Source organism: Pusillimonas sp., from assembly GCF_044464525.1.
Lineage (GTDB): Bacteria > Pseudomonadota > Gammaproteobacteria > Burkholderiales > Burkholderiaceae_B > Pusillimonas.
Window position 1 is genome coordinate 1 of the sequence record NZ_JBIQLE010000007.1, and the last position, 54,186, is coordinate 54,186.

The following is a 54,186-nucleotide window of genomic DNA, read 5'->3' on the forward strand; positions in this document are numbered from 1 at the left end:
TCTGGAATCCATGGCGAACCAGAATTTCGGCATGGTCATAGGAAAGGGCGGGGCCGACACCATTATTCGCGCCATGACGGGGTTGTTGCGGGCCAAGGGCGGCGAAATTATTACCGACGCGCCGGTGCGCAGCATTACGATGCGCGACGGCGCGGCCACGGGGGTGGTCTTGGCCGACGAGCGCGAGTTTTCCGCTACGCGAGCCGTGATTGCAAACCTGAACCCCAAGCTGGTTTTTGGCGGCCTGTTGCCGGCAGGAACCGCTCCCGCTTCGTTCGAGTCTAAGGTCAAGGCGTTTCGGCCAGGCCCTGGGGCCATGATGATTCATTTGGCCACCGACGGCCTGCCCGATTGGAAGGCCGGCTCTCATTTGCAAGACTATGCCTATGTGCACGTGGCGCCCGACATGGCGATGATGTCGCGCGTATACGCTGAAGCCGCCGCCGGCCTGCTTCCGGCAGAGCCTGTGCTGGTCGTGGGCCAGCCTACGGCGCTGGACTCGTCCCGGGCGCCAGAGGGCAAACATGTGCTGTGGATACAAGTGCGGGTGCTGCCGGCGCAGATTCAGGGTGATGCGCTGGGGCAGATCAGCGCAACCGATTGGGAAAGCTGCGGCGAGGCCTATGCTGAGCGCGTCCTTGATCTGCTTGAAAACTACGCACCGGGTTTACGCGGGAAGATACTGGCACGCCGCGTGATGACACCGGCAGATCTGGAACGTGAAAACGCCTGCCTGATCGGCGGAGACAGCCTAAGCGGCAGCCATCACCTGGACCAGAACTTCGTGTTTCGGCCAGTGGCTGGGTACTCTCGCTACCGAACGCCGGTCAAGTCGCTGTACTTGTGCGGCGCCTCTACCTGGCCCGGGGCAGGTACTGGGGCCGGGTCGGGCTTCATGCTGGCCACTATGCTGGCAAAATAATATGTCGTTGCACGCCGGTGGGCATGTTCGGTGCAATGAAGCGGCGGCAACCCTGACGCAAATTCAGTAGTTCTATGTGCCGGCTGCAACACCGATGCGAGTTCAATGCCTTGATGAACCGGCCGACACACCGATGCAAGTTCAACACCTCGATAAGGCGGCCAGGCCTTGATGCGGTTCAAACCTTTAACGGCCGAAGGCCTTATGACATGGATTACGAAAAACGCCTTATCGACATCGAGTTAAAGCTTATTGCGCAAGAAGACCTTACGCAACAGCTTAATGATCAGGTGTACCAGCAGCAGAAGCAATTACAAGAGCTGCAAGCTTTGTACAAGGCCTTGGTGCGCCGAGTAAATCAGGGCGAGGACGCTGCACCCGACCCTTACGCGCAAGAGCGCCCGCCGCATTATTGACGCCTGCGGCGCCGCTTCCAGATCGTCAGATACACAGCGCTGTTTCCAATGACCAGCACTAAGGCCAAACCCACCTGCATCGCTCGAGTCAGCCCGGGCGGGTAGATGAGCGGCCACAAGTACTGCTGGATGAACCCGCCGTCGTAAGGTGTTTGGCCGGCAAGGGCGCGCAGCTCATTCTCAAGTGGCGTCAAAGGGCAGATCCATCCCATCGAGATTACCGTGGCTCCCCATGCCAGGGCCGGCAGGTGTAGACAGGCAAGGCGGGGCCGCCACAACACCAGCAGGCCGCCAAAGATCACGAAGGCGACAAACAGGCCGTGGACGACAAGCACGATATCGGCGGCGAGGGCATACATAGGTATCGGTGTGGTCGGATCTAACGAAAGTTGGCGGAGTGGCAACCATGCAGTTCAAGCGCGGTAAAATCAGTGAATGATGCGCGATGACACCGACGATTACACAGCTATTTTTCTGCGCGGGCTACCTTTGATGGACGTGCGCGCGCCCGTGGAGTTCCTCAAGGGCGCGTTTCCCCTGGCTGTGAACGCGCCGCTGATCAATGATGAAGAGCGCCACGAGGTGGGCGTTTGCTACAAGCGCCACGGCCCGGATGCCGCCGTTGCATTGGGGCATCGTCTGGTCAGCGGCCAATTACGGGCAGAGCGCATCGCTGCATGGGTGTCTTTTGCACAAGCTCACCCCAACGGGTACTTGTACTGCTTTCGCGGCGGGAACCGCTCGCGCATCGCGCAGCAATGGCTGGAGGCGGAGTCTGGCGTACGCTATCCGCGCATAGTGGGCGGCTACAAGGCCATGCGAAGTTTCCTTGTGGACACTATAGAGCTAGCCGTAGCCGAGTGCCGCTTCACTGTGTTGGGCGGCATGACCGGCACGGGCAAGACGGAAGTCTTGCATCGTCTTGACAACGCCTTAGACTTCGAAGCGCATGCCCATCATCGGGGCTCCAGTTTTGGCAGGCACGCGTCAGAGCAACCCACCCAGATCGATTTTGAAAACAGCCTGGCGATCGACATCTTGAAAAAGCGCGATGCGGGCCATACGGCCTTCGTCGTCGAGGACGAAAGCCGCTCAATCGGCAGCCGCAACCTGCCGCTACAGCTGTACCAAGACATGCAGAAACGCCCGATGGTATGGCTTGAGGATACATTCCAAAGTCGTGTGGGGCGTATCCTTAAGGACTATGTGGTTGATTTGCGTGCCGAGTTTATCGCTTTATATGGCGCGGACGAGGGCGTGGTTTTGTACGCACGACAGTTGCGTCAAAGCCTGGATAATATCGTGCGCCGGCTGGGCGGCGAGCGCCATCGACGTTTGGCGAACATGATGGATGCGGCCCTGGCCGAGCAGATGCGCTGCGGAAGCATCGACCTGCATCGCGACTGGATAGCAGGCTTACTGGCAGATTATTACGACCCCATGTACGTCTATCAACGTGACCGTAAGGCGTCGCGCGTAGAGTTCTCCGGCGACCAGGATGCTGTGGTCGAGTACCTGCGCAAGCAAAGCGAACATCGTAATTTAATGCAGCGCAGGGAAGTGGCCTGATGGCTTCACAGCTTAGTGATCAAGCCGGCATATCAGGCCTGGTGTTTGGCGCTGTAGGTTTGCAGCACGGCGTCGGCGATGGCCAGCGTTGGGCACGACACGCCTGCCGCTTCGCCGCGGCGAAGCATGTCGCCCACCAGATGATCGCCTTCGATGGGCAACCCGGCCAGCATATCGCGGTACATTGAAGAATTGAAGCTGGAGTTCGGGTTGGTGAGCGCCCGCTGGAAACCCGCTATTGCCTGCGGGTGCATGGGGTGGCCCGCGGCCTGCGCGGTGTCGGTGCATTCTTGCAAAAGTTGCAAGGCAACCTGGCCGCCGGCCTGGCTACGCATGTATTCGCCGACCGTGCCTTGCAGCAGGCAGTTGGCGGCGCCCAAAGAGGCCATGCGGCAGAATTTATCCCACATGTCATCCATGATGCTGTCGCTTAGCTCGGCGTCTATGCCTGCCTGTGCCATCAGCTTCCAGGAGGCTTCCGCCATGGCCTGCTGCCGGGTCGTGCGGGCGCCAATTGTCAGGCTGCTGTATGCGTTGCTGACCCGGATATGGGTGGGCGAGGCCTGGGTGGCGATGGTTTTTGCAATGCCCCCAAGCACACGTGCTTGCCCAAACGCCTGGTCGAGGCGGTCGAGATGGCGCAGGCCGTTCAGCAACGGAAGTACATATGTGGTTTCCGCCATCGCCGGGCTGATGTCGGCAATGACGCTTTCAAGCGCGGGGGCCTTGTTGGACAGCACGATGAGGTCGAATGGGGCAGTGAGCTGATGGGCGCCAAGCGTGCGCGGCTGGAAGTGCACGGTCTCGGACGGAAGCTCTAGCGTCAGCCCTTGGGCGTCGACCTGGGCCTTGCGTGCGGGGCGCAACAAAAACTGCACATCGGCTCCATGCCGATGCAGGTATGCGCCGAAGAGACCGCCGACGGCGCCGGCGCCAACAAATAATATTTTCATGTGCATGGCAAGTTCAAGTGCCCGATTCCGGCTCGGGCGTTGCCTGGTTTGAGCCGTGAACCATATGCAGGTATTGGCGATGGCGTTCGTACTGGTCGAGGATATCGCCGATGACCTCGTCGTGGCTCCAGCCCATGATATCGTAATCTTGGCCGCCTTCCCGCAAGAAGACTTCGGCCCGGTAGAACCGGCGTTTTTCCTGTCCGCTGTCTTCGTCCATGGCCAGGCTGGGTTGCATTTGTTCCAGCGGCCGCACGGCATAGCTGAAGTCCAGGTATTCACCGTGATGCCGCACTTGCAGTTCGATTTCGCCGCCGTCGGATTCGACAGCCACTTCGTAGTCCTGGCGACGCAGTTCACTGGCCACGGCCTCCATGGCCGGCACCACGACATCGTCCATGAATCGCAATACATGGTTACGTGTAGGCATCATTACAATGTTGCGCAGGCGTCGCTGCCAATTTTGCCCGCCCGCCAGCGGCTGCGAACGGGTAATGGTTTGGTAGCGGATGCGGCGCTTGGTGGCATCCAGGTGAAGCGCCTTGAACAACCCCCATATCGCCACCAGCAAAATGATGGAAAACGGCAAGGCGCTGGCGATGGTGGCCGTTTGCAGGGCGGTAAGGCCGTCCGCCAGAAGCAGGGCGATGGCGACCACGCCCATCAGCACCGACCAGAAGATGCGTTGCCATACGGGCGAGTGCTTGTTTTCGTCGGAGGCGAGCAAATCGACCACCAGCGCCCCGGAGTCTGCCGAAGTGACGAAAAATACGATGACCATGACAATGGCGATGGCCGAAGTGATGCTGCTTAAGGGCAGTGCTTCAAGAAAGGCGAACAGGGCCAGCGAGCTGTCTGCCTGCACAATGTCGGCCAGGTTCTGCATACCATCGACCATAATGAAATAAATGGCGCTGTCGCCAAATACTGTCATCCAGAACAGGGTAAAGCCGGCCGGCACCAGCAGCACGCCGCGCACGAATTCGCGTATGGTTCGTCCGCGCGAAATGCGGGCGATGAACAAGCCCACGAAGGGCGACCACGCCACCCACCAGCCCCAGTAAAAAAGGGTCCAGCCGCCGATCCAGTCGTTGGGCTCGTAGGCGAACAGGTTGAAGGTCTTGTGGACTATGTCGGACAGGTAGCTGCCCGTATTCTGAACAAAGGTTTGCAGCAGGAAGACGGTGGGGCCGAACACCAGCACGAACAGCAGCAGCAATACCGCCAGAAGCAGATTGAATTCGGACAGCATGCGTATGCCGCGATCAAGCCCGCTGGCCACAGATATGGTCGCCAGCCCGCAAGCGATGATGATGAGGCCGATTTGTATTGGAATGGTGACAGGCAGGTCGAACAGGTGGTTCAACCCGCTGTTGATCTGCGATACGCCCACCCCCAGCGAGGTGGCAACGCCGAAAACCGTGCCGATAATGGCGAAGACATCGACGGCATGGCCTATGGGCCCATGGATGCGGTTTCCGATCAGTGGATATAGCGCCGAGCGGAACCGCAGCGGCAGGCCATGGCGATAGCTGAAGAAGGCCAGTATCAGCCCGACAATGGCGTAGATCGCCCAGGCGTGCAGGCCCCAGTGGAAGAAGGTGATGCTCATGGCTTCGCGAGCGTCGAACACGGTCGATCCGGCCCCTGTGGGTGGATCGATGAAGTGCATGACCGGCTCTGCCACGCCAAAGAACATCAGGCCGATGCCCATGCCGGTGGAAAACAGCATGGCGAACCAGGTTATGTCGCGATAGTCGGGCCGACTGTGGTCGGGCCCGAGCTTGATGTCGCCATAGCGGCTCATCGCAAGGAATATGACCGAAAGCAAGATGATGGCTACGGTCAGCACATAGAACCAGCTGACGTTGGTGAGGATCCAGTCTTGCACCACGCTGAAGAGGCGTTGCGCGGAGTGGGGCAGGACAATGGCGAACAGGACGAGCGCCAATATAAAGAAAGCGGAGGCTGCAAAGACGGGGCGGTTGATCGTGGTGCGTGGCTTGAACGGCATGGCGGCTCCGGTTTTCAACAAGGGCCTATTATTACCACGAAACCAGTTTTCGTCGATGACGGAATGTGCCCATTGCCGAGCCGGATTTCGTCATTGACCTATTGCGTCCATAGCCGAACCGGGTTTCATCGATAGCGGATAGCGCCTGTTGTCCAGTACGGTGCGTACCCGTTGGCCGGTAAAAAAAACGTTCCGCCTTCGGTTTGAAGGCGGAACGAACTGACGGCTCCATTCTTTTTATCAACAAGCTGGAGCTGAACGCCTATTCCACCAGGGTGATTTCTTTGTTTTCGATCTTCACGAGATAAGTATTGGGAATGCTTTGGCCGCTCTCACGTCCTTCAGGGCCCGACTTATTGAACTTGATCTTGCCGTTCAAGCCGGTAAGTTCGACATCCCACAGGGCTTCCCGAATCTTCTCGGAGTCGGCCTCGCCGGCTTTTTCGATGGCTGCGGCAACCGTGCGCACGGCGTCGAACCCACGGAAGCTTTCCGTCAGGCCGGCCTTGTCGAGCTTGCGTTTGTTCCACTCGTCGACAAAGAACTTGGCGGTCTCGGGGTCGGACGAGGCTTCCAGAACCCATGGCGCAAACATGACGTTGTGCATGGTTCCTTCGGCGGCCGAGCCGGCATGTGCAATAAGCTGGTCGGGGCTTTGCGAACCGCCCAAGGTGATGATTCTATGCTTGACGGCCAGCGATTCGGCTTGCTTCAGCACCAGGGTCAGTTGCTCGACTGCGGTAACGATATACAAGGTATCCGCATCGGACGCGCGTATTTCGGATAGTTGCGAGGTCATGTCCTGGGCGTTGTGATCCATGGTCAGGACCTTGCCGATTTCCAGGCCTTTTTCCTTCATGATGCGTTGAAGCGACGCGGAAGAGCCCAGGCCCCAGTCGTTGTTCACGACCAGAATGTCGGCTTTTTTGATGCCCAGCGGCTCGATGTGCCGCGAGAAGCTGGTGGCTTCCATGTCGTTGGTGGGGCAGATGCGAAATACGTAAGGGTTGCCCGAAGTGGTGATCTTGTCGGCGCCGGCTGTCTCCACCACCATCGGAACCTTGTATTCCATTAGCTTGGGCAGGGTGGCAAGGGTGAAGGTTGAGCCCCATGAGCCAATCAATACCGGAACCTTGTCGCGAACGATGAGCTTCTCGGCGGCGTTTGAAGATTCAGTGGGGTTGCTTTTGTTGTCCTCGACCACCAGCTCGAGCTTCTTGCCGCCGAGCACGCCGCCGTTGGCGTTGATGTGGTCGACCGCGATCCGGGCGCCGTTCAAGACGAAGTTTCCGGAGGCGGCGACCGAGCCGCTAAGGGGTTGGATAATGCCGATTTTTATTGTCTCTTGTGCCTGCGCGGCGCTACCCAAACCCAGTAGACAGCCAGCCAGGAAAATATTTTTGAGAAACTTCTTGTGCATGTTAAAGCTCCTTTTAGCAGGCCCGGCTCGGAAGCCGGCCCCGCATGCTCTATTTAGTTATGCTGCGGATTTCATGCCTTTACTACCTTGATGCAAGCCTTGTAGACACCAACTGGGGCTTTATTGTTGAAAATGAATCTGTTCCGGGCTGCCTCGGGCTTTCGGCGGCGCTATTGATGCCGCCATTGTCTGCATGCGCCTCCGGCCGCGTGCTTTGCTATTGCGAAGCCGCTTGGCAGCCAAACCTTACAGCGGGTAAATAATTGAATTGGGAACCAGGTCGCCGTCGAAGACGCACACACGCTCTTTGAATTTGAGGGTGTCGTCTTCCTTGACGATGACGTCCAGATAGCGGCCCGTGTTGAATACCTCAGAGAAAAAATCAGTGCGTGAGCGGATCACCAAATAGTTGGCTTCCGAGCGTATGACGTTGCCCTCGATGCTGTGCAGGCGAGGCGGGCTGATGACATGCCTCTGGTAATAGGGCACGTGCAAAATCGTGTCGTTCATGCCGTAGACGCGGTCCAGCAGCATGGCCTTGCTGTCCAGCGAAAGCGTCGACATGCGCGAGCCGGCATCGAAGTTCTCGCGCGAGACGATGCGATAGCGGCACTCGTCCGCAAAAAAGTCGGGCCATTTCTCGAACTTCGTGTTGTCGACACAGGCGGCGTAATCGTTGTACAAGTTTTGCACCGCCAGGTTAAGCGCCACCTCTTCCATGTTCCGGTCCATTACGTCGTCCATCCCTATATCTCCATTACTTTGCGGTAATATTTGTACATGCCCCGAAGCAGGGTCTCGGAAATATGTGTGTCGGTGTCGGCGACGTCGCGCCCGCCCAGCTCAAGCAGTATTTCCCCGTCTTGGTCGGTGTGCATGTTGTCTTCCACCATGCCGATGATTTCGCTGTCGTCGCCCGATACGAAGCCGGCGGGGCCGAACAGGTTGGTCTGGGTCAGGCGGCGTTCGGTCATCTCGGGCGTATCTTCGGCGTAGCCGAAGTGGGTCCAGATGTAGTCGAAATTGCGCGGCCCGCGCGGAATGACCTGGCGCATGGCGATGGAGTTGATCTGCTGCTGGACGATCAGGCTGGGAAAGATGCTGTGTATGACGGCTGTCGGGCCGCCCCACCAGTGCTCTTCCTCGACGTCCAGGAAGCGTTCGTCGTTAAGCGTCATGTGCTCTCTGAAGCTGGATACGCCCTCGGTGGCTTCGCCTTTGCCGCCGGTATTGCGCACCGTGACCATGGCCGAGTGGCAATGGTTGTCGTCCATGACGTTTAGCGATTCATTGTCGGCGCGCCATAGGCCAAAGTTGATGAACCAGGTATGCAGCAGGCCGGGGTGGTAGCAATCTTTGAGGTTTTCGTGGATGAGCTTCCAGTTTCCGGGAACGCGCTGGCGGTTGTATCCTAGAACAGTCAGTTCACGGCCATCAAATACACGCTCGAAGTACTTCATCATGGTCGGGCCCATGAATTCTTCGAACGAGGGCACGTTGGGGTCGAAGCTGGCAAAGATGACGCCGTTTTGGTTTACGACCTGCAGTTTCCTTAGCCCGTGCTCGTCGCGCTTGAAGTCTTCCGGCATGCCGCCCTTGCCCTTGATTCCCCGCATGTAGGGCACGCCCAGCAGGTTGCCTTTCAGGTCGTAGCTCCACTGGTGATAGGGGCATACGAATACCTTTCGGCTGCCGGTGGCTTCCTTGCAGAATTGCACCCCGCGATGGGCGCAGCGGTTTTCAACCGCGTTGATGCTGCCGTCGCGGTCGCGTACGATCAGTACGCTGCGCTCGCCGATCCAGGTACGCTTGAAATCGCCCGGGTTGGGAATTTCACAGGCGAAGCCCACGTAGCTCCAGTGGGGGCCGTAGAAAAGGCGTTCAAGTTCCCGCTGGTAAATGTCTTCGTCTGTGTAGAGCCAGAACGGCAGCCTGGAGGTGCCTTCACCTTTCCAGCGGCGTTCCGGGGCAAGGGGCAATGGACGGGGGTCGTTCATTACTTGTCTCCTGTGGGTCGGGGTGATGCGGTTGTTGCAACCGTTCGATAACAGCTTGAAATATGTTCGGTACCGTCGTGAAAACGGAGTACATTCGATACCTTCAATGTAGAGACGCTGCGCCCGCCTGTCCATGTCACATCAGTAATGTCATGTATATCGAAAAATGAATATTACCGACCTGAATATCAAGTTCCTGCTGGCTTTCGAGGCCATGATGACCTACCGCAATGTCACTGCGGCGGCCGAATCCATGGGGGTGACCCAGCCCGCGCTAAGCGTCTGCCTGAAGAAGCTGAGAGAACTGCTGGACGACCCATTATTCGTGCGCACCTCGCACGGCATGGAGCCCACCGTGCTGGCGCAAGAGATCAAAGAACCGATATTGCAGGCGCTTAGCCTGCTGCGCCAGTCGCTCAACCATACGCACGATTTCGACCCCGGGACGTCGACGCGTACCTTCCATATGGTCATGACCGACATCGGCGCCAGGGTGTTTTTGCCGCCGCTGCTGAATGAGCTGAGCCGCAGCGCGCCCAACGTCAATCTGAATACCGTGCAACTGCCCGTAAGGGACATGCGCGATGCGCTTGAGTCGGGCGAGATGGACCTGGCCCTGGGTTTCATACACGGGCTGTTCGCCGACTGCTATCAGCAGCAGCTGTTCCGCCGCTCGTACGTGTGCATGGTGCGGCGCGATCATCCCGCCATAGGCGACGCCATCACGCTCGAGGACTACCTGGCAATGCCGCACGCCGTGGTATCGGCCGCCGGCTCGGGGCACGAAATTATTGAAAGCATTCTGGCCAAAAAGGGCTATCAGCGCAGGGTGGCGCTGCGCCTGTCGCATTTTCTGGCGATTCCGCTTATTGTGGCCAGCACCGACCTGATCGTGACCATACCCACCATGCTGGCTGAGTCGTATCTGTCGGTAAGCCGGTTAAAAATAATCGAGCCGCCCATTGCATTTCCCGAATACACAATCTCGCAGTACTGGCACGGGCGCAGCCACAACGACCCGGGCCACCGATGGCTGCGCGAGCTGATCTACAAAATGTTCCGGGACAACGAGGCCGGCTTCGAGCCGTCCAGGTTCGAGAACGGGCTATAAACGGAAAGGCCGCCATTTGCGGCGGCCTGGTGGTTAATTGCGGGCTCTCAAAGCTTGATGGCGGAGGCGTTCAGCCCGCTTACAGCCCTGCGAAGTAGCGCAGGATGTCGGTGCGGGTAAGGATGCCGGTAAGCTGTTTTCCGTCTGCAACCGGCAGGCAGCCAATGCCTTTCTCGACCATAAGAAGGGCCGCCTGTTTCAGTGGCGTGCCTTTTTCTATGGTGACGACGTTCTTGGTCATGATGCTGTCGATTTTGACTTTGTCCAGCAGGTAGACCAGCTCGTGCACCTCGAGGGTGGTGGCGTCTGATGCCGACGCCTCTTTGAGATCGCGATCGGTGACGATTCCAACCAACCCGCCCGACGCATCCACCACGGGAAGGTGCTTGATCTTGTTCTCTTTCATGACCCGCACTGCGTGTACAAGCGTGTCGCTTGCAGCGATGGAGACGACTTTGCTGCTCATGGCTTTTTCGATTGTCATTTTTTTCCCTCTTATGGTCAGGTTAACAACATAGTCTTTAATCCATATTAACCATTTGTGCACGAGGGATATTGATTTTGGTCAAGATGGGCAGCGGCGCGCAAACCGATTTAGCCAAGCCCATGCCTGCATGCCGGCCGCCATTCCCAGCAGCATGATGGCTGTAGTGGCCGCGTCTGTAGGGCGCATCCCCGTATGCAGCCAGAGATAGCTGCCGAGGTTCATTCCGAGCAGCATCCAAAGGCTGCACGCCAGGCCTGGAAGCAAGCGTTTAGACGCGGCTCCAAGGGCGGATTGCGAGGCCATGGAAAAACATGCACCCATGATGCCGCCAAGAATCATGCCCGCGTGCATGAAAGGCAGGCATAGCCAGTGCAGGCGCACGGTATCCACGAGGCTGATCGTGCCGGCGCCGGCACACAGGTTGGCCATCAGTACGAAGCCGCCCTGGCCGGCGTCGATCAGGGCGCCAATGAGCATTCCCACGCACGACAGCCGACCAGGATGGGCGCACACAGAAAGAGAATGGGCGCACAGGGAAAGCAGGCCGCCTTTCATGGGTAGAGGTGCTCTGATTGCGCCAGCCTGCCAAGCAGTTCGGCGTAGTCCTGGGGTGTATCCAGGTCTTGTACGTAGCCGTCATGATCCACCTCGTGCACATACACGGCATCGGGGTTTTCTTGTACCAGCTTGCGACAGCCCAGCTTGCGGCGGCCCTGCAATATTTCTTCCAGATGCTTGCTGCTAAAAATAACCGGATTTCCTCGCCGGCCCTTGAAGTAGGGCACCAGTATCGAGCCGTGGGGCCGCTGTTGGTAGGCGAGCGCCAGGCTCGAATAATCGTTGGGCACTAGCAGTATTTGATCCGCCAGGCACACCATTACAGCGTCGCAGGGCGCAGTCAGCGCCTCCAGCCCTTTGTTGACGGAAGTCATTTGGCCGTCGCGGTAATCGGGGTTGTATACGATGTTCACCTGCAGGCCGTGCAGCGCCTGTGCCACCAGTTCGTGGTTGTGGCCCGTAACTACGACCACTTCATGAGCGCCCGATTGAACAATTGCCCTGATGCTGCGGCGCACCACCGGCTCTACCGGAGCAGGAAGAAGCAACTTGTGGGGCCCATTCATCCGTATCGATTCCCCCGCAGCCAGGGCTACAGCCGAATAAATCATGTTGCCTCCGGGTTTGGCGCGGGGGCTGTAATGCCCAGATATCTTGCGGGGTCCGCTTCGAACTTGATCTTGCACCCATCGCAGCAAAAGTAATGAGCCGAGTTTCCGATGAAGATCGTGTGTAGCGCGGTTGCCGGGTCAATGGGGCGCAGGCACACCGGGTTGACGTATGCGGGGGCGGCGCCGCGTATGCCATCGGCCGCATTATGTCGGCCGGTTCGTCGCGCTTCCTGTGTGTCCATTGCGGGTACGCCGCTTTGAGGCGCGTCAGCCTGCCGCATATCGTTTTGCTGCGTGTCGGCTTGTCGCGTGTCGTTCTTCTGTACGTCGGTTTGCCCGGTGTCGTTCTGCGGCATTCCTGCCGCCCTGCGGTGGGCCCGCACCAGCCCGGCAACGGCCGCCAACGCGACTTCTGACGGGCTCTCGGCCAGTATGTCCGGCCCTGCGGGGCCTTCCAGGTCTGCCAGCCGCGCCTCGGTGATGCCCAGGTATCGCATGGATTCGCGCAATGATTCTGCCTTGCGGGTGCTTGCAATCAGCAATACCTTCTTGGCAGCGCTTCTTAGAGCGCGCTCGAGGTTGCCGATGTCATCGTCCCCTTGCGTGGCAACCAGCACGTAGTCGGGGCACAGCGCCTCTTTCGCCGGATCGCCATGAAGCACGCGCCAGCCGAGCATGGCCACGAACTCTTCGGCGGCCTTTGCCGCCGGGGTCACGCCGGCTATGTACAGCGCCGGCCCAGGGTTGACCGGCTGGATGAAGAGATCGAGCGCGCCGTTGCTGGCGCACGGCATGGCGTGGTGCTCGGTGCCGGGGTCGCTGATGCCGCCCTCATTGCTGATGCGAACGAGCTTTGAGTTTCTGCTTTGCATGGCCTCAAGGCAGCTTCGGACGACAATGTCGCGCGCACAGCCGCCGCCGACCCAGCCGTGCAAGATTCCGTCGGCGGTCACGATGGCCTGTGCGCCCACATAGGCGGAAGAGGGCGGCGCGGCGCGAACCACTGTTGCCCAGGCGTACGGCTGGTTTCGTTCTGAAAGCTGCAAGGCCTCGGCAAGCAAGGCCGCATTGAAGGAAGGCGGGTTCATTTGCAAGCCCTCAGTATTTCCGGCAATGCCCTTTCGAGGCCGGCCAGATTGCCGGCGGGAACCAGGCGGTCGACATAGGGCAGGGCGGCCTGCATGCAGGCCGAGGCGGGTGTGTAGCCCGGGCGGCTTGCCAGAGGGTTGAGCCAGACGATGCTGCGCGCCCGTCCGTGTATCGTTCTAAGTGCATGGGCGACCCGGTGGGCGGGCGCCGTGTCGTAGCCGTCGCTGGCGATCAGTACGCAGCTTCGGGCGTGCAGCAGCTTGGGCGCGTAGTCGCGATTGAATTGCTCGAGCGATGCACCGATTTGCGTGCCGCCCGCCCATCCGCTTGACAGCAGATGCAGGCTTTCACGTACCCGCGCTGGGTCTGGGTCGCGCAGCGCATGGGTAATGCGGGTAAGCCGTGTATGAAACATGAAGCAGTGCACGTCTTCAAGCAAGGAAGATAAGATTCTCGCCAGCCTGAGATAGAAGAAGCTATACAGGCTCATCGAGCGGCTGACGTCCAGCAGCAGTATCAGCCGGGGGCGTTGCTTGCGAGGTTCTTTCCATGCCAGCTTGATGGGCAGGCCGCCGTAGGAAACGCTGCGCCGCACGCTGCGGGCCAGGTCCAGGCGGCGGCCGGCGGTCGATGGCTGTTCGCGTCGTAATTCGACCTGCCTGAGCCGTTTCACGAAACGCTGCATCAGTTCGTCCAGCAGGCGCATCGAGTCAGGTTCGTACAGGTGGCGAAAATCAGTACGCTTGAACGCTTCCTGAGGGCTTGCGCCTTCGAGGCTGGCGCCGCCCTGAGAATCTTGATCTGATCCGCCTGTGGCATCGACCGGCATGCCTTCACTGTCGTCTCCGGCGGCGGTCTGGCTGGTGTCCAGCTTGCCCCCGCCCGAAGCGCGGATTTCCGTACGACGCCGATGTGTGCCGGGCATGAACCAGTGGTCGAATAATTCGTTGAAGCGCTGCCATTCTTCGGCCCGCCCGCACAGGCTGGAACGCAAGGCCCAGCGTGTCACCTCGGCATCGAGTTGCCCGGCGAACTGTATTGACTGCAAGGCGGTAGAGGCGTTGGCGTGCTTGAAACCATTGGCGCGCAGGAAGGCGGCGAAGCCCACGTAGCGGGACTGAAGCTGGGCGCCCAAAGATGCAGATGGCTCTGCCGGGAAGCTGATGGGTGTCAACATGCCGCCACCATCTTCTTCAGTACGGGGGCTGTCAGGCGCGCGCAGTCTTCCTGAGTTTTTATCAGCGCGGAAAGCGTCTCCATGATTCTTTCCGTGCCGTCTTCGTCCAGGGTGCTGATGTTCAATTGCAGCAAGGCGCTGGTCCAGTCGAGCGTCTCGGCAATACCTGGTTTCTTGCGAAGATCAAGACCACGCAATGACTGCACGAATTCCACTACCTGCCGCGCAAGCGCCGTGGGCGCGTCGGGTACGCGCGCCTGCACAATGGTGAGCTCTTTGGCGTAGTCGGGATAGTCGACATAGTGATACAAGCAGCGGCGGCGCAGGGCGTCGGACAGTTCGCGGGTGCCGTTCGAGGTAAGAATGACAAGGGGCCGGCTACGCGCCTGTATCGTTCCAAGCTCGGGAATGGAAACCTGATAATCGGATAGCAGTTCCAGCAAATACGCTTCGAAGGCCTCATCGGCGCGGTCGATTTCGTCAATGAGCAGCACCGCGGCGGGTTCGGCGCTGATCGCTTCAAGTAATGGGCGCTTCAGCAAATAAGTTTCGGAAAATATGTCTTTTTCTTTTTCCGACGCGCTGCGCTCGTCATCTTCCAGCAGCTTGATCGCCAATAGCTGCCGCTGGTAGTTCCATTCGTAAAGGGTCGAATGGGCGTCCAGGCCTTCGTAGCACTGCAAACGTATCAGTCGCGTGTCGCGCGCCAGGGCCATTGCCTTGGCCACATCGGTTTTGCCTACTCCGGCCTCGCCCTCCAGCAGCACCGGCCTCTCAAGGCCCTTGGCCAGCAAGAGGGTCGCTGCCAGGCTGTTGTCGGCGACGTATCCGTGCCGGCTCAGCTCTTCCTTGAGCGTGGTGATGTCGTTGCGTTGCTCGAAGGACATGGCCCGCTCCTTGGCTTACACGGGCTTGCGTGTAAACAGGTTTCGAAACCAGTCGGCGATGACGGCCCATAGCAGAGATAGGCCGTTAAGCTGCTGCGGCTCGGCCGCCTTGTTCTCGGAGCCCCCGTTGCCGACGGTATCGGCTGCGGGCGCGGCGCCGCTTGTTCCGCCGTCTGTGCGCTGTGCCTGCAGCGCTGCGGCTTGCTTGGCGAAGTTGGCGGCAAACTGCTTGAGTATCTGCTCGGAGACCGAGTCCATCATGCGTCCGCCGAATGCCGCCGCCTTGCCGTTCATGGTGACCGTGCTTTTGCCGAGCAGTTCGCATTGTTCGCCTGCCGCCCGCACCGTAGCCGTCAGGTCCATCGACGCGCCCGAGGTTCCCGAGGTGTCGGTGCCTTTGCCGACCAGGTGCAGGGTCTGGGTGTCGGCATCAACGTCGACGACTGTGATGTGGCCCTTGAAAGACATCGAGGCCGGGCCCAGGCGAACAGATACGGCGCCCTTATAGTTGTTGTCGTCGATGCGTTCGGTGATGCTGGCGCCCGGCATGCATTGGGCGACGCCTTCGATGTCTTGCAGAAATTGCCAGGCGGTGGCGGCATCGCAAGGCATGGGGTAGATTTTGTCCAGGGTGACTTGCATGTGGTCTCGTCAGGTTAAAGTTGATCCAATCCCAAGGCACGGCTTTGTTGCCATACCCGATAAGCGTTATGCGGCATGTCCATGTGGGTGACGCCCAGATGGGAAAAAGCGTCTACAACCGCCGAGGTGAAGCAGGGAATTGAACCCACGTGCGGCGACTCGGCCACGCCTTTGGCGCCCAAGGGATGATGGGGCGAGGGCGTGACCGTAAAGTCGGTTTCCCATTTTGGCGTTTCAACCGAGGTGGGCAGGAAATAGTCCATCAGGGTTGCGCCCAGCAGGTTGCCGGCCTCGTCGTAAGGCATTTCCTGGCCCATGGCCACGGCGTAGCCTTCGGTCAGTCCACCGTGTATTTGCCCCTCGATAATCATGGGGTTGATGCGTGTGCCGCAGTCGTCCAGCGCATAGAATCGCCTTACCTTGGTTTCGCCCGAATATCGGTTGACATCGACCACGCACAGGTAGGCGCCAAACGGGAAAGTAAAGTTGGGCGGGTCGTAATAGTCGACCGCCTCCAGGCCCATTTCCATGCCTTCAGGCACATTGTTGTAGGCCGCCAGGGCAACTTCCTTAAGTGTTTTTGCTTGGTCGGGCGAGCCCTTGACCACGAAGCGGTCAAGGTTGAACTCGACGTCGTCGGGCGCCACTTCCATCATGTGCGCGGCGATCAGCCGTGCTTTTTCGCGAATCTTGCGCGCGGCCCTGGCGATGGCGGCGCCCGCTACCGGGGTGGAGCGCGACCCGTAGGTGCCCAGGCCGTAGGGGGCGGTGGAGGTGTCGCCTTCTTCTACTTCAATCACCGACGCGGGGATGCCCGCCTCGGTGGCAATGATCTGGGCGTAGGTGGTTTCGTGCCCTTGACCTTGAGAGATCGTTCCCATGCGGGCGATGGCAGAGCCATCGGGGTGAACCCGGATTTCGCAGGAGTCGAACATGCCCATGCCCAGTATGTCGCACATTTTCGAGGGGCCTGCGCCCACCACCTCGGTGAAGGTGCAGATGCCCACGCCCATCAGCCATTCGGCACTGGGGTCGGCACGCCTTTGTTCTTGTTCGGCTCGCAGGGCTGGGTAATCGACGGCGTCCATCACCTTGCGAAGGGCGGTTGTGTAGTCGCCCGAGTCAAATTCCAGGCCCAATGGATTTTGATACGGGAAGCGGTCGGCGGGTATGAAATTCTTGAGCCGGATTTCGGCCTTGTCCATGCCCAGTTTCTGCGCCAGGATGTCAACCATGCGCTCGACGATATACACCGCTTCGGTCACGCGGAATGAACATCGGTAGGCGACCCCACCCGGAAACTTATTGGTGTAGACGCCGTCGACAGAAACAAAGGCGTTGGGAATATCATACGAGCCGGTGCAGACATGGAACATGCCGGCGGGAAACTTGGTAGGGTCGGCGCAGGCGTCGAACGCCCCGTGGTCGGCGGTAACGTGTACGCGCAGTGCTTTGATGCGGCCATCGGCGTCGGCGGCTATTTCGCCGGTCATGTGATAGTCGCGGGCGAAGGCGGTCGCGCTGAGGTTTTCGATGCGGGACTCTATCCATTTAACTGGGCGGCCCAGCACGATGGAAGCCACAATGGACGTTACATACCCCGGATACACGCCCACCTTGTTGCCGAACCCGCCGCCGATGTCTGGCGACACAATGCGTATCTTCGATTCGGGTATGGAAGACAGCAGGCCGACCACCGTGCGCACCACGTGCGGCGCCTGAGAGGTAAGGTAGACGGTAAGGTTGCCGTGAACTTTGTCGAACGACGCCACGCATCCGCAGGTTTCAAGCGGGCATGGGTGTACACGCGGGTAAAGGATGGATTCCTTCACGGTAACGTCGGCGTTTTCAAACACCCGCGCGGTGCGGTCTTTATCGCCGGCCTGCCACGTGAAAATATGGTTGTGGTGGCGTCGTGCGCCGTGGGCGCCGCTGTCCTTGCCTTGCAGGTCGTCGCGTATTACCGGCGCGTCGGGTTCCAGCGCCCTGATCGGGTCCACCACGGCGGGCAGCTCTTCGTATTGCACTTCGACCAGTTCGGCGGCATCGGCCGCGATGTAGCGATCGTCGGCTACGACAAAGGCCACTTCCTGGTTTTGGAAAGATACTTTTTCATCGGCCAGCACGGCCTGCACGTCGCCGGCCAGCGTGGGCATCCAGTGCAGGCTTAGCGGCTTGAGGTCGTCTGCGGTCAGTACGGCGTGCACCCCGGGCAGCGCCAGCGCGCGCGACTTGTCTATGCCAAGAATGCGGGCATGGGCATAGGGGCTGCGCACCATGGCGCCGAACAACATGCCCGGCATGGTGATGTCGTCTACATAGTTTCCCTTGCCCTGGATGAAACGCGGGTCTTCGCGGCGCTTGCGCGAACAGCCTATGCCTTCCAGCTTGGTCAGGCGATCGATATCGAGTGCGTCCATTTCGGTCTCCTGGCTTCTTTAGTTGGCGACGTCTGTCATGAGGGGGTGGGAGGATTCGACCGTTTCGCCCCTAAGTGTTTTGGCTGCGTGCTGAACCGCCTTGACGATGTTCTGATACCCCGTGCAGCGGCACAGGTTTCCCGCGAGCCAGTAGCGGATTTCCTCTTCGGTGGGGTCTGGTATTTCGTGCAGCAAGCGGTAGGTGCGCGTGATCATGCCCGGCGTGCAAAAGCCGCACTGCAGGCCGTGCTCTTCCGTGAAGGCCTTTTGAATGGCGTGCAGCTCGCCGCCTTGCGCCAGGCCCTCGATGGTAAGGATTTCGGCCCCTTCGGCCTGCACTGTAAGCATGGTGCAAGACTTCACCGACATGCCGTCGATGTCGACCGTACAGGCTCCGCAATGCGAGGTTTCGCATCCAATGTGGGGGCCCGTGTGGCGGCATTTCTCGCGCAGGGTGTGGATAAGCAGCTCGCGGGGCTCGACGGCCACGTCGGTGGCGGAGCCGTTCAGGGTAAAAGACACTAGGGTTTTATTGCTCATGTCGGGTCTCCGGTTAGCGCGAGGCTCTTGAGTAGGCGGTGCGCAGGGCGCGTTCTGTCATGACGCCGGCCATGGCGGTCTTGTATTCCACGTCGCCGCGCAGGTCGGCGGCGGGTTCGCATACAGACATCGCCAGTTTTGCGGCATGTGCGATGGCCTGGTCGTTAAGCTCTTGGCCCAACAAGGCGGTTTCGGCAGCGCTTGCCCTGAGGGCAGTGGGCCCCAGGTTGGTCAGCGCGATGGAAACCTGTTCGACTGTTGTGCCATTCATGCGTAGCAAAACGGCCGTGGCCGCCGTGGCAAAATCGCCGGTTTTGCGCTTGAGCTTGCTGTAGCAATACCCCGTTCCCGGAGCGGGCGTGGGGATGCGGATTTCCGTGAGTATTTCGGTGGGTTCCAGGGCGGTGTAATAGGTGCCCAGGAAAAAGTCTTCCGCAGCCACAACGCGTTCTCCGCCGGGGCCGCACAACACGAAACTGGCCCCAAGCGCCAGCATGATGGCCGGGTGATCATTGCCCGGGTCACCATGGGAAATATCGCCGCCCAGCGTGCCCATGTAGCGCACCTGGGGGTCGGAGATAAGCCTTGCGGCCTCCACCAGCAGGGGGCATTTCTGTTGAAGCAGTTCTGACCAGATCAGCTCGTTCTCGGTCGTCATGGCGCCGATGCGGATTTTGCCGCCCGTTTCCTGAACACCCTTGAGGCCGTCGATTTTGCCCAGGTCGATTAAATGCCCCGGCTGCGCAAAACGCAGTTTCATCATGGGCAGCAAGCTGTGCCCGCCGGCGAGCAGCTTCGCATCATCGCCATATTGGCCAAGCAGGCTGATCGCGTCGGGCAGACTTCGGGGGGCATGGTATTCGAACCGATGAGGGATCATGATTGTCTCCGTCTGTTATATTGTTTTTTTGTGATGTGCTATGAAGCATGGCATCAACCATTGGCGCGATTCAATTCAATTGCACGAACTGCGGTTTGCCAGCGTAGACGGCCCTGAATCCAGCGCGAATTGCGTTCGTCGAGGTTTTAGGCGGGCGATCTTGGCGGCTGCCATAGCGAGGTTTTCGTGACCGGGGTTTCGTGGCAAGTGCTTCGTGACAAGAGCTACATGGCAGGGCTTCATGACAGAGCTTCATGACAGAGCTTCATAGCAGGGGCTTCATGACAGAGCTTCATGACAGAGCTTCATAGCAGGGGCTTCATAGCAGGGGGCTGCCATGGAACGAGCCACCACGCCGAAGAAGCCTTTATGCCAAGGCTTTCCTGAAAGATTTATGTAACACTTCGTTATAAATTGGCCGGACAGAGCCTGGGGAGTGTGCGATGCGGGAGACACCAGTAAACGAAACATTCCAGCACCGCCTGGAACAGTTCAATCCGGGCATGGTGTGGCTGGATATGTCCAATCGCGTTACCGCGCTGAACGACATTGCCATGCAGATTCTTGGGCCTGCGGCAGAGCAATCATTGGGCGTTAAAAAGAACGGGTTGTTGGGGCTGAATGTGTTGCAGCTTCACCCAGAGCGCAGCCGTGGAAAGCTCAGCTTCATCCTCGATTCGCAAGACCCTGTGGGCTGCCCGGTAAAGTCGCCACCGCCGGTGGCCATGATGATCAACATCCCCGACAAGGTGTTGATGATCAAGGCCTCAAAAATGGTGGGCGCCGACGGCATCTTGGGCACCTGCATGGTGTTCTACGACTTAACCGATGTAACCACGCTGCCGGGCCCGGCCATTTCGGCACAGCCCGTACCGCCCCGGCGCCTGTACAAAATTCCCGTATTTCGCAAGAACCGCGTCGTGCTTATCGACCTGCCCGAGGTAGTGCGGTTTCAGGGCGATGGCCACTACACCACCATTGCCACCAAGGACGAGCGGTACTTATCCAACCTATCTTTGTCAGACCTTGAAAGCCGCTTGGACCCTGACGTGTATATACGCGTTCATCGCAGCCATATTGTCAGCATCCCGCATATTGTCGAGCTGGTGCGCAACAAGGATTCCACCAGCTTGTCGATGGAAGACAACGAACAGTCGCTCATCCCCGTCAGTCGTGCCAAGGCGGCGCAGTTGAAGGAGCTTTTGGGGATAGTTTGAGTCAGGTGTGAGCGGGCTTGCGAAATGGCAGCACACGGCATAGTGATCTTGAACGGATTGGCCCTTGGGATTCTGCCCAGTGTCATTCTGAATCAGGCAATCGCTCCAAGTCTTTGCGTGTCAGGTTGCGTGACTCCATGATATGGGTCAGAAATTCGATAGGGTCCGGGTCTGCCATTGGAAAATGTTCGCGCTCGTACTGTTCGATCAGCAAAGACAGCACCTCAAGCCGATCAGTGGCGGGCGACTTGGCGGGAGCATCCCACAGGCGATCCACTTCAGCCAGCGCTGCCTGGTAGTCCTTCTTGGTGTGGATGGGTTTGAGTTCCATGGCGGACTCCTTTAAATCGTCTCGACGTTAATTTTGTCGTACTGGAGACTTTATGAGCACACAGACGTGTCTCGCGAATTACCACCTTGCTTAATACACTGGCTGCGCGTCGAGGAACATTTCAATCTGAGCATTGACCTGATCAGCATGCGTCAGCGGCGCCAAGTGCCCACCTTCGTTGAATACATGAACCTGCCAATGCGGGCAGGCTTGCACTAGCACCTGCTGTACCGCATGTATGGCCGGCAGCGTATCGCGCGCGTACATCAATAAGCTGGGCAGGGTCAGCCCGGCGTAATCGCCAAGCTTTGTGGTGTTGTTTTGCAGGGCTCGTCCCTCATGCACGCTGGCGCCTATGGACGCCGCAAAGCGGGTCCGGCGCTCTTCGGGCAGCGCGTTCCAACTGGCTTCGTCGGACCAGAACACAATAAAGTGGCGCGCAGCTTGCTCAAGCAGGCCCTGTCGGTAAAGCGCTTCCGTCTCGTCCATCATGGCCACCATGCAATCAAAGCCTTCTGTGTCGCCATGATGCTGCAACAGATGAAAAGGGTTGGGCTCGTACATGGCAAGGCTTGCCACCTGATTGGATCGGAGAAGGGCAACTTCCATCGCCACGACTCCGCCCAACGAATGGCCCACCAGGTGAACCGGGCCGGGGATCATATCCATAAGCGCCAGCACCAGTTCGGTATGGTCGAGAATTGTCTGGGCCTTGTCGTCAGGCCAGGGCGTGGTTTGACCATACCCGAACAGATTGACGGCGATTACCCGATAGCGCGACGCAAGCCTGTCGACAAGGTGACGCCACTGCCGATTGCTGCTGGACGCGCTGTGGATCAGCAGTACGATAGAGCCCTTGCCCTGGTCGAGATAATCAATGTGCCGGTTGTTGACTTCCAGAACGGGCATGGGTGATGAAAGTAGTTGGGAACGACTGGATTCTAGCAGTTGAGGTCAAGGCTTAAGAGCTGCCTTCCATAACTTTGCGTAGCCTGGCCCTGGATTGAAGTGCACTGGGAGCGTTCTTGACGTTTGCCTTGTTACTGCGGGTGATTTTTAAGCCAATCTTGCAGGGCTGAATCGATGCGGGATTGCCAGCCGGGGCCAGTGGCGCGAAAGTTCTTAATTACGTCTGCAGATAGACGGATGGTAATGCGTTCCTTCGTAGGGCCTTTCTGTGGACCACGACGCCGCATGCCCAGTTTGGCTTGCAGCCTGCCGGGCAGCACTGCGGCGGCAGGCCGGAATTTTTTCATATCTTCTTCGGTAAGCTCGCGCACTTCGCCGTCGTGATCAATCAGGGGCTTGGTGGTGTTTGGCATAAGCATTGATCTCCCGCCTATTGGCTTTGCGTAAACTGATAACGCGCAAGCCTGTTTCTGTTTCGGTAAACACTACCACATGCAATCGCTCTTTGATGCGTCCGACGCCAACGTAGCGCGTTTCGCCGTAATCTTTACGAATATCCGGATAGATGACTGCGGTAGAAAAATCGAATTGCTTGATAGCATCGAATGACAATCCGCGCTCAGTGAGGTTTTTGCTGTTCTTGACTGAATCGTATGTGATGTCCACAGTTCAAATTGTACGTACAAATCGCTTTTATGCAAGCGCTTTGTTTACGCGTTCCTTTTCACTTGATCTGTTGATCACTGTCTCATAGCGCTCCCGCGCAATGAATATGTGTTGCTGCAATCATCACACGTTAAAAGTACGTACCGAGGGAATCATGGAACTCAAACCCATCCGCACCAAGAAGGACTACCACGCATTGCTGAGCGTCAAGGAAGAGGCGCTCCCACCCATTTGGGCCATCACTGTGTGCACCAATGGCTTCTCAATAGGCCTGCCCTTGCGTTCTCCGTCTTCCGAGTCTGCAAGCAAGAAATGGATAGCAGAACCGTCTCTCGCACAAATAGACTCTCATGACGTATTACTCAGGAGAGACACGTCATGGAATTGGAAAGTAAGACTATTATCATCACCGGCGCGAGCAGCGGGATCGGCGCGGCGGCGGCGCGGTTGTTCGCATCCGAAGGGGCCAATGTGGTGCTCGGCGCGCGCCGAGCCGGAGAGCTTGAAACCCTTGCGGAAACGATTAGTCAAGCCAATGGCAAAGCCGTGTTTTTGGCCGGAAACGTAAGGGACGAGGGCTACGCTGATGCTCTTGTCGATCTTGCGACAAAGGAGTTCGGCGGATTGGACGGCGCATTCAACAATGCCGGTATTGTGGGCGAGATGCAGCCTGTCCCGGATATGACCATCGGCAACTGGATCGATGTGATTTCAGTCAATCTGACGAGTGCGTTCTTGGCAGCCAAGGCGCAGATTCCGGCAATGAAGGCGCGCGGGAAAGGCTCTATTGTCTTCACCTCGTCATTTGTGGGTTTCAGCAACGGTGGCATGCCGGGTATGGGAGCTTATGCGGCATCGAAGGCGGGATTGATCGGCTTGGTGCAGTCGCTGGCGTCGGACCACGCCGTCGAGGGCATACGCGTCAATGCGCTATTGCCGGGCGGCACGATCACGCCAAGCGGCGGTGAAGGAAACCCGGCCGCTTTGGAGTTCATCGCCAGTTTGCATCCCATGAAGCGAATGGCAACTCCCAAGGAGATTGCGCAGGCAGCCTTGTTCCTCCTTTCTGATCGATCCAGCTTCATGACCGGGAGCCCGATGAGCGTAGACGGCGGGATATCCGTTCGGCTGACATGACGGTGGTCGTTGGCAGCCATGTTTCTGCACTGGGGCCTTTGCCGTTTGGCTTGCGCAGCCACGCCTCTAGCCTGAGAGCCAGTTCAACTGAAATGGCTGCGTGTCCGTGCAGCACACGCGACAACGCCACGCGGCTTACGCCTGGCGTATGTGCCTTAGCGATAGTTGATCGGCGGCTTCTGCTGCTTAAAAATGTGCCCAACTAAATTCGGGTAATGGATTTCGTCCGGCCCTTCTATGACGAGTGCCTTGCCGTGTTGCTTAATTGATCCGCTTGCCCGCAGGTTCTGGACTGATTAGCGAAAGAGTCGGGAAATAACTGCGATATCGCTTGGCATCACGGGTTAATAAAGGAACATCCTCCAACAAGATATTGGTGTCGATCAGAGTGGTCACTGTTTTTTATTCGCTGAGCGTGTCAGTTGCATGATCTGATCAGTGGACATGCTTCCCTTGGCTGACCCTCTAAGTTTCCTGAAGCGGCTTTGAGGTTCGATACCCGAAGCCTTGTGCTGCAGGTATACGCGGCCATCGTTTGCAATTTCGAAACCGATTTCAGCACCGGGATGCAGCCCGAGCAGATCGCGCACCGACTTTGGGATAGTGACCTGTCCCTTGCTAGTGAGTGTTGTCATGGTGCACTCCCATGTCATGTGGTAATACCCTAATTTTACAGGTATTACCATAGGCGCCATAGGCGTCGGGATCGCTGCCGATCATAGGGTATTACAGGAATTCATCCAAGGGGGTAAGCCACTAGGCAGTGTACCGAGTAGTGCGGCAAAAAAACGCTCAGACAAAACGGACTTCCAGGCGTTTGCCCAAAGCTGCAGCGTATTTTTGCAAGGTGGCGACCGAGGGTGAGTGCTTACCCGTCACCAAGGCGTTTTCCAAACGTGCCACGGCAGGCGCTTGAGTACCCATGCGTTCGGCCACTTGGGCTTGTGTCAGTCCAGCTTCGGCTCGCGCCCTCAGGATCGCGTCGAGCATAGGCATCTCTTCGCGCTCAATACGCTCGTACTCCGCCCGCACAGCGGGATCCTTGAGCATCTCTTCAACGAGCTGTTTGTGCGTTTTCATCTTTAATCTCCTTTAGACGGCGTTCCGCCAAGCGCCGCTCTTTAAGCGGTGTCTTGTCGGTTTTCTTCACGAAACTGTGGAGTACTGCAAACAAGCCTCTCGCAGCTCGGTGTCATTTTTTTCCTGTAATGCCTGGGTCAGCCATTTGCGCAAGCGGTCAAGAGATTCTTGGGTACTTTCCCAGTCGCAAGAATCATGTCTGACACCGGACTCGTTCCAGCTCGTGCTCCAACGATAGCTGGGTAGTAATGCTTCGAAGCCTTCAACATTCTGCTGTAAGCCACCCGGACAAAGCGGCTAGGGAAGAGGTGTAGGCTGACCTTCAATTGCGGTAGACGAGAAACCTGCCAGTCAATAAAGCCTTGGACATTGGAGAGTGCTTAAAACTGGCTTTTGTTCATGCTGCCCTGTTTCCTGTTCTGAAGTGAAGTTTCATCTGTATTCGCGTATGAGGTTCTAAATATGCAGTTAAGTAACTTAAGTTAATAAAGCCTCTCAATAGTAACGAAAGCGCCTTTGTTTGCTAGCGGTGGCGCGGCAACCAGGGTTGAATTCGCCCAGGGCGGCTTCACAGCCAACGACGGTACGGACAAACATGGCACGGTTCTGCGGTTGAATAAAAAAGCGGTGAGCCTGCGTAGCCAACGTGCCGCGCTATTTGAAGACGTCTTCCATGCATTGAGCGTGGAGGATCTGTCCGGTCGTTAAGGCACTCGAGAACAGCTTAAGAACGACCTTCCATAACCCTGCGAGCCGCTTCCACAAGAAACCCACTGCGTGTGGCGCCGTGTGCTTTCACGTAGCTATCAATTTTTGCCAATACCCGGCGCGGAACGGTGATATTGATTTTTTCAGTGCGCCCGTCGAAGCGTGAAGTATCAACGTCAACGATCGCCCACACGCCGTCGATAAACTCAGGATTACGTCGGTGTGTGGCGATGCGAAGTGGTAGCGGTATGTCGTGACCGTCTTCCACCAAACCTTCAAGATGCAGATCAATCGCTTCTATAACGGATTCCAGCGCTTCTTCAAAGCTATCGCCCGCCGAGAAGCAGCCGGGTAAATCGGGCACCGTAACGCCGTATCGGACGCCGTCGTCTGTATGTAGCACTACCGGAAATCGCACGTTACCTCCTACTTTCTCAAACAAATCGGTATTCGTAGAAGCCGACCGTAGCTTTACAACCAGCTAAGGTCAAACCCTAAACTTCCCTCGCCGCTCGCCGTCAACCTGTACATCAAGCAGTCGATTTTGTTTCGCCGGCAGGGTTTGTCAAAAAAGTAAATCCGCGCTAAAGCCACACGAAACGGCGCTTTTATCCCTAAAGTAAAAACATCGGGCTCCGTAATCCAGGCTGTACAGGAAATACCGGGCCTGCCCAACACCCAGGTGAAGGGCCAGGATTCCACCCGGAAACGGGCTTTCCTGGTCAACCGGCGGTTATGCCGCCTTTTCCCTACAGGAGTAATCCATGTCTGTTATTAATACCAACTACCTGGCTCTGGTTTCGCAAAACAACCTGACCAAGTCGCAAAGCGCCCTGGGCACGGCCATTGAGCGCCTGTCTTCCGGCATGCGCATCAACAGTGCCAAGGACGATGCCGCCGGCCAGGCCATCGCCAACCGCTTCACGGCCAACATCAAGGGCCTGACCCAAGCCGCTCGTAACGCCAACGATGGTATCTCCATCGCTCAGACGACCGAAGGCGCACTGAACGAAATCAACAATAACCTGCAGCGCATCCGTGAACTGTCGGTTCAGGCCGCTAACGGCTCGAACTCGGAGACCGACCTGGAGTCCATTCAAGCTGAAATTACGCAGCGCCTGGATGAGATTAACCGAGTGTCGGATCAGACACAGTTTAACGGTGTCAAGGTGCTGGCTCAAAAAAATGATCTGACCGTGCAGGTTGGATCACGTGATGCGGAAACCATCTCTGTTAACTTGCGCCAGATTAACTCTACCACCCTGGGTTTGAGCACCTTCAACATCGAAGGCGCGATCACCGGCAAGGAGATGACGGCGATCACAACAGGCAACGAAATCGAGACGACTACTACCGTCAACATCGCTGCCAACTCCTATGCGGTGTCCAACCCTGGCGGCACTACTCTCGCACTGGATGCCGACGACCCGCTTTGGGCATCAAAAACGGCAGGCGAATTTGTGGTGAAGGCCGAAGACGGTAAATTCTATGCTCTAGAATTTAACGCAGCAACAGAAAAATGGGTCTGGGACTCGTCTGCAGGCCCCGTAGCTGACACCACTGTTGATGTGGATGGTGGCCCGGTCACAAGCCTGCCGGTATACAGCACCGTTGATGGCTCCGAAGCTGTTGATCTTGCTGACTTAGTTACCGTCGTTACCAACAATGGCTCTGGGAATAACACAACAGACCTTGATCTTGACTTAGGCACGCTCTACCAGCTGACGGATCGAACCAATGACCCGACTGGCACGCAGTCGTTCGCCGTCAAAGCAAGCGATAATAACTACTATATCGTTACCGGTTCGGCTACGCTTAACGGTGGCGGTGACCCAGCAGACCCAGCAGACTACACGTTTTCATGGGACGCCATTGACGTTGATGTGCCCGCTAATCTGGACCAGATCAGCGCCGACAACGTCGGCGCCGCAGTTACCCGAATTCAAGTAGGTACCTTTACTGCAACTCCTGACGTCGACCTGCACAACGACAACCTGGATTCTGCGCCGACTGCTGTCAATCTTTTCGCTCTGGCAGATGGTAAAGGCTACGTCGTTGAGGATAGCGATGGTAATTATTTTGAAGCTGATATAACTGACCCCGCTAACATCACCTGGAACTCCAGCAGCACACAAGTTGATGCATCTCTGGTCGACGCCGGTGCCGGTAAAGAAATCACTGAGCTCGTGACGGGCACGGCGAACGGAGTTATTTCCGGTCTTGGTACTGGTGAGTCACTGCATAGCTACGAAGACGCCGACGGAAACACGCAGTACGTCGTTCAAGGCTCTAACGCCGATGGTGAAACAACGTACACACGTGCCACTATTTCAACCGATCCTTCGACCGGCAATATCACCGTAACCAAGAGCACGGCTGAAAATGCGGCCATGACGGTAGATCCGTTGGCTATGCTTGATAAGGCGTTGCAGAATGTTGACAGCCTGCGTTCCGAGCTTGGTGCGATTCAAAACCGCTTCCAGTCCACCATCGCCAACCTGAACAACACCGTCAACAACCTGTCCGCAGCCCGTTCGCGCATTGAAGACGCCGACTACGCAGTCGAAGTCTCCAACATGACCCGCGCGCAGATCCTGCAGCAGGCTGGTACCTCGGTTCTGGCACAAGCCAATCAGGTTCCGCAGACTGTGCTGTCGCTGCTGCGTTAATTCGCAACGAGGATTGGTAGGTTTCAACTGGCCCAAACTTTTCGTCCATCTGAAAAGACTTGAGCCGGGATAAGAAGTCAGTAAAGCTGGCCCCTTTAGCCCAAAGCTTCAGGGGCCATTTCAATACGCGATATATCAATGACGGAGCAATTGGAAAAACAACGAGAATTCAACCACGCCGCAATGGCTTAGGGGTAACACGGACTACGCTTTCGATGCTGCTCAACGAGCGTTCGCACCTATCCTCGGAGAAGGCCTTTGGCGTGTCAATGGACACGCTCATGCGAATGCAGAACAGCTATGACATTGCCCAGGCCCGGAAGCGTGAAGGTGAAATTAAAGTCAAGCCGTTCAAAGGCAAGCAGCCTGCAGTGGCCTGATGGCAGATCTGAAACGCTGGACGCTGCAGATACTCGACGCTCAATGCATTGAAGACGTATTCAGTATTCAAATAGCGCGACACCAGCGCGCGGGTGGCGCCAATGGCACAGGTGGCGTACTCATGGGTGGAACCGTTCGAAGAACGGTATAAGCCGACAAATCCGTTCTGTTCTGCGCTTTTCCAGCTGCTTGCGGGCGCTATGCTGTTGTTTTTCCAGCATTTCGAGCGCTGCCTGCTTGCCGTTGCAAATTGCAGAGCGCCACTCTCCATCAGGAGCCAGAATTGACCACCATGCAAGAGCCCGTCGACGGCATTGAGAACGCTACGCAGCAGGCAAACCGGGAAATTACCGAAGCCTATGACAAGCGCGTTTACACTTCGAATGCCTTTCCGTTTTCTTCTCCGGGGCATCTGCGCGCGGCCGCGCACTTGTATGGCCTAAGCTCGGTACCCCTGGAAAACGCCCGCGTGTTGGAGTTGGGCTGCGCAGGCGGCGGCAACTTGCTGCCTTTTGCGGTGGCTTACCCGAAGGCGCACGTGGTGGGTGTGGATTTGTCTTCGGTGCAGGTGGAGCAGGGCAAGGGAGTGATCGAAGCCCTGGGCATCGGAAAACTGCATCTGCACGCGATGAGCCTTACCGACATCACGCCCGAGTTCGGCCAGTTCGACTACATCATTGCGCATGGCGTATTCAGTTGGGTGCCGCCCGAGGTGCGCGAGGCCATGATGCGCATCCTGCGCGAAAACCTGTCGCCCCTGGGCTTGGGCTACATCAGCTACAACACGTATCCAGGCTGGAAGGCGGGCGACATCGTGCGCGACGCCATGCTGTTGCACAGCCACGGTGTGGAGTCCGAGGAAGACAAGCTGGCCAGTGCGAAGGCGGTTTTGAATCTGCTTTCCGAGGGGCTGGCCGGCAACAATCCGTTGGCGCCTTCCCTGCGTGGGGCCGTGGCGCAGTTGCGCAAGCAGTCCGATTACTACATTGCCCACGAATATCTCGAAGCGTTCAATAACCCCTGCTATTTACTGGAGTTTGCCAGCCTGGCCAGTCAGCATGGCCTAGCGCATGTGGGCGACGTCGAGCCGCATGTGGAAATGTCGGCCACCTATGGGCAAAACGTACAGTTGAACCATAGCCTGGTGGCCTTGGGCCAGCCGCGCGAGATGCGTCAGCAGTACCTGGATTTTGCAGTGGGGCGCAACTTTCGCAAGAGCTTGGTGGTGCATCAGGAAAGGGTGCAGCAGATTCTAGCCAGCGTCGAAACAGAACAGTTGGCTCAATTGCGTTGGGCGGGGCAGTTTACCGAGGTCGAGCCCGAGGCGAACGCGCCTGCGGGCAGGCGTGCCTTTCGCAGTTACAAGAATCGGCCCCTGTATACCAGCGAGGCCGCCGTCATCGGCATTGTGCAGGCGCTGTCAGGTGCATGGCCCGCCAGCTTAAGCTTTGACACCTTGCTGGCGCGGGTACAACCGGGGTTGCCCGAAGCCGGCGATGATGCGGCTGCGCGTAACGTGGTGTTGAACGCTTTGCAGACCTTGTTCCGGCTTAACAGCCTGCGCTACGCGTTTGAGGCTTCACCTTACGAACAGGCGGAATCGGTGGTTTCGCCCGGTGAGCTGAAGGGTTCTGAAGCTGATGCTTCACAGGCCGCCGGTGCGGCGGGGCAGGGCGCGCCCCAGCTCATCCAGGGCATGGCGCATATTCACCAGCAACGCCAGGACCCGGCTTTTGGCGTGGGAATGTACAACCTGTGGCATGACAGCATCAACCTTAAGCTAAAAGAAGCCGAGGCCTTTCTGCTGCCCCATATCGACGGCAGCCGATCCCGCAAGCAATTGGCCACCTTGCTACGTGATGCGTTGAATCGAGGCGACTTCCCTTTCACCGACGGCAAATCCCTGAAAGGCCAACGCAACCTGGACGCCACGGCGGACAAGATTGTGGGTAAGTTGCTTGATCTGTTGAGTCGGCAGGGGTTGTTGGTGTAGCGGCGGGCGGTAGTGGGCTGAATCGAACCGGGAATCGCAGAGGCTGTTTGGTTAAAGTAAAACAGGTTCCGCGAGTCCCGGTTCGATTCAGTTGAAGGTAGAACCTGGCAACTTCTTCATCATCGACACGCATACCACGTTGCCGGAGGATGGCTATCTGTTGGCCGTAGGTCGTTGAGGGTTTTGTGAATGGAAGTTTCGGCGTCGTCATAGCACGCTTATGCCGTAGAGTGGCCTGTCGACTGACGATGCACTGGCCCCAGAAATGAGTAACCCGCCGGTTTGAGGATACGCTTGCGCGCATAGCCTTGGCGGGTCTTGTTACTTGAATTGTATCTGACTTTCAGGGCGAGGGGTAGATACTGATCCAGCTCGGTTCCCCACGTTGGCCTGTCGCAGCAAGTCTATAACTATGAAGGCTTGGTGGAAGACGGCCACGACATACCGCTTCCACTTCCCATCGCCACACACACCGCGCCTAGTCGTAGGGCGCACGCGAGCCGTGAAGGATAGTAGGGGTGGGGAGAGGACTATTGGCAGGCATGTCTTCTTGGAAAGCTTGCTCAATAGATCTAAGGAAGCAGTGCGCCTGTTGGTCAAGTTCGAGTACGGGTCGGCTTCTACGAATACCTAGTTCCTTGAGATGCTGGAATACTAACAATCCAATGATTCAGCCGCACCGGCGAATGTATTGCGTAACTTGACACCGAACGAACCTCCTGTTAATTTGCATATTACATGAAGATCAGAAACGTGATCCATAAGGGGCTGCGACGCTTCATTGAGCATGATGATGCCAGCGGTCTACAACCCGCCGTTGTGCCAAAAATCAGACGCATGGTCACTTTCCTTCAGGAGATGGAGCGAGAGAATGAGCTGCGTACGGTGCCAAGCTGGAAAGCTCATACGCTGATTGGCGACCGCCAGGGTACGTGGAGCTTGTCCGTAACGAAAAATTGGCGGATGACGTTTCGGATCATTCAAGATGGGCTCGAGATCATCGACCTTGATTATGAGGATTATCACTAGAAGGTGACCATGAACTCTGCTGCTGGTTTTCGCATGAAGAGCCCCGCGCATCCGGGCGGATTTATTAAGCACGAGATTATCGAGCCGCTCGGCCTGTCGGTAACGGCGGCGGCGGAAGCGCTAGGGGTAACACGGGCTACGCTTTCGACGCTGCTCAACGAGCGTTCACATCTTTCGTCGGAGATGGCCTTGCGGATTGAAAAGGCCTTTGGCGTGTCTATGGACACACTCATGCGAATGCAGAATAGCTATGACATCGCCCAGGCCCGAAAGCGTGAAGGTGAAATCAAAGTCAAGCCGTTCAAAGGCAAAAAGCCTGATTCGCAGCCTGCCGTGGCCTGATGGTATTTAGGGGGCATGACTAGAGTCATTACACGAAGGACCGCCGCTCTTGCCTGGGCACCGCACGCGGATATCGACGCGGGGCCCAAATCTTACGGCCTGCCAGTCGCAAATGGTGGGTCGCGAACTCACATCTGAAACCACAACCTCAATCGGGTCTATCACGCGTTTCTTATCGCGTCGCGATACAGTATCTGTGGTCTTGTCATCATGGATGCGCTCAACATGGCTTACCCCAGTTTTTTCGATCAGATTCCCACCATTACGCTGCGTGATCCGCTTTCCCGGCTGCTGGGTTCGGCCGAAGATGGTCTTATCGAATATTCCTATGCCGAGGTGGTGAAGCTTACCGGGCATTCCTGCCCGACGGTGGCGGGAGCCTGGCTGATGACCACGCGCGCCTTGAAACGGCTGTATGGCGATGAGGCTCCCACCCGAGGCGGCATTGCGGTTTCGTTTCGCAATAGCGCTGTGGAAGGCGTGACGGGTGTTATTGCCAGTGTGGCGGGCTTCATTACCGGGGCCACGACGGATACTGGCTTCAAGGGCCTGCGCGGGCAATTCGACCGGCGCAACCTCATGCACTTCGAGCAGCCCATCGCGGGCGAGATCCGCTTCGAGCGGCTCGACACGGGGCAGGGCGTTACGGTCAGCTTCAATGCGTCGGTGGTGCCGCCGTCGGCACAGATGATGCCCCAGCTTTTTGCTGCGCTGCAGGCCGACGCCACGCCCGAGCAGCAGGCGGCCTTTGCCGAAACCTGGCAGGGGCGGGTGCGCACCATCTTCCAAAACGCCGACCACCCAGGGCTGATCCAGTACCACTGAATTGCTTTTGGCCTACTTCAATTGGATTGCTTGCAAATCACAACAGGGTGAGAGCTGGCATGCCTACTTGTGGGGTTTACACGGGCGGGCAAAAGAGTCTTTGGGGCTTCATGCGCTTGTAAAACCTTTCTATAGTTCTTGAACCTCAGCTCAGAAAAGCAACTTGACGGAGTGGTTCATTGAACTACAATTGCAATGTAGTGTTCGAGTGGGACGAGATCAAGAGCAATATACACCCAGGTATCACACGGTACGTATTTTTTCCGCTCGAAAGGCCAACCAGCGCGAGGTCCATCGTTATGAAAATCGTACGAACGAAAATTGATCCATCTGCGCCAGCTTCGTTGCGGCAGGGAAAGGTCGATCTCGCCAGGGTAGACGCTACAACCGAACGGCAAATCGCCCAACACCAACTGGCCGACGACAAAGACGCTTTGCAAGACGCTGCGAGGTTCACCGTGCGTGTTCGCAAGCGCTTGGGGTTGAGCCAATCGCAATTTTCCCAGCGTATCGATGTTCCCATTGAAACGATACGCAACTGGGAGCAAGGAAAGCGCTATCCGACCGGGGCCGCCAAGGCCTTGCTAAGGGTGCTGGACCGCGAGCCCGAGGCTGCGTTGCGGGCATTGGAAGGGTAGTCTTTTCTTTACTCTTCCTCAGCAAGGATATCTTGGATAGCGTCAACATCCGCGTTTCTTTCAAGGTAGCGAGCTTTCTCGCTACAGGTCGTCGAGACTGACTTCAGCCGCTTGATCAAGCGGCTTCATACGTGTGCTGCCGTAAGGCAAAAAGTCGAGCATATAACGCAAACATTAATGATCGTTCTCGACACTGACATTCAGTGCACACATTCTAAAAAATCCATGAGAACGACATAGAAATGCCGATATAAAACTCATTGTGCGATGCACAAAGCGCTGTTCTTCCGGGTTTTATTTCATGGGTATTTTCCCTAGCTTTTCTAGCTGTAAGCCAGCATTTACCAGGGGTTTCACTTGTCTAGACCATTTTTGTGCCCATTCTTTCGTTGACATTCAAAAAGAAACCTAATTAGACTAGTCCTAAAGATGGAACATTAGTAAATTAGTTTGCTTACCTTGGTTTTTCCGGCCGCCCGGTGCCGTGAATTGTTCAGCATACTGAGCTAAAAGCGCGACATTTTCGTCGCTCCAATCAACAGTTATGTTCGGAGATGTATGGATGTCCAATGAAGCTAGGCTTATTCGTCTGGTTCGCCTTGAAGACGCGGTATCGAATCTTCCGGCCCGCACTCTGTTTCATGCGGGTCCTCCCTATAAGGGCCAACCGCCCGGTGCGGTACTTAATGCCGCAGCGCATGCCGCCGTGCTTGAGGGGTGGTCGCCGGACTTTGATGCAGCCCGTAGCGCCATAGCCGGCGAAGGGGCGGGCATCCGGCTGCTGCCGGCGCAGGATCACGGCATTGTCGTGCCCCTGGCGCAGGTGGCTGGGCCATCTACCTGGTGTTGGGAAGTGGGCAATGACAAGTTGCGTGTTTATTCTCCTGTCAGCGAGGGCGGGCCCCCGGCGTTGCGGTTTGGCTCGGCCGACCCGCGCAGCCGCGACAATGCCCTTGGCTGGTGCGCCAAGCTGGCCGAGCACGCGAACCCCTTGCTGGAAAAAACAGCCATTCATCCAGAGCAGTTGATGCGCAAGGCCCACGAAATGGGTGACGACGGTCATGCAGTGGTGCAGGCGGGTACGGGCTTGCTTGTGGATGCTCTGGAAGGGCTGCCCGAAGAGTTCAGGGCCGCCATACTTGCCAACGCCGGCTTTGCTCTGACGCCATGGATGGCTTATTGCGGCTGGAAGCTGGGCACGAATGAAAACGGCATTTCCGCCATCGGTGGAAACGGTATTGAGTTCGGCATCAAGCTGAAGGGCAATGATACCTGGAACAGTGTTTCGGCCCCGTCGCCAAGCGGGCCTTACTTCAAGCCGGAATTTGCCGACGAGTCGCTGGGCGCCATCGGCGACAGCGCGGTGGTGGATACCTGTGGCTTTGGCGGGCAGGCATTGCAGCATGCGCCTGTGTTGCTGAAGGAATGGAACGATTATCTGCCTGCGGATGTGGCCGAACGGCCCAAGCAGCTGCTGGACCCGCAAACCGGTTGTCTGGACCCCGCCCGCATCGTGGCGACGGGTATGTCGCCCATCATCAACCTGGCCATCTTGCACCGCGAAGGAGCAGACACGCCTATCGGCCGAGGGCACTATTGCCCCCCGGCCAGCCTTTTCGACAACAAGGGGTAGACATCATGCCATTGAGCCACAAGGTTGCTGTCGTTACGGGCGGTGCGATGGGAATAGGGTATGCCATTGCAGAGCATTTGGCCGGGCAGGGGGCGTGCATTGTGGTTGCCGATCTGGCCAATGCGGATCAGGCGGCCCAGAAGCTTCAGGCAAAAGGGTTTGATGCCGTTGGCGTCAAGGTGGATGTGTCCAGCGAAGAAGACACCGAGAAAATGGCGGCTGCGGCGCTGGAGGCCTATGGCCGGCTCGATGTGCTGGTGAACAACGCAGCCATTTTTTCGACCATCGAGCAGAAGCCCTTCGAGCAGCTTAGCGTGCAAGATTGGCGCACCATCTTCGATGTGAATGTGATCGGGCAGTTTCTGTGCTGCCGGGCTGTTTTGCCAGCTTTCAGAAAGCAGGGCGGCGGGCGGATTATCAACATTTCCTCGGGCGTCGCCTTTAAAGGCAACCCGAACATGTTGCATTACGTGGCCACGAAGGGGGCGGTGATCTCAATGACGCGCGCCCTGGCCACCGAGCTTGGCGATGACAACGTTCTGATCAACAGCGTGGCGCCGGGCTTCACGCTTAGCGAAGGGATACTCAAGAACCCCGAGCTGGCTGATAAGTCTTCGAAGTTCTCGATCAAGGGCCGCGCCCTCAGGCGCGACATGTTGCCCGACGATGTGGTCGGCGCGGTGGCGTTTTTTGCCGGGCCGGGGTCTTCATTCATTACTGGGCAGACGATGGTGGTCGACGGCGGATCGTACTTCCACTAACGCTTTTGCGGGTTGGCTGGTGCTTTCCTTATTGAACTCAACTCTTAAAAAGGTCAAGGAGTAGGTCATGGAATTTGTCAAGAATACTTGGTATCCGGTGGTGTGGTCAGATCAGGTCGATCGCACGCTTAAGCGCCACGTAATCGCCAATGAACCGGTTGTGGTGTTTCGCCGAACCGACGGCAAGGTAAGCGCGCTTCATGATGCGTGTCCTCATCGGCTTGCGCCGTTGTCGCTGGGCACGCTTATAGGCGACCACGTGGAATGCGGCTATCACGGCATGACGTTCGACTGTTCGGGCACGTGTGTGCGTATCCCCGGCCAAGAAATCATTCCCAAGAACGCCGTGGTGAAGTCGTACCCGATTGAAGAGCGGTATGGCTTGGTCTGGATCTGGCTTGGCGACCCGGAACTTGCCGATGTCGACAAGATGTTCAATCTGCCGCAGTACGGCCAAGAGGGCTGGCACGCGGTGCAGGGCGGGGTGCTGCGTATCGAGTGCAATTACCTTAGCCTGGTTGAAAACCTGCTTGACCCGGCGCACGTAACCTTCGTGCATAAATCCACGCTGGGCACGCCGGCGGGGGCCAGCATCCCGGTCAATAACGACTATGGCGAAAACTCCATTTCGGTATGGCGCTGGATACCCAACGCGGCGCCTATCCCCTTGTTCGAGAAGTTCGCCAAAATGACCGGCCAGGTCGATCGCTGGCACTACTACAACTACACCACGCCGTGCTTCTTTGATATTGACATGGGAACTTGCCCGGCGGGGTCCATCACCGATCCGGAACAGCGCCACACTGGTGTGCAAATGCATTCTTGCCATGTCCTGACCCCTGTGGACGAGCGTACGGTGCTGCAGTATTGGTTCCACGTACGCAACTTCCGCACGGACGAGCCGGAAATTGATGCGGAAATGAACGCGGCCCTGGATTTTGCCTTCAATGAAGACAAGGTGATTCTTGAGCGCATTCAGAAAGAAGAAGAACGTAATCCAGATGCCAAACGCATCATTCTCGGCATCGATGCAGCGCCTCGCCGCATGGCCAAGATGGTGCAAAAGCTTATAGAGGAGGAAAAGTCCGGAAAGGAACAAAACGTCGCCGAGGCCGCAACCTTATGACGTGGCGAACTACATATAAAGCAGCAAATACGCAATAACACTAGGAGACAAACATGAGAATGACACGTATCAAAGCGCTGGTTGCTGCTCTGTCGGTGGCGGGCGCGGCACACGTGCAGGCAGCCGAAGTGATCAAGATCGGTGTGAACCAACCCTTGACAGGAGTGGTGGCGGCGGCGGGCACGTTCGTGGCCGAAGGGGCAAAAATCGCCGCCGCTGAAATCAATGATAACGGCGGGGTTCTGGGAAAGAAGCTTCAACTGATTATCGAAGACAACAAAAGTAATCCGACAGAGTCCTCGAACGTTACCGAAAAGCTGATCGTGCGCGATAAGGTACCGGCCTTGCTGGGTGCATGGAGCTCTACCTACACCTTGGCTGCCATGCCCAAGCTGATGGAATACAAGATTCCCATGCTGGTGGAAACCGCCAGCTCCAGCAAGATCACCAAGCAGGGCAACCCCTATGTGTTCCGCATCAGCCCCACCAGTGTGATGGAGGCCGAAAGCTTTGCCGAGCGGGTCAAGCCGATGGGCATCACCAGGGTGGAATTCCTGGTCGTGAATAACGACTGGGGCTTGGGCGCCGCCGAGGCGTATGGCGCCATGCTCAAAGAGCAGGGCGTGGAAGTGGGCAAGACCCACATCATGGACGCAGCCGCCCAAGACATGACCTCGCAGCTTTCCGAGATCAAGCATGCCCGCAATGCTCCAAGCCATATCTTCCTGACCAGCGGCACGGAACAGATCACCTTGGTGATGAAGCAGGCTGAGGCGCTGGGCCTGAATTTGCCGGTGATCACCACTGGGGGGATCATGCCGCAGCAGTTGATGCAGCACGCAGGCTCGGCCGCGAACAACACGTATCACGTCATGTTCTTCGTGCCCTGGTTCCCGGACGCCACATTAAGCCCGGATCGTGCGCGGGATTTCATCGCGCGCTGGGAGAAGGCAAAACTTGACCCCGCCGGGATGCCGGAAGGTGCTCGCGGATACGACGGCATCCAGGCGCTGGCCGCAGCCATCGAACTGGCCGGAGAGCCCGACCCCAAGCTCATTACCGAAGCGCTCTGGAAGGTTGAGTTCGACGGCTTGACGGGCAAGGTCCAGTTCCACGAGGACGGTCCGGAAGGCAAGGCAAGCGGACAAAGCACGCCGATGACCTACCTTGTGAAGATCGAAGACGGAAAGATCGTCAACGCTGACTAAGCTTCAACGCGGCAACCCATGTGCCGGCATGCAGGCGCCGGCACATGGCAACAGGAATAGGTAACACATGGCTAGCATTAACTACGTTGATCCCGCGGGGGATACCACCACGCTCGACTTGCCCGAGGGGCACAGTCTGATGCAGGGCGCAGTGCAAAATGGACTGGACGGCATTATTGGCGAGTGCGGGGGGTCTTTGGTTTGCGCCACCTGTCATTGCTATGTCGACCCAGATCGCCTTGGCGAATTGGACCCTCCCAGCGAGGAAGAGCTTGAGCTGCTTGAAGACGTGGCGGCCGAGCGGAAACCCAATAGCCGGCTTTCATGCCAGATCAAGGTAACAGCTTCGTTGGACGGGCTGACTATCGTTATGCCCGACACCCAGGAATGAACCGGCGGCCGATATGGAAAACCACATCATCATAATCGGAGCGGGCCAGGCGGGCTTGCAGGCCGCCGAAGCGTTGCGTGCCGAGAAGTACGAAGGGCGGATCACGCTGCTTGGAGACGAGCCCGATGCCCCTTATCATCGGCCGCCTTTGTCGAAGGCGGCGCTGAAGGAAGGCTTTGCGCCGGAACAGCTCGTCATGCGCGGGCAGGCGGTGTTTGATCGCAAGCAGATCCAGCTGCGCACCGGGTCGCGTGTCAGCGCCATCGACCCCGGCAGCCGCACGGTCACCCTGAGCAATGGAGAGGCGCTTCAGTATTCGGGCCTGATCTTGGCAACGGGCGCCACTCCGCGCCGGCTTCCGGGCAGCCAGGATGATTCTGATGCGGTCCATGTACTAAGATCGCGCCAACATTCCGCCGCCATTGCACAACGCCTGGGCTATTGCCGTGAAAGGCAGTTGCCGGTGGTTGTTATCGGCGGCGGATTCATCGGCCTTGAAGTGGCGGCGGTGGCCCGAGACATGGGTTTGGAGGTGACGGTGCTTGAGGCCGGGCCAAACCTAGTAGGCCGAGTCGCCACGCCCGCTTTGGCCAGTTTTTACGAGCGCCGGCACCGCGAACGCGGCGTGCACATAGAGCTTGGCGCACAAGTTGCAAAAATTGAAACCGACGGCTCGGATGAGGCCGCTATACATCTGTCTGACGGCAAGCGCTTGCAAGCCGGCCTGGCCCTGGTGGCCATAGGCATCGTGCCAAACGACCAGCTTGCCAAGGCAGCCGGACTGGAGTGCGAGCACGGCATCGTGGTGGACGCCTTGGGCCGCAGTTCTGCGCCCGGCATCGTGGCCGCCGGCGATTGCACTGCGCGCCGTTGCGACGACGGCACACTGCTGCGCCTGGAGTCTGTGCAAAATGCGATAGAACAAGGCAAGGCCGCGGCGCGCACCTTGCTTGGGCAAGAGCGGCCTTTTGAAGATGTGCCGTATTTCTGGTCGGATCAGTACGATTTGAAATTACAGATTGCCGGCGTCGCCAGAGGCGTTACTGCTTCCGTTGTTCGCGCCGGAAGCAGCGACAACGCTTTTTCCATATACCACTTTGCCGATGATCGCCTGGTCTCGGTGGATACGATCAACTCCGCCAAAGAACACCTGACAGCCAGAAAACTATTAAAAGCGGGTGTTTCTCCATCTATAGAACAAGTACAAGACCCAGGCTGCGACCTGGCGGTGCTGCTTATTGAGCATGCAGCACAGCATTAATCGAATTCCACCCTTGTAGTCAGGGGGTGTTCGATCCGCCGAGCGATGCGCGGACAAAGCGCGGCGGCCACGTAGTGTTATCAAAACAATGCATCCGGGAGGAGCTATGAAGATGACAAGCAAGTTGTTGACTGGTGCAATCGCAGCATGTTTTATTACCGCATCAGCGTACGCTAAAGAAACTATAAAAATAGGTGTGAATTTGCCGCTTACGGGCGTGGTGGCAGCCTCGGGCAACTTCGTTGCCAATGGCATGAAGGTGGCGGTCGAAGAGATTAACGCCAAGGGCGGTGTGTTGGGAAAACCATTGCAGTTGATCATCGAAGACAATAAAAGCAATCCGACAGAAGCCGCCAACGTCGCCGAGAAGCTTATCGTGCGAAACAAAGTGGCTGTGATGCAAGGCGCGTGGGGTTCCACCTATACGCTTGCAGCCATGCCCAAGCTGATGGAATACAAGGTTCCCATGGTGGTCGATATAGCCAGTTCCACCAAGATCACAACCGACGGAAACCCCTATGTATTCCGGGTGGCCCCCACCAACCTCATGGAAGCGCAGAACTTTGCGCCGCACATCAAGACCCTGGGCATCAAGAAAGCCGACTTCCTGGTGGTGAATAACGACTGGGGAATCAACGGCGCCGAAACGTTCGGCGGCGTTCTGCGCGAAAACGGCGTCGAAGTGGGTCAGGTGCAGATGATGGACGCCACCGCCCAAGACATGTCATCGCAGTTGGCTGTCATCAGGGCAAGCGATGCCGATTCTCTGTTCTTGACCACCAGTGTCGAGCAGGCCACCTTGATCATGAAGCAGATGCAATCCCTGGGCATCAAGCGGCGCGTAATTACGTCGGGCGGCGCCATGCCGGACCAGTTGATAGAGCAAGCCGGCACGGCGGCCAATGGAACCTACCACATCATGCTGTTCGTGCCCTGGTTCCCAGACGCCACCCCCGACCCTGAAGCGGCCCGCAGTTTTGTAGCCTCGTGGAAAGGCCATAAATACGATCCTTACGGCATGCCGGAAGGGGCCCGGGCATACGTGGGCACACTCACCATTGCGCAAGCCATAGAGCGGGCGGGCGTCGTTGAGCCCGAGGCGATCCGCAAGGCCCTATGGGAAACAGACTTCATCACCATAGCTGGAAGAATCAAGTTCGCGAAGGAGGGGCCGGAAGGCAAGGAAAGCGGCCAGGCTCATCCCATCAGCTATCTGGTGAAGATTGATGATGGGAAGGTCCAATTGGTTGAGGAGCCGTAGGAATCAGTGAGTATTGCAGGGTGTTCGCCCTTGGTGGAACGGGCGAACACCCTATGCGAGACCAGTATCAATGGCCTTCTTTAGCGCATCGTTGATTCGTGTTTGCCAACCAGGACCGCCGGCTTTGAAATGTTCAACAATGGCAGGATCAAACCGGACTGTCGTTGCTACCTTGGTGGGGCGACGTTGCGGCCCGCGACCGCGCAGCTTTTTTTGTAAAGATGGGGGCAACTCTTCAACGCCGACCGCCCGGTCAAACATATCTTGTGTCCATTCCGGGTTTTCTGCATCTACCAACATAGGGCTAGGTCTTGCGGGTCGTTTGTTCATAACGGAGTATCTCGCGAAAATTGGCTTTGCGAAGACTAATGACTCGTATGCCCGAGGCGGTTTCCGTGAAAACCAGCGCGTGAACTCTGCCGGAGATTCGGCCCAGTGCAAAATAGCGGATTTCGCCATAATTTTTGCGTTGATCCAGCACGATACGGGCAGTTTCAAAATCAAAGTTCTCTACTATGGAAAAAGGCAGGCCTCGAAGCAACTCATTTCTCGCAGACTTTGCTGGATCAAATGTAATTAGCATCTTTATTGTACTAACGATTTGTGTGGCGATGGTGCTTGCTGTCACCGCTTCAATGAAATCTCGCTGAAACGGCGGGCTGTGCCGTCGTTTGGATTTCAGCATTTTCAACATACCGCCGGAACTTGTTCTTGTCCTGCTGAATGCAGCGTTTATGTCCTGGGTTTGTTGAGCTAATAAGCCAGCAGGGTCAAGTGCCCACGAAAAAGCTCTTCGTCAAATTCTGATGCTTTATGCGCCTGTTTCGCCAACCTTGAAAAGGGCATAATTACAAAGTTTGCCGTGCCGATGTAAACCCCGTGTGCAAAGCGGGCTTGCTGGGTTGAGCAGGCATTTATCGATAAATACACATGGGGTTCTAAAGATGTTGCCATCCAGACTTACAGAAGGTTATCGAAGCTTTTTAGATGGCCGGTTCAAGACCGAAAGCAATCGATATGAACAATTAAGTGAATCGGGCCAGCACCCCGAGATCATGCTCATCGGCTGTGTCGACTCCCGGGTTTCGCCGGAGGTTATCTTTGATGCCGGGCCGGGCGAGATGCTTGTTGTGCGCAACGTGGCCAATCTGGTTCCCAAGTACGAAACCGACCCCAGGGCTTCGCACCATGGCACTAGCGCGGCGATCGAGTTCGGCGTCAACGGCCTCAAGGTCAAGCATATTGTTGTATTGGGCCACGCATTATGTGGCGGCGTGCGCGCGTTCCACGATTGCGGCGAGCCGCTTAGCCAGGGCGATTTCATCAGCAAGTGGATGGCGCAGATCGAGCCGGCCGCCAAGCGCGTCGGGCCCATGACGGGCGATATTAAAACCCACCTGAAGCGGCTTGAACTGGCCGTTGTCGAAGAAAGCCTCAACAACCTGCTGACTTTCCCTTTTGTGCGTCGCGCCGTTGAAGCGGGCGAGCTGGAACTGCACGGCGCTTACTTTGGCGTGGCCACGGGGCTGTTGTTCTTACGGGATCCAGCCACGGGTGAGTTTCGAGCGTGGCTGGAAGAAACCGAAGGGCAGTGAACTGAATTGGTGTCGCGCTGCTCAGCAGCTTGGTCATATTTTCTTGCGCCGTGCCGCTTAATTACAGTGCATCTAGTATCTGACAATATGTACGCTCTGAGCCCTGAGCCCCGAGGCCAATCCCAAAGTTCTAGCTCAAAGCTCCGGACTCAAGCCCCGACTTCAAGCTCCGGCCCAAAGTTCGGAGTCGAGAGTTCGGAGCCCAAAGCCCAAAGCCCAAAGCCCAACGCCTCGTGCGGTTATCGGGCGAGCCAGCCTTTTACGCGTGAATAACCGCCGCAGGCAGGTCGTTGATATAGGCTTTCAAATGGCCGTTCTCGGCCTCTTGCTCGTCGTGCACGGCGCGGGCCACGTCGTAAAATGACAGCACGCCCAGCACCACGCCGTTGTCCACCACGGGCATGAAACGCTGCCGCACCTTGATCATCACACCGCGCAGTGTGTGTACATCCATCTGCGGGTCGACCACGATCGGGTCGGCGTTCATGACGTCTTTTATTTTTAGTTTTTCGAGCACGACAGGCGGTTCGTCGCTGGGCCGAGACTGTTGCCGCGCGAGTGTGTTAATAACCTCGCGAAAAGATAGCAGCCCCACCAGGCGGTTGTCATGCATGACCAGCAGCGAGCCAGAATCCTCGTTTGCCATGGTCACTATGGCGTGAGTCAGAAGCGTGTCCGGCGTGGTGGTATATATAACGCCAGTCTTGCCTTTGAGAATGTCGATGACGCGCATATCAGTCTCCTGTTGAGAGCGGCATGGCTTCAGTGTAAAATAATATGGTCATACCGTAAATAGTATCTTATCAACGGTATTGAGCAGAGTAAAGTTAAACCGGCATCAGCTTGTAACCGTCTCGATACCTTTAATCGCCGTGTGCGAAGGAACGCCAATACATGAGCACATTATTGACCTTGCATAACCCGCGCACGGCACACGGCTACTATGCGAGCGGCATCTGGAAGGAAGATACTTTCTACACATTGGCGGCACGCAACGCACTAGAGCATCCGCAAGGCTATGCGGCTCGCGATATTCGCCGGCGGCTGACCTGGCCCGAGCTTGTTCAAGAGGTGGATCGGGTTTCGGCCGTATTGCATGCCATGGGCCTGCGGCGGGGCGACCGAGTCGCGGTTTGGTTGCCAAGCTGCGTCGAGAGTATTGCCATCTTTTTGGCTTGCTCGCGAAATGGTTATGTGTGTTGTCCGTCGCTGCATAAAAACCATACGGTTCAGGGCATCGTCGACCTGCTCAACCAGGTGCAGTGCAAAGTGCTGTTTACCAGGCTGGGTTATGGGTGCGACGTTACCGGAAGGTCAATTGTTGATCGCATGGTCGATGTTCCATCGCTGAAGCAGGTGGTGCTCGTACGCCAAGAGGTTGATCCGGCCGCCGGCGGCCAGGTTTCAAGCTACCCGCAGGCCGGTCTTGATCTTGAGCTTGCTCCGGTGGATACCGATCCCGACAAGATTCTGTATCTTGCCTTTACGTCGGGCACCACCGGCAACCCCAAAGGCGTAATGCACAGCGACAACACCTTGCTGGCCAATGGCCGCGCCATGGTGGCCGATTGGGGCTTCACACCAAACACCACCATGCTTACCCTCAGCGCCATGAGCCATCATATCGGTACGGTGGCGCTAGAGCAGTCTGTCATCGCAGGCGCAGAATTGGTCGTCAGTGATTCTTCCGTGCCTTCGCAATGGCTCGACTTGATCATCGAATCGAAAGCCGAATACCTGCTGGGCGTACCCACGCACGGCATCGATCTCTTGAAGGAAATCCATCAGCGCCGGCTCGAGACCATGGGTCATGCCAAGGTGTTCTACCTGTCGGGCTCGGTTATTCCGCCCTGGGTGGCGCAAGAGTTCTTCAACCTTGGCGTGGTGCCGCAAAATGCCTTCGGCATGAGCGAGAATGGCAGCCACCATTACACCGTGCCCGACGATGGCGAAGCAGTTATTGTGGGCACCTGCGGGCGCAGCTGCCACGGCTACGAAACCCGAATCTGGAAACAAGACGATCCCGACGTGCAGGCGGAGCCAGGCGAAATCGGCGAGCTGGGCGGCCGCGGCGGCTTATTGATGTTGGGATATTTCGACAATCAAAATGCCACGGAAGAGTCCTTCAACAGTGACGGCTGGTTCCTGACCGGCGATCTGGGTTCCATCGATGAAAGCGGGTGCCTGCGCATTGTGGGGCGCAAGAAAGAAATGGTCATCCGGGGCGGACGCAATATCTATCCGGGCATCATCGAAGACCTCGCGCACAACCATCCCCACATCCGCAAGGCGGCGGTATTTCCGGTGCCCGACCCCAGGCTCGGAGAAAAAGCCTGCCTGGGCATGATCTGGGACGGCCCCCAGCCCCCCGATCATGTTGCGGTGCTTCAATACCTTTATGAAAGCGGCTTGTCGAAGTACGACATGCCTGAATATGTGCTGTTGACCACGAGCTTTCCCATGACGGCAAGCGGCAAGATACTAAAGCGTGAGCTGACGCGCGCCGTGATGGCCGGCGAGCTATCACCCGAGCCGGTTTTCTGGCGGGCGGGCGCGATAGAGGCGGGCGTGGCCGCTTCTTAGCGGGTGGGCATCCAGCCCACCCCAATCACTCAATCACTTTTTTAAGCTTCGGCAGCCGCTTTCAAGACTTCGTCGGCAGTTTTTCCCACCTGCTCCAGGTAATCGGTTGGAGCAGTGGCGCCTTCAGTATTGATCAACAGCACCTTGGAGTTTTCACCCAGGCCCACTTGGCCGCGCAGGGCTTCATCGTTCGCCAACTGAATCAGGGCGGCCAGGCCGGCGGCGCCGGAGCCGCCGCTGACCACGGGAGTGTCGCCGTATTCGCCGTAGGCCAGCAGCTTCATGGCATCAACGGCGGTGTCGTCAGCAACCGTCATGAAAAAATCCACTGAAGGCTGAAGAAAGCGCCAGGCCAGCGGAGAGGTTTCGCCGCAGGCCAGGCCTGCCATGACGGAGTCGATGGAGCCGGTCGCGCTGGCGGCGTGGCCCGCCACCGCGCTTTGATACAGGCAGTCGGCCTGATCGGGCTCTACGGCGATCATCGTGGGGCGGTTGACGCCGTAGCGTTCCCAAAGGTAGGCGGCCAGGCCGGCAGCCATGCCGCCCACGCCGCCCTGCAAAAATACATGGGTGAAGGGGGGTTGGGCATCGCTCGAGGCGTTCAACTGTTCAATGGCTTCGGCGGGAATGGTCGCATAGCCTTGCATCACATCGCGTGGAATTTCTTCGTAGCCGTCGTACGAGGTGTCGGAAACGACGAGCCAGCCTTCGGTCTTGGATAGTGATTCGGCATGTTCGACTGAATCGTCGTAATCGCCGTCGACACGCACGATATCGGCGCCTTGCGACGCGATGGCCTTTTCCCGATCGGGGTTCACCTGCGAGCTGAGCACGATCACGCAGCGGCAGCCTATGTCGCGCGCTGCGGCGGCCAGCGAGCAGCCATGGTTGCCGGCGGTGGCGCTAACCACAGTGAAGTCTTTCAGCTCTTGGGCATGCTCGCCGGCAAAAAGAGATTTGGCCGTATAGCCGGCAGAGGGAAACTTGCGCAAGATCAGCCGCACCAGGGCGATCGAGGCGCCCAGGGCCTTGAAACTGCCCAGGGACGAACGTTTGGATTCATCCTTGAGCAATACGCTGCCAAGCTTGAGCTTGCAGGCGAGGCCCTGGAGGGAGACCAGCGGCGTCGGGTCGGGGTTAAGCAGTTTCCATTGCGACAGCCATTCGCGCGATTCTGCAGCGCGTTCAAGATTCATGATGGTGCGCAAATCGGCGGGGTAAGGGGAACGGCTGGCGAGTTTGTTTTTGACGAACATGGTTTCTCCTATGGGCAACGGGCGCTGCTTGCATTGCAAGTCGGCGGGAGCCGCTTGCGATGGTCAGTGGGCCGGGTCATTCAGTGTCGGGCCGGTGTCGGCTTCGTCGAGGTACAGCGTTGTCTCGTGTGGCGGCTTGCGCATGAAGGGCTTGCCGTGGTTGGCTGCGTAGCCGACAGTCAGCATGCCTTGCGGTATCCAGTGGTCGGCGAGTTTCAGCGCGCCACGGACAATGTCGGGACAGAACATGGGCGCGCACATCCAGCACGAAGACAACCCGGCGGCATGGGCCGCCAACATGATGTTTTGTCCCGCCATGGCCACGCTTTGTATGGCCATGTTGTGTTCATGGTCGTTGCGGGTCTGTTCCCGGTAGCGATCCATGTCTTCCATGGTCAGGCAAAGCAATATGATGGCCGGCGCCGAGGTGATTCGTGCATACGACCGGGACACATCCGCCTCGATCGCCTCGGGGTCGTCGTTGTCCGCACCGCGGTCGCGGCGCAACTTGTCGCCCATGGCCGAGGCCAGGCGCACCTTGGTTTCATGGGAGCGCAAGACCACGAATCGCCAGGGCTGGCGGTTGTGTGCCGAAGGCGCACACGAGCCCAGATACAGCAGCCGGTCGATCAGGTCGACAGGCAGTTGAATGGGCAGATAGCGCCTTACGGAACGACGGCCTTGTAGAAGCGCGGCGGCGTCGTCCAGCGCCGCATGAGGCTCGACACCGACAGGCTCAAATAGGGCTTGGTCGGAAAATGCGTTAAACAAGGCTGGCATCCTTCGCGCGTTTGGCGTGCTTGCGCATCAGCGGAATAATCGGTTGGATGGCGGGCTTGTCTTCACGTGCGCGCTTCTGAATCTCTTGAGGTATGTCTTGGTAAACGGTGTTGCGCTGGCGCGGAATGCGGCCCATCGATTCAAGCAGGGCTTCCATGCGCGGAGCGGTCATTTCCTGGCCGTGCGACGCGCCGGCCGAACGCGAGATGGTCTCGTTCATCAGGGTGCCGCCCATGTCGTTGGCGCCGGCGTTCAGGCAGGCCTCGACGCCCACGTCTCCCATCTTCACCCACGATGCCTGTATGTTGGGCACGTGGGGATGCAATGCCAGGCGACCCACGGCGTGCATCAGCACGGCCTCGCGGAACGTGGGGCCGCGCCGGGCGCGTCCTTTGCGGTAGATGGGCGATTCCATGTGGATGAATGGCAAAGGCACGAACTCGGTGATGCCGCCGGTCTCGGCCTGAAGCTCGCGGATGTGCAAAATGTGGCGCGCCCAATGTTCATAGCCTTCAATGTGTCCGAACATAATGGTGGATGTGCTTCTTAGGCCCACCGAATGCGCGGTGCGCACCACTTCCTTCCATTGCTCTGTGGTGACCTTGTCCGCGCAGATGACGGCGCGGATTTCGTCGTCCAGGATCTCGGCGGCGGTGCCGGGCAGGGTAGAGAGGCCGCTTTGTTTCAGGCGCAGCAGGTAATCTTTCAAAGGCATGCCTAGAGTCTGGGCGCCTTGCCAGATTTCCAACGGCGAAAAAGCATGAATCTGCATCTCTGGAACCACTTGCTTGACGGTCTCGCAGATTTCCATATAGGTGTGGCCGGTATAGGAAGGATGTATGCCTCCTTGCATGCACACCTCGGTGGCGCCGCGCTCCCAGGCCTCCAGCACACGGCGCTGAATTTCGTCCAGCGGCAGGTCGTAGGGTTTGCCGCGCAGGTCTTCGGCGCCGCGCCCTTTGGCGAATGCGCAGAACTGGCAGCGATAGCCGCAGATGTTGGTGTAATTGATATTGCGATTGACGACGAAGCTGACGGTATCGCCATTGACGGCGGCTCGCAATTCGTCGGCAGCCTTGCACACAGCCCGGTATTCGGAACCATGGGCGCGAAACAGGCGTACGATTTCTGCTTCGCTTAGGGCTGCGCCGGCTTGAGCCCGCTGCAAGATGACACTTAGCTCATTCTTTATCAGGGGCAGATACTGGTCGGCAGTAGAGGTGTTCCAGAAGAGCGTGTCTGCCGGAGGCGCTTCCTGGCTGCCGGCTGTCCATTTCTCGGTGTAGGCCAGGCCTTGGCCGTCGGTTGCCTGCAGCAGGCGCGTGTGAAACGCGGGGTCTACCCACTCTTGCATCTTGCGCGCATAGGCGGGGTAGATTGCCAGGCGTTCAACAAGCTCCTTGCCGGCTTCGCGGGTGGCTTCAGCCAGGTTGGCCAAGTGCGGCCAGGGCGCTTCGGGGTTGACGTGGTCGGGGGTAACCGGCGAGACGCCGCCCCAATCATTGATGCCCGCGTCGATCAACTGCTTCAGTGCGCCTGGCTGCAGGTTGGGCGGCGCCTGGATGTTCATTTCGGCGCCGAATATCAGCCGCGCTGCGGCAATGGTCCAGACGTGCTCTTCCAGCGATGGTGGTTCAACGTTGACCATCTTGGTACCGGCCTTGGGCCGGAAGTTCTGAACGATGATTTCCTGGATGTGGCCGTGTTGCTGATGCAGACGGCGCAACGCAAGCAGCGAGTCGATACGCTCGCGGCGCGTTTCGCCGATGCCGATGAGGATGCCGCTGGTGAAAGGCACTTTCGCTTCGCCGGCCAGGCGCAGGGTTTGAAGGCGCGCCGAAGGCAGCTTGTCGGGCGACCCATAGTGCGCGCCGCCGGGTTCGCAAAGTCGCTCGGAAGTGCTTTCAAGCATGATGCCTTGGGAAACGCTGACCGCGCGCAGCCTGTCCAGGTCTTCGCGGGTAAGCAACCCAGGGTTGACGTGGGGGATGAGCCCGGTTTCTTCGTAGACGGTCTTGCAGGCATCGACCAGATAACTGATGGTGCTGTCGTAGCCCATGGCATCAAGGGCTTCACGCGCCGCCATGTAGCGTAGTTCGGGCTTGTCACCCAGTGTGAAGAGGGCTTCTTTGCAATTGGCCTTGGCGCCCTGGCGCGCTATCTCCAGCACTTGCTCGATGCTTAGATACGGGGCGGGCATCTTGCGGGGCGTCTGCGCAAAGGTGCAGTAGTGGCAGACATCCCGGCATAATTGGGTTAATGGTATGAACACCTTTTTCGAATACGAGACGGCTTCGCCATGCCCCTTGTCTCGCATGGCGCCGGCTGGGGCCAGCAACTGGTCCGATGCCAGTTCGATGAGGCCGTAGGCGGCTTCGTCGGAAAGCGGGGTGTTGCGGTCCGTAAGAATCAAGCTGGGCATAGTGTTCATCCTTTTTGAAATCGGGTCGGGATAAGCTCCGGTACGGCCCTGGGAAAAATAGATTCGGTCGCCGGAAATACGGCGGCGTTCAGCAAGCGCGCGGCAATGCCGCTGCGCTTGAGGTAGGCATAGGTTTTGGTGGAACTGCTGCAGTTCAAGAACGACAGCAGGTCAAGCGGACGATCGATGTCGTAATGAAGCCGGGGCGTGCTTAGAATGTTCGGCTCGATGCCCGAGGACGTGGCCAGGTGGCGATGCGCCCTGAAGCTGTTGTGCCCAAAGCAGTTGGGTATGACGTTGGGCGGAGAGCAGAGCATGGCGTTGGTGCCGCCGTCCCGGGCCGCCGGCACCAGCGTCACAGCCCTGGGCAGCGCATGCGCATCCAACAGGTGGTTGACCGTGGCGGGGTCGATGGCGGGTACGTCCGAAGGCACCACCATCATGCCTTCCATGCCTTGCGAGCGCAGGGTCTGCGCTGCGGCTGCGACGGCGCCCGAAAGGCCTCCCGACACAGGGTCGGGCAGGGTGGACGCCCCAAGCGATATGGCCAAATGAGCCGCTTCGCGGTCGGAGGTGACGACATACACTGCAGCCAGTCGTTCGCATTGGATAAGGACGCTCAGCACATCTTCGAACATCACGCGCGCCAGCCGGCGGCGCTCTTCGTGCGACAAAACCGTTTTCAGGCGCTGCTTGGCTTCGTTGAAGCTCTTGACGGGTATGACCGCTGCGATACGTTGCATGTGCCCTCTCTTTTTATCGGCCGTCGGCGCTGCTCTTGCGCATGGCGCCGTCGCGGCGCAGGGTGTGCGCAAAGGCGAGGGTTTCCGAAGCAAGCCGGATCGAGTCTTGCAGATTGCGCATCAGCGTGGGCGTTGGTAGCGCCGGCACGGAAAGGTGATGCGAATCCGCGGCATCCTGGATATCGATGACCAGGCCGTCCAGCAAATCCAGGTAGACCTGGGCGATGCCGTTCGAATCGACCGACATATCGAGCTCGGCCATGATCTTGGCCGCCGGTCCCTTCACGGCGCGGCCTCCGATCAGCGGAGACACCACCACAACGGGTGCGTTTACGTCCCTAAGCGCCTGGCGCACTCCGGGCAAGGCCAAAATAGGGTCGATGCTGAGCTGCGGGTTCGAAGGGCAGATAACAACGGCTTCCAGCGATTCGTCGGCTAGGCATTCCATTAAAGCCTTGTTGGGTTCGGCCGCCTCGGCTCCAAGATAAGAGATGCCGTGCACCCTGGGTTTAGTGGCCCGGCGTACGAAGTACTCTTGGAAGGCGAGATCGCCTTCGTCTGTCTGAACAGTGGTTCGCACGGCGTCGTCCGACATGGGCAGCATTTGCGCGGCGATGCCCAATTGCTTGCAAAAACCGGCGGTAACTTCGCTTAGCGTCTTACCGTTTCGAAGCTGATGGCTGCGCTCGATGTGCACGGCCAGGTCGCGGTCGCCCAATGCGAACCAATCTTCCGCGCCGAGTTCTTTTAGTGTCTCAAGGCAATGCCAGGTTTCGTTGGCGCGGCCCCAGCCGCGCTGTTCGTCGTTTTTGCCTGCAAGCCCGTACAGAACGGAATCAAGGTCGGGGCAGATGGTCAGGCCCAGATGTTCGAAATCGTCGCCGGTGTTGATGGCTACGGCCAACTGCCCCGGTGTCGAGATGAGCGCGTTCAGCCCGCGGGCCAGCTTGGCGCCGCCCACGCCGCCGCACAATGCGAGCACGCGGCCGCTTGGTGTGTACTTGCTGGAGTTTTCTGTTGCCATGTCCGAAACCCTTTCGTTTAACGGAATAGATCCTGGTGCCTGGGGCGTATCAATGCGTCGGCGGAATTCTCGGGGCTGTCCCACCGCAACCCGCGCAAATGCACTACGGGCTTGCCCGCGTCTGTCTGGCCCATCAGCAGCGATGCCGCGGCTGCGATTTCATCGGCGTAGGCAATTTCTGAAACACGCATCGACCTGCCGTACAGATCGGGCTTGCCGATCAGGCTGATCAGGCTGGGCAGGCCGGCCGCGCCCAACGCTACGCCGGTAACCCCAAGCCGCCATGGCCTGCCGAAGCTGTCGTTGATCAGCACGCCGACCGTCGCGCCGAAATGCGAATCGAGGCGCGCTTTCAACTGGCGGCAGCTTTGGTCGGGGTTTTCGGGCAGCAGCAACGCATATTCGTCGCCATCATGGTGGTCGATGTTCGACTGATCGATGCCGGCGTTGGCCATGATGTAGCCCAGCCTATGCTCGACGATAAGTACACCAGGCGCTTGCGTGACAATGGATTTGCTTTCCGACAAGATCAACTCGATCATGCGCTCGTCCTTGCCGATGTCGCGCGCAATTTCCTGTGCGCGCGGCGACGGCGTCACGTCGGCCAGCCGTACCAGCCGGCCCTCGGCCTTGGATACGATCTTTTGCGCCAGGATGACCACATCGCCCGATTCCAGAGACAGCCCGTTTTGTTCGAGGCTGTCGATAATGGCGGCGGGCAGGTCGTCTCCGGGCAAGACCATGGGAAAGCCATCCAAGGCCGTAAGCTTGATCGAGGTGTCCGGCGTGTGCATGTCGCTTACTCGGCCAGCCCGGTGATCTTGATGCCCGCGCACTCTACTTTGTAGCGCTTGTTGATGCCGATCAGCAGAGAGGTCATGGCGTCTGCAGCGGCCGAGTTGGCGATGGGGCCGGCGTCAACGCCATGCATGCCGATGTCCTCGATAAGCCCGATGACGGTCTTCCTGGCGTCTTGGTCGTCGCTGGTGACGAGGATGTCGCAGGCGATGGGCCCGTCGGCTTGCAGCTTTGCGGCGCCGACGTTCTGGAACGCCGCCACCACGCGCGCTTTGTCGCCGATGAGCTTGTGGGCGATCATGCCCGCCGAGCCTTCGGGCGGTAGTTGCACCACCGCGACTTTAGGCGGAACCAGCGGCACGACGGCATCGACGACAATCTTGCCGTCGACAGCGTCTTTGATTTCTTCCAGCAGCGCGTTGTGGTTCGAGAACGGTACCGTCAGGACCACGATGTCTCCCTGCCTGGCTGCATCAAGGTTGGTGGCGCCTTGAGCTTTGGGCCCGCCTTCAGGGGTGGCCAATGCATTTGCGGCTTCTTGTGCCTTCTCGGCGGTGCGAGAGCCCACGATGACCTGATGGCCCGCTTTGGCCCAACGCTTTGCAAGCCCCGAACCGAGGGCGCCTGTCCCGCCCAGTATGGCTATTTTTTTCTGATTTTGCATGGAATGCTCCTAGAGTGCTGTGAAGTTGCCGACCGTTCAGGAAAGATCCATTTCGGTAAGGGGAACGATCTTGACGCCGGCGTCTTCAAGACCCTTGCGGACCATGGCTGCCAGCGCCACCGCGGTGGGCTCGTCGCCATGCACGCAAAGCGAGTCGACCTTGCGTTTGATACGCTTGCCTGATGTGGAAATGATTTCGCCTTCGACGACCATGCGCACCACTTGCTCGGTGGCGACTTTGGGGTCATGGATGACAGAACCGGGAATGCTGCGCGACATCAGGTTGCCGTTGTCGTCATAGAGACGATCGCAGAAGCCTTCGCGGGCAAGTTTCAAATTGAGGTTCTGGGCGGCCTTTTCCATCTCGGAACCCGACAAGGCAACATAGATCAGGTCGGGGTCGACGGTTTTGATGGCGCGGCCGATGGCCATGGCATAGTCGGCATTTTCCGCCGCCATGTTGTTCAGCGCCCCATGCGGCTTTACGTGAGTGACTTTTTCGCCGCAGAATGAGGCCATGGCCTGAAGCGCGCCAATCTGGTATGCGATGAGGTTTTCAAGGTCGTTGGCGTTCATTTGAATGCGGCGACGGCCAAACCCCCACAGGTCGTTGAACCCGGGATGCGCGCCGATGCTGACGCCTTCCTGCTTGGCTTGCTCGACAACGCGGCGCATGGTGAGAGGGTCGCCGGCATGGAAGCCGCAGGCGATGTTGGCCGAGCGGATTATTTTCAGGATGGCGCTGTCGTCGCCGATGTCATAGGCGCCGAAGCCTTCGCCCATGTCTGCATTGAGGTTCACTGATAGGGTCATGTTGGTTCCTTGAGTGAGGTGGGTGATTATTGTCTTGGAAGCGGACAGTACACTGGCGCGCTGGTTTAAATTGATCTAAGCTTGTCTACATGCTGATAAGTATATTGTGCTAAAGATAGAAAGACAATATCATTGTGATCAATGGAAACCCTAGGCGTTGCGGGGTGGGGAAATCTGAAGCGGGAGACAACTGATGGTAGTGCAGTTTCTTAAGCAGGGCGATACCGCATTGGTAGTGCAGTTCGGCGA

The 54,186-nt window shown here is 57.9% G+C and carries 60 protein-coding genes (1 of these 60 only partly in view); 25 read left to right on the forward strand and 35 right to left on the reverse strand.

Features of this window, described 5'->3' with window-relative positions; translation table 11 throughout:
• Together ACIY1O_RS05450 and ACIY1O_RS05455 are read left to right on the forward strand one after the other, a co-directional pair.
• The coding region (locus tag ACIY1O_RS05450; protein ID WP_397474078.1) for a phytoene desaturase family protein at positions 1-922 on the forward strand (922 nt) is incomplete at its 5' end.
• 209 nt (positions 923-1,131) lie between these two features.
• Complete coding sequence (locus tag ACIY1O_RS05455; protein ID WP_397474079.1) at positions 1,132-1,338, forward strand: SlyX family protein; 207 nt, start codon at positions 1,132-1,134, stop codon at positions 1,336-1,338.
• On the opposite strand, the gene ACIY1O_RS05460 is transcribed toward ACIY1O_RS05455, so the two are convergent.
• Entirely contained in the window at positions 1,332-1,697 is a 366-nt protein-coding gene (locus ACIY1O_RS05460) for a DUF2784 domain-containing protein (RefSeq protein WP_397474080.1), read from the reverse strand. The two genes, ACIY1O_RS05455 and ACIY1O_RS05460, sit on opposite strands and share 7 nt — an antisense overlap.
• 79 nt (positions 1,698-1,776) lie before the next feature.
• Here ACIY1O_RS05460 and mnmH point away from each other — a divergent pair, with 79 nt between their 5' ends.
• Positions 1,777-2,907: a tRNA 2-selenouridine(34) synthase MnmH gene (mnmH, locus tag ACIY1O_RS05465; protein WP_397474211.1), complete on the forward strand. Its 1,131-nt coding sequence runs from the start codon at positions 1,777-1,779 to the stop codon at positions 2,905-2,907.
• A 32-nt stretch (positions 2,908-2,939) separates the two neighbouring features.
• Here the strand turns inward: mnmH and ACIY1O_RS05470 are convergent, their stop codons facing one another.
• From ACIY1O_RS05470 to ACIY1O_RS05490, 5 genes are all read right to left on the reverse strand, one after another.
• Positions 2,940-3,860, reverse strand: coding sequence for a ketopantoate reductase family protein (locus ACIY1O_RS05470; RefSeq protein WP_397474081.1), 921 nt, complete (start codon positions 3,858-3,860; stop codon positions 2,940-2,942).
• 13 nt (positions 3,861-3,873) lie between these two features.
• On the reverse strand, positions 3,874-5,874 hold the full coding sequence (locus ACIY1O_RS05475) for a BCCT family transporter (RefSeq protein WP_397474082.1): 2,001 nt from the start codon (positions 5,872-5,874) through the stop codon (positions 3,874-3,876).
• Between the two features lie 262 nt (positions 5,875-6,136).
• Positions 6,137-7,294: an ABC transporter substrate-binding protein gene (locus ACIY1O_RS05480; RefSeq protein ID WP_397474083.1), complete on the reverse strand. Its 1,158-nt coding sequence runs from the start codon at positions 7,292-7,294 to the stop codon at positions 6,137-6,139.
• Between the two features lie 246 nt (positions 7,295-7,540).
• Positions 7,541-8,038: an aromatic-ring-hydroxylating dioxygenase subunit beta gene (locus ACIY1O_RS05485; RefSeq protein WP_397474084.1), complete on the reverse strand. Its 498-nt coding sequence runs from the start codon at positions 8,036-8,038 to the stop codon at positions 7,541-7,543.
• Between the two features lie 2 nt (positions 8,039-8,040).
• Complete coding sequence (locus ACIY1O_RS05490; RefSeq protein WP_397474085.1) at positions 8,041-9,291, reverse strand: aromatic ring-hydroxylating oxygenase subunit alpha; 1,251 nt, start codon at positions 9,289-9,291, stop codon at positions 8,041-8,043.
• Between the two features lie 166 nt (positions 9,292-9,457).
• Here ACIY1O_RS05490 and ACIY1O_RS05495 point away from each other — a divergent pair, with 166 nt between their 5' ends.
• Entirely contained in the window at positions 9,458-10,402 is a 945-nt protein-coding gene (locus ACIY1O_RS05495) for a LysR family transcriptional regulator (RefSeq protein ID WP_397474086.1), read from the forward strand.
• A 79-nt stretch (positions 10,403-10,481) separates the two neighbouring features.
• Here the strand turns inward: ACIY1O_RS05495 and ACIY1O_RS05500 are convergent, their stop codons facing one another.
• The 10 genes from ACIY1O_RS05500 to ACIY1O_RS05545 form a co-directional block, all read right to left on the reverse strand.
• On the reverse strand, positions 10,482-10,886 hold the full coding sequence (locus ACIY1O_RS05500; RefSeq protein ID WP_397474087.1) for a CBS domain-containing protein: 405 nt from the start codon (positions 10,884-10,886) through the stop codon (positions 10,482-10,484).
• A gap of 81 nt (positions 10,887-10,967) precedes the next feature.
• Positions 10,968-11,444, reverse strand: coding sequence for a hypothetical protein (locus ACIY1O_RS05505; protein ID WP_397474088.1), 477 nt, complete (start codon positions 11,442-11,444; stop codon positions 10,968-10,970).
• The gene (locus tag ACIY1O_RS05510) at positions 11,441-12,058 is read right to left on the reverse strand and encodes a nucleotidyltransferase family protein (protein ID WP_397474089.1); all 618 of its coding nucleotides are present in this window, start codon (positions 12,056-12,058) and stop codon (positions 11,441-11,443) included. Before ACIY1O_RS05510 ends, ACIY1O_RS05505 begins: the two co-directional genes overlap by 4 nt.
• The gene (locus ACIY1O_RS05515; RefSeq protein ID WP_397474090.1) at positions 12,055-13,146 is read right to left on the reverse strand and encodes an XdhC family protein; all 1,092 of its coding nucleotides are present in this window, start codon (positions 13,144-13,146) and stop codon (positions 12,055-12,057) included. The genes ACIY1O_RS05510 and ACIY1O_RS05515 overlap by 4 nt, the downstream gene beginning before the upstream one ends.
• A complete protein-coding gene (locus tag ACIY1O_RS05520) occupies positions 13,143-14,324 on the reverse strand; it encodes a vWA domain-containing protein (protein WP_397474091.1) in 1,182 nt (393 codons plus the stop codon). Before ACIY1O_RS05520 ends, ACIY1O_RS05515 begins: the two co-directional genes overlap by 4 nt.
• Positions 14,318-15,211, reverse strand: coding sequence for an AAA family ATPase (locus ACIY1O_RS05525; protein WP_397474092.1), 894 nt, complete (start codon positions 15,209-15,211; stop codon positions 14,318-14,320). Before ACIY1O_RS05525 ends, ACIY1O_RS05520 begins: the two co-directional genes overlap by 7 nt.
• A gap of 15 nt (positions 15,212-15,226) precedes the next feature.
• Positions 15,227-15,853 carry an SRPBCC family protein gene (locus tag ACIY1O_RS05530; protein WP_397474093.1) on the reverse strand — a complete coding sequence of 209 codons (627 nt, stop codon included), beginning with the start codon at positions 15,851-15,853 and terminating at the stop codon, positions 15,227-15,229.
• A gap of 14 nt (positions 15,854-15,867) precedes the next feature.
• The gene (locus tag ACIY1O_RS05535) at positions 15,868-18,273 is read right to left on the reverse strand and encodes an aerobic carbon-monoxide dehydrogenase large subunit (protein WP_397474094.1); all 2,406 of its coding nucleotides are present in this window, start codon (positions 18,271-18,273) and stop codon (positions 15,868-15,870) included.
• Positions 18,274-18,291: 18 nt separating this feature from the next.
• Positions 18,292-18,813: a (2Fe-2S)-binding protein gene (locus ACIY1O_RS05540; RefSeq protein ID WP_397474095.1), complete on the reverse strand. Its 522-nt coding sequence runs from the start codon at positions 18,811-18,813 to the stop codon at positions 18,292-18,294.
• A 13-nt stretch (positions 18,814-18,826) separates the two neighbouring features.
• Positions 18,827-19,693: an FAD binding domain-containing protein gene (locus ACIY1O_RS05545; protein ID WP_397474096.1), complete on the reverse strand. Its 867-nt coding sequence runs from the start codon at positions 19,691-19,693 to the stop codon at positions 18,827-18,829.
• Positions 19,694-20,136: 443 nt separating this feature from the next.
• Between ACIY1O_RS05545 and ACIY1O_RS05550 the strand changes: the two genes are divergently transcribed.
• The gene (locus ACIY1O_RS05550; RefSeq protein ID WP_397474097.1) at positions 20,137-20,910 is read left to right on the forward strand and encodes a LytTR family DNA-binding domain-containing protein; all 774 of its coding nucleotides are present in this window, start codon (positions 20,137-20,139) and stop codon (positions 20,908-20,910) included.
• Positions 20,911-20,992: 82 nt separating this feature from the next.
• Here ACIY1O_RS05550 and ACIY1O_RS05555 read toward each other — a convergent pair whose 3' ends face one another.
• The 4 genes from ACIY1O_RS05555 to ACIY1O_RS05570 all read right to left on the reverse strand — a co-directional run bounded on the left by ACIY1O_RS05555 (position 20,993) and on the right by ACIY1O_RS05570 (position 22,816).
• The gene (locus ACIY1O_RS05555) at positions 20,993-21,241 is read right to left on the reverse strand and encodes a helix-turn-helix domain-containing protein (protein ID WP_397474098.1); all 249 of its coding nucleotides are present in this window, start codon (positions 21,239-21,241) and stop codon (positions 20,993-20,995) included.
• Positions 21,242-21,331: 90 nt separating this feature from the next.
• Positions 21,332-22,150: an alpha/beta fold hydrolase gene (locus tag ACIY1O_RS05560; protein ID WP_397474099.1), complete on the reverse strand. Its 819-nt coding sequence runs from the start codon at positions 22,148-22,150 to the stop codon at positions 21,332-21,334.
• 131 nt (positions 22,151-22,281) lie between these two features.
• Complete coding sequence (locus ACIY1O_RS05565) at positions 22,282-22,569, reverse strand: BrnA antitoxin family protein (RefSeq protein WP_397474100.1); 288 nt, start codon at positions 22,567-22,569, stop codon at positions 22,282-22,284.
• Entirely contained in the window at positions 22,535-22,816 is a 282-nt protein-coding gene (locus tag ACIY1O_RS05570) for a BrnT family toxin (RefSeq protein WP_397474101.1), read from the reverse strand. The genes ACIY1O_RS05565 and ACIY1O_RS05570 overlap by 35 nt, the downstream gene beginning before the upstream one ends.
• A gap of 378 nt (positions 22,817-23,194) precedes the next feature.
• Between ACIY1O_RS05570 and ACIY1O_RS05575 the strand changes: the two genes are divergently transcribed.
• Positions 23,195-23,953 carry an SDR family oxidoreductase gene (locus ACIY1O_RS05575; RefSeq protein WP_397474102.1) on the forward strand — a complete coding sequence of 253 codons (759 nt, stop codon included), beginning with the start codon at positions 23,195-23,197 and terminating at the stop codon, positions 23,951-23,953.
• A 392-nt stretch (positions 23,954-24,345) separates the two neighbouring features.
• On the opposite strand, the gene ACIY1O_RS05580 is transcribed toward ACIY1O_RS05575, so the two are convergent.
• The 3 genes from ACIY1O_RS05580 to ACIY1O_RS05590 form a co-directional block, all read right to left on the reverse strand.
• Positions 24,346-24,588 carry an AbrB/MazE/SpoVT family DNA-binding domain-containing protein gene (locus tag ACIY1O_RS05580; protein WP_397474103.1) on the reverse strand — a complete coding sequence of 81 codons (243 nt, stop codon included), beginning with the start codon at positions 24,586-24,588 and terminating at the stop codon, positions 24,346-24,348.
• Positions 24,589-24,745: 157 nt separating this feature from the next.
• Positions 24,746-25,033 (reverse strand): helix-turn-helix domain-containing protein, encoded by a 288-nt coding sequence (locus ACIY1O_RS05585; RefSeq protein ID WP_397474104.1) that lies wholly within the window; start codon positions 25,031-25,033, stop codon positions 24,746-24,748.
• Positions 25,008-25,127 carry a type II toxin-antitoxin system RelE/ParE family toxin gene (locus tag ACIY1O_RS05590; protein ID WP_397474105.1) on the reverse strand — a complete coding sequence of 40 codons (120 nt, stop codon included), beginning with the start codon at positions 25,125-25,127 and terminating at the stop codon, positions 25,008-25,010. The genes ACIY1O_RS05585 and ACIY1O_RS05590 overlap by 26 nt, the downstream gene beginning before the upstream one ends.
• Before the next feature lie 422 nt (positions 25,128-25,549).
• Here ACIY1O_RS05590 and ACIY1O_RS05595 point away from each other — a divergent pair, with 422 nt between their 5' ends.
• Complete coding sequence (locus tag ACIY1O_RS05595) at positions 25,550-25,741, forward strand: hypothetical protein (RefSeq protein WP_397474106.1); 192 nt, start codon at positions 25,550-25,552, stop codon at positions 25,739-25,741.
• Positions 25,742-25,757: 16 nt separating this feature from the next.
• Here ACIY1O_RS05595 and ACIY1O_RS05600 read toward each other — a convergent pair whose 3' ends face one another.
• Entirely contained in the window at positions 25,758-26,159 is a 402-nt protein-coding gene (locus ACIY1O_RS05600; RefSeq protein WP_397474107.1) for a type II toxin-antitoxin system HicB family antitoxin, read from the reverse strand.
• Between the two features lie 346 nt (positions 26,160-26,505).
• Between ACIY1O_RS05600 and ACIY1O_RS05605 the strand changes: the two genes are divergently transcribed.
• From ACIY1O_RS05605 to ACIY1O_RS05675, 15 genes are all read left to right on the forward strand, one after another.
• Positions 26,506-28,410 (forward strand): flagellin N-terminal helical domain-containing protein, encoded by a 1,905-nt coding sequence (locus ACIY1O_RS05605; RefSeq protein ID WP_397474108.1) that lies wholly within the window; start codon positions 26,506-26,508, stop codon positions 28,408-28,410.
• Between the two features lie 215 nt (positions 28,411-28,625).
• Complete coding sequence (locus ACIY1O_RS05610; protein WP_397474109.1) at positions 28,626-28,790, forward strand: helix-turn-helix domain-containing protein; 165 nt, start codon at positions 28,626-28,628, stop codon at positions 28,788-28,790.
• Positions 28,790-28,942 carry a hypothetical protein gene (locus ACIY1O_RS05615; RefSeq protein ID WP_397474110.1) on the forward strand — a complete coding sequence of 51 codons (153 nt, stop codon included), beginning with the start codon at positions 28,790-28,792 and terminating at the stop codon, positions 28,940-28,942. Before ACIY1O_RS05610 ends, ACIY1O_RS05615 begins: the two co-directional genes overlap by 1 nt.
• A gap of 141 nt (positions 28,943-29,083) precedes the next feature.
• The gene (locus ACIY1O_RS05620; protein WP_397474212.1) at positions 29,084-30,784 is read left to right on the forward strand and encodes a methyltransferase regulatory domain-containing protein; all 1,701 of its coding nucleotides are present in this window, start codon (positions 29,084-29,086) and stop codon (positions 30,782-30,784) included.
• Between the two features lie 738 nt (positions 30,785-31,522).
• Positions 31,523-31,813 carry a type II toxin-antitoxin system RelE/ParE family toxin gene (locus tag ACIY1O_RS05625; protein ID WP_397474111.1) on the forward strand — a complete coding sequence of 97 codons (291 nt, stop codon included), beginning with the start codon at positions 31,523-31,525 and terminating at the stop codon, positions 31,811-31,813.
• 9 nt (positions 31,814-31,822) lie between these two features.
• Positions 31,823-32,155 carry a HigA family addiction module antitoxin gene (locus tag ACIY1O_RS05630; RefSeq protein ID WP_397474112.1) on the forward strand — a complete coding sequence of 111 codons (333 nt, stop codon included), beginning with the start codon at positions 31,823-31,825 and terminating at the stop codon, positions 32,153-32,155.
• Between the two features lie 225 nt (positions 32,156-32,380).
• On the forward strand, positions 32,381-32,980 hold the full coding sequence (locus tag ACIY1O_RS05635; protein ID WP_397474113.1) for an FmdE family protein: 600 nt from the start codon (positions 32,381-32,383) through the stop codon (positions 32,978-32,980).
• 299 nt (positions 32,981-33,279) lie between these two features.
• Complete coding sequence (locus tag ACIY1O_RS05640) at positions 33,280-33,618, forward strand: helix-turn-helix domain-containing protein (RefSeq protein WP_397474114.1); 339 nt, start codon at positions 33,280-33,282, stop codon at positions 33,616-33,618.
• A gap of 562 nt (positions 33,619-34,180) precedes the next feature.
• Entirely contained in the window at positions 34,181-35,251 is a 1,071-nt protein-coding gene (locus ACIY1O_RS05645; RefSeq protein WP_397474115.1) for an oxamate carbamoyltransferase subunit AllG family protein, read from the forward strand.
• A gap of 5 nt (positions 35,252-35,256) precedes the next feature.
• Positions 35,257-36,012, forward strand: a complete 756-nt coding sequence (locus ACIY1O_RS05650) for an SDR family NAD(P)-dependent oxidoreductase (protein WP_397474116.1) — start codon at positions 35,257-35,259, stop codon at positions 36,010-36,012.
• Positions 36,013-36,079: 67 nt separating this feature from the next.
• A complete protein-coding gene (locus ACIY1O_RS05655) occupies positions 36,080-37,138 on the forward strand; it encodes an aromatic ring-hydroxylating dioxygenase subunit alpha (RefSeq protein WP_397474117.1) in 1,059 nt (352 codons plus the stop codon).
• A 59-nt stretch (positions 37,139-37,197) separates the two neighbouring features.
• Complete coding sequence (locus tag ACIY1O_RS05660) at positions 37,198-38,346, forward strand: ABC transporter substrate-binding protein (protein WP_397474118.1); 1,149 nt, start codon at positions 37,198-37,200, stop codon at positions 38,344-38,346.
• Positions 38,347-38,413: 67 nt separating this feature from the next.
• Positions 38,414-38,737, forward strand: coding sequence for a 2Fe-2S iron-sulfur cluster-binding protein (locus ACIY1O_RS05665; RefSeq protein ID WP_397474119.1), 324 nt, complete (start codon positions 38,414-38,416; stop codon positions 38,735-38,737).
• Between the two features lie 13 nt (positions 38,738-38,750).
• Positions 38,751-39,998 carry an NAD(P)/FAD-dependent oxidoreductase gene (locus ACIY1O_RS05670; RefSeq protein ID WP_397474120.1) on the forward strand — a complete coding sequence of 416 codons (1,248 nt, stop codon included), beginning with the start codon at positions 38,751-38,753 and terminating at the stop codon, positions 39,996-39,998.
• Between the two features lie 112 nt (positions 39,999-40,110).
• The gene (locus ACIY1O_RS05675; protein WP_397474121.1) at positions 40,111-41,259 is read left to right on the forward strand and encodes an ABC transporter substrate-binding protein; all 1,149 of its coding nucleotides are present in this window, start codon (positions 40,111-40,113) and stop codon (positions 41,257-41,259) included.
• Positions 41,260-41,310: 51 nt separating this feature from the next.
• Here ACIY1O_RS05675 and ACIY1O_RS05680 read toward each other — a convergent pair whose 3' ends face one another.
• Positions 41,311-41,559, reverse strand: a complete 249-nt coding sequence (locus ACIY1O_RS05680; RefSeq protein ID WP_397474122.1) for a BrnA antitoxin family protein — start codon at positions 41,557-41,559, stop codon at positions 41,311-41,313.
• Between the two features lie 4 nt (positions 41,560-41,563).
• The gene (locus tag ACIY1O_RS05685; protein WP_397474123.1) at positions 41,564-41,944 is read right to left on the reverse strand and encodes a BrnT family toxin; all 381 of its coding nucleotides are present in this window, start codon (positions 41,942-41,944) and stop codon (positions 41,564-41,566) included.
• Between the two features lie 259 nt (positions 41,945-42,203).
• Between ACIY1O_RS05685 and ACIY1O_RS05690 the strand changes: the two genes are divergently transcribed.
• Positions 42,204-42,854 (forward strand): carbonic anhydrase, encoded by a 651-nt coding sequence (locus ACIY1O_RS05690; RefSeq protein ID WP_397474124.1) that lies wholly within the window; start codon positions 42,204-42,206, stop codon positions 42,852-42,854.
• 259 nt (positions 42,855-43,113) lie between these two features.
• Here ACIY1O_RS05690 and ACIY1O_RS05695 read toward each other — a convergent pair whose 3' ends face one another.
• On the reverse strand, positions 43,114-43,587 hold the full coding sequence (locus ACIY1O_RS05695) for a CBS domain-containing protein (protein WP_397474125.1): 474 nt from the start codon (positions 43,585-43,587) through the stop codon (positions 43,114-43,116).
• 161 nt (positions 43,588-43,748) lie between these two features.
• On the opposite strand from ACIY1O_RS05695, the gene ACIY1O_RS05700 reads away from it, so the two are divergent.
• Complete coding sequence (locus ACIY1O_RS05700) at positions 43,749-45,437, forward strand: class I adenylate-forming enzyme family protein (RefSeq protein WP_397474126.1); 1,689 nt, start codon at positions 43,749-43,751, stop codon at positions 45,435-45,437.
• Positions 45,438-45,478: 41 nt separating this feature from the next.
• Here ACIY1O_RS05700 and ACIY1O_RS05705 read toward each other — a convergent pair whose 3' ends face one another.
• The 8 genes from ACIY1O_RS05705 to ACIY1O_RS05740 form a co-directional block, all read right to left on the reverse strand.
• Positions 45,479-46,693, reverse strand: coding sequence for a diaminopropionate ammonia-lyase (locus ACIY1O_RS05705; RefSeq protein ID WP_397474127.1), 1,215 nt, complete (start codon positions 46,691-46,693; stop codon positions 45,479-45,481).
• 63 nt (positions 46,694-46,756) lie between these two features.
• Complete coding sequence (locus ACIY1O_RS05710; RefSeq protein WP_397474128.1) at positions 46,757-47,464, reverse strand: nitroreductase family protein; 708 nt, start codon at positions 47,462-47,464, stop codon at positions 46,757-46,759.
• The gene (gene cofH / locus ACIY1O_RS05715; RefSeq protein WP_397474129.1) at positions 47,457-49,895 is read right to left on the reverse strand and encodes a 5-amino-6-(D-ribitylamino)uracil--L-tyrosine 4-hydroxyphenyl transferase CofH; all 2,439 of its coding nucleotides are present in this window, start codon (positions 49,893-49,895) and stop codon (positions 47,457-47,459) included. The genes ACIY1O_RS05710 and cofH overlap by 8 nt, the downstream gene beginning before the upstream one ends.
• Before the next feature lie 5 nt (positions 49,896-49,900).
• Complete coding sequence (gene cofC / locus ACIY1O_RS05720; RefSeq protein WP_397474130.1) at positions 49,901-50,638, reverse strand: 2-phospho-L-lactate guanylyltransferase; 738 nt, start codon at positions 50,636-50,638, stop codon at positions 49,901-49,903.
• A 13-nt stretch (positions 50,639-50,651) separates the two neighbouring features.
• A complete protein-coding gene (gene cofD / locus ACIY1O_RS05725; protein ID WP_397474131.1) occupies positions 50,652-51,662 on the reverse strand; it encodes a 2-phospho-L-lactate transferase in 1,011 nt (336 codons plus the stop codon).
• Positions 51,663-51,679: 17 nt separating this feature from the next.
• A complete protein-coding gene (cofE, locus tag ACIY1O_RS05730; protein ID WP_397474132.1) occupies positions 51,680-52,456 on the reverse strand; it encodes a coenzyme F420-0:L-glutamate ligase in 777 nt (258 codons plus the stop codon).
• A 5-nt stretch (positions 52,457-52,461) separates the two neighbouring features.
• Positions 52,462-53,124, reverse strand: a complete 663-nt coding sequence (npdG, locus tag ACIY1O_RS05735) for an NADPH-dependent F420 reductase (RefSeq protein ID WP_397474133.1) — start codon at positions 53,122-53,124, stop codon at positions 52,462-52,464.
• A gap of 36 nt (positions 53,125-53,160) precedes the next feature.
• Entirely contained in the window at positions 53,161-53,937 is a 777-nt protein-coding gene (locus tag ACIY1O_RS05740; RefSeq protein ID WP_397474134.1) for a LamB/YcsF family protein, read from the reverse strand.
• Between the two features lie 193 nt (positions 53,938-54,130).
• Between ACIY1O_RS05740 and pxpB the strand changes: the two genes are divergently transcribed.
• Positions 54,131-54,186, forward strand: partial view of a 5-oxoprolinase subunit PxpB gene (gene pxpB, locus ACIY1O_RS05745; RefSeq protein ID WP_397474135.1) — the 5' end (the start) only. It continues 667 nt past the right edge of the window; 56 of the gene's 723 nt are visible here — the first part of the coding sequence; it begins with the start codon at positions 54,131-54,133; its stop codon lies beyond the right edge, outside the window.

What these genes read in the sequence shown, in the direction of transcription:
- ACIY1O_RS05485 (WP_397474084.1), bottom strand. Translation starts at nt 8,038, where the DNA reads ATGGACGACGTAATGGACCGGAACATGGAAGAGGTGGCGCTTAACCTG.
- ACIY1O_RS05515 (WP_397474090.1), bottom strand. Translation starts at nt 13,146, where the DNA reads ATGAACCCGCCTTCCTTCAATGCGGCCTTGCTTGCCGAGGCCTTGCAG.
- cofD (WP_397474131.1), bottom strand. Translation starts at nt 51,662, where the DNA reads ATGGCAACAGAAAACTCCAGCAAGTACACACCAAGCGGCCGCGTGCTC.
- ACIY1O_RS05565 (WP_397474100.1), bottom strand. Translation starts at nt 22,569, where the DNA reads ATGCTTATGCCAAACACCACCAAGCCCCTGATTGATCACGACGGCGAA.
- ACIY1O_RS05510 (WP_397474089.1), bottom strand. Translation starts at nt 12,058, where the DNA reads ATGATTTATTCGGCTGTAGCCCTGGCTGCGGGGGAATCGATACGGATG.
- ACIY1O_RS05575 (WP_397474102.1), top strand. Translation starts at nt 23,195, where the DNA reads ATGGAATTGGAAAGTAAGACTATTATCATCACCGGCGCGAGCAGCGGG.
- ACIY1O_RS05555 (WP_397474098.1), bottom strand. Translation starts at nt 21,241, where the DNA reads ATGGAACTCAAACCCATCCACACCAAGAAGGACTACCAGGCAGCGCTG.
- cofC (WP_397474130.1), bottom strand. Translation starts at nt 50,638, where the DNA reads ATGCAACGTATCGCAGCGGTCATACCCGTCAAGAGCTTCAACGAAGCC.
- ACIY1O_RS05690 (WP_397474124.1), top strand. Translation starts at nt 42,204, where the DNA reads ATGTTGCCATCCAGACTTACAGAAGGTTATCGAAGCTTTTTAGATGGC.
- ACIY1O_RS05635 (WP_397474113.1), top strand. Translation starts at nt 32,381, where the DNA reads ATGGCTTACCCCAGTTTTTTCGATCAGATTCCCACCATTACGCTGCGT.
- ACIY1O_RS05540 (WP_397474095.1), bottom strand. Translation starts at nt 18,813, where the DNA reads ATGAGCAATAAAACCCTAGTGTCTTTTACCCTGAACGGCTCCGCCACC.
- ACIY1O_RS05685 (WP_397474123.1), bottom strand. Translation starts at nt 41,944, where the DNA reads ATGCTGAAATCCAAACGACGGCACAGCCCGCCGTTTCAGCGAGATTTC.
- ACIY1O_RS05545 (WP_397474096.1), bottom strand. Translation starts at nt 19,693, where the DNA reads ATGATCCCTCATCGGTTCGAATACCATGCCCCCCGAAGTCTGCCCGAC.
- ACIY1O_RS05585 (WP_397474104.1), bottom strand. Translation starts at nt 25,033, where the DNA reads ATGAAAACGCACAAACAGCTCGTTGAAGAGATGCTCAAGGATCCCGCT.
- ACIY1O_RS05645 (WP_397474115.1), top strand. Translation starts at nt 34,181, where the DNA reads ATGTCCAATGAAGCTAGGCTTATTCGTCTGGTTCGCCTTGAAGACGCG.
- ACIY1O_RS05500 (WP_397474087.1), bottom strand. Translation starts at nt 10,886, where the DNA reads ATGACAATCGAAAAAGCCATGAGCAGCAAAGTCGTCTCCATCGCTGCA.
- ACIY1O_RS05700 (WP_397474126.1), top strand. Translation starts at nt 43,749, where the DNA reads ATGAGCACATTATTGACCTTGCATAACCCGCGCACGGCACACGGCTAC.
- ACIY1O_RS05550 (WP_397474097.1), top strand. Translation starts at nt 20,137, where the DNA reads ATGCGGGAGACACCAGTAAACGAAACATTCCAGCACCGCCTGGAACAG.
- ACIY1O_RS05525 (WP_397474092.1), bottom strand. Translation starts at nt 15,211, where the DNA reads ATGTCCTTCGAGCAACGCAACGACATCACCACGCTCAAGGAAGAGCTG.
- ACIY1O_RS05560 (WP_397474099.1), bottom strand. Translation starts at nt 22,150, where the DNA reads ATGCCCGTTCTGGAAGTCAACAACCGGCACATTGATTATCTCGACCAG.
- ACIY1O_RS05615 (WP_397474110.1), top strand. Translation starts at nt 28,790, where the DNA reads ATGGCAGATCTGAAACGCTGGACGCTGCAGATACTCGACGCTCAATGC.
- ACIY1O_RS05660 (WP_397474118.1), top strand. Translation starts at nt 37,198, where the DNA reads ATGACACGTATCAAAGCGCTGGTTGCTGCTCTGTCGGTGGCGGGCGCG.
- cofH (WP_397474129.1), bottom strand. Translation starts at nt 49,895, where the DNA reads ATGCCCAGCTTGATTCTTACGGACCGCAACACCCCGCTTTCCGACGAA.
- ACIY1O_RS05625 (WP_397474111.1), top strand. Translation starts at nt 31,523, where the DNA reads ATGAAGATCAGAAACGTGATCCATAAGGGGCTGCGACGCTTCATTGAG.
- ACIY1O_RS05680 (WP_397474122.1), bottom strand. Translation starts at nt 41,559, where the DNA reads ATGTTGGTAGATGCAGAAAACCCGGAATGGACACAAGATATGTTTGAC.
- ACIY1O_RS05665 (WP_397474119.1), top strand. Translation starts at nt 38,414, where the DNA reads ATGGCTAGCATTAACTACGTTGATCCCGCGGGGGATACCACCACGCTC.
- ACIY1O_RS05495 (WP_397474086.1), top strand. Translation starts at nt 9,458, where the DNA reads ATGAATATTACCGACCTGAATATCAAGTTCCTGCTGGCTTTCGAGGCC.
- ACIY1O_RS05640 (WP_397474114.1), top strand. Translation starts at nt 33,280, where the DNA reads ATGAAAATCGTACGAACGAAAATTGATCCATCTGCGCCAGCTTCGTTG.
- ACIY1O_RS05630 (WP_397474112.1), top strand. Translation starts at nt 31,823, where the DNA reads ATGAACTCTGCTGCTGGTTTTCGCATGAAGAGCCCCGCGCATCCGGGC.
- ACIY1O_RS05480 (WP_397474083.1), bottom strand. Translation starts at nt 7,294, where the DNA reads ATGCACAAGAAGTTTCTCAAAAATATTTTCCTGGCTGGCTGTCTACTG.
- ACIY1O_RS05695 (WP_397474125.1), bottom strand. Translation starts at nt 43,587, where the DNA reads ATGCGCGTCATCGACATTCTCAAAGGCAAGACTGGCGTTATATATACC.
- npdG (WP_397474133.1), bottom strand. Translation starts at nt 53,124, where the DNA reads ATGCAAAATCAGAAAAAAATAGCCATACTGGGCGGGACAGGCGCCCTC.
- ACIY1O_RS05605 (WP_397474108.1), top strand. Translation starts at nt 26,506, where the DNA reads ATGTCTGTTATTAATACCAACTACCTGGCTCTGGTTTCGCAAAACAAC.
- cofE (WP_397474132.1), bottom strand. Translation starts at nt 52,456, where the DNA reads ATGCACACGCCGGACACCTCGATCAAGCTTACGGCCTTGGATGGCTTT.
- ACIY1O_RS05475 (WP_397474082.1), bottom strand. Translation starts at nt 5,874, where the DNA reads ATGCCGTTCAAGCCACGCACCACGATCAACCGCCCCGTCTTTGCAGCC.
- ACIY1O_RS05490 (WP_397474085.1), bottom strand. Translation starts at nt 9,291, where the DNA reads ATGAACGACCCCCGTCCATTGCCCCTTGCCCCGGAACGCCGCTGGAAA.
- ACIY1O_RS05610 (WP_397474109.1), top strand. Translation starts at nt 28,626, where the DNA reads ATGCTGCTCAACGAGCGTTCGCACCTATCCTCGGAGAAGGCCTTTGGC.
- ACIY1O_RS05470 (WP_397474081.1), bottom strand. Translation starts at nt 3,860, where the DNA reads ATGAAAATATTATTTGTTGGCGCCGGCGCCGTCGGCGGTCTCTTCGGC.
- ACIY1O_RS05505 (WP_397474088.1), bottom strand. Translation starts at nt 11,444, where the DNA reads ATGAAAGGCGGCCTGCTTTCCCTGTGCGCCCATTCTCTTTCTGTGTGC.
- ACIY1O_RS05675 (WP_397474121.1), top strand. Translation starts at nt 40,111, where the DNA reads ATGACAAGCAAGTTGTTGACTGGTGCAATCGCAGCATGTTTTATTACC.
- ACIY1O_RS05740 (WP_397474134.1), bottom strand. Translation starts at nt 53,937, where the DNA reads ATGACCCTATCAGTGAACCTCAATGCAGACATGGGCGAAGGCTTCGGC.
- ACIY1O_RS05580 (WP_397474103.1), bottom strand. Translation starts at nt 24,588, where the DNA reads ATGACAACACTCACTAGCAAGGGACAGGTCACTATCCCAAAGTCGGTG.
- ACIY1O_RS05535 (WP_397474094.1), bottom strand. Translation starts at nt 18,273, where the DNA reads ATGGACGCACTCGATATCGATCGCCTGACCAAGCTGGAAGGCATAGGC.
- ACIY1O_RS05670 (WP_397474120.1), top strand. Translation starts at nt 38,751, where the DNA reads ATGGAAAACCACATCATCATAATCGGAGCGGGCCAGGCGGGCTTGCAG.
- ACIY1O_RS05655 (WP_397474117.1), top strand. Translation starts at nt 36,080, where the DNA reads ATGGAATTTGTCAAGAATACTTGGTATCCGGTGGTGTGGTCAGATCAG.
- ACIY1O_RS05650 (WP_397474116.1), top strand. Translation starts at nt 35,257, where the DNA reads ATGCCATTGAGCCACAAGGTTGCTGTCGTTACGGGCGGTGCGATGGGA.
- ACIY1O_RS05455 (WP_397474079.1), top strand. Translation starts at nt 1,132, where the DNA reads ATGGATTACGAAAAACGCCTTATCGACATCGAGTTAAAGCTTATTGCG.
- ACIY1O_RS05705 (WP_397474127.1), bottom strand. Translation starts at nt 46,693, where the DNA reads ATGTTCGTCAAAAACAAACTCGCCAGCCGTTCCCCTTACCCCGCCGAT.
- ACIY1O_RS05520 (WP_397474091.1), bottom strand. Translation starts at nt 14,324, where the DNA reads ATGTTGACACCCATCAGCTTCCCGGCAGAGCCATCTGCATCTTTGGGC.
- ACIY1O_RS05620 (WP_397474212.1), top strand. Translation starts at nt 29,084, where the DNA reads ATGCAAGAGCCCGTCGACGGCATTGAGAACGCTACGCAGCAGGCAAAC.
- mnmH (WP_397474211.1), top strand. Translation starts at nt 1,777, where the DNA reads ATGCGCGATGACACCGACGATTACACAGCTATTTTTCTGCGCGGGCTA.
- ACIY1O_RS05460 (WP_397474080.1), bottom strand. Translation starts at nt 1,697, where the DNA reads ATGTATGCCCTCGCCGCCGATATCGTGCTTGTCGTCCACGGCCTGTTT.
- ACIY1O_RS05530 (WP_397474093.1), bottom strand. Translation starts at nt 15,853, where the DNA reads ATGCAAGTCACCCTGGACAAAATCTACCCCATGCCTTGCGATGCCGCC.